Here is a 56679-nt window from a genome sequence, read left to right as displayed (position 1 = left end):
ACCGACGTGTACCTGCTGGGCGTTTATCAGCAAGCTTCGGGCAAGACCGCGAAGAACACGGACCTGCAGGCGCAGGTCGGTTCGAGCGCAAGCAGCTTCCTGCCCGCAGCAGGCGCGAGCACGCAGCTGGCAGTTCGTGTCGGTATCCGTCACAAGTTCTAAGCGATTCCAGTGGGCGGGGAATGCGAGTTCCCTGCTGCACCGAGACGCTTGAAAAACGCCCTTCGGGGCGTTTTTCTTTTTGTGGCACCGCTGCTGCTTCGGCGGGCACCCACCGTTGAGCAAACCGGTGGGTGGCCAGATCGACATGCTCGCCATCGACACGATACTGCCGGTCGGCGATCGTCCATCCCTCGAGGAGGACAAACGGGGGCTGCCCGGATATCATCGCGATTACCGTTTATCCTGCGTTTTGTCTTGAACCTCGCGACGCGCCGGGCAATCTGCCTGGCTGCGAGCGTCGCCCATTTCCCCCACGATCACGCCTCTCGTCAGGCTTTTTCAGGTCGCATCAGCGCTTTAAAGGACCGGGCTGCCGAACTGCTCTATCGTCTGTCCTGAGAAGACCGCACGGACCATGAGGCGCGGCACTGTTGTCTTCACAACGAAGTACATCACTGGAGAGATGCACCATGAGCAAGCTCACAACGGCCTTCGGCGCGCCGGTAGTCGATAACCAGAACACCCAGACGGCCGGCCCTCGTGGCCCCGTCCTTCTGCAGGACATATGGTTCCTCGAGAAACTCGCGCACTTCGATCGCGAGGTCATTCCCGAACGCCGGATGCACGCGAAAGGGTCAGGAGCCCATGGCACGTTCACGGTCACGCACGATGTCACCCGCTACACGCGCGCCAAAATCTTTTCGACCATCGGCAAGCAGACCGACATGTTCGCGCGCTTCTCCACCGTGGCGGGAGAACGGGGCGCCGCCGACGCCGAGCGCGACATCCGCGGCTTCGCGCTGAAGTTCTACACCGAAGAAGGCAACTGGGACCTGGTCGGCAACAACACGCCGGTATTCTTCCTGCGAGACCCGCTGAAGTTCCCGGATCTGAATCACGCCATCAAGCGCGACCCGCGCACCGGACTGCGTAGCGCCGAAAGTAACTGGGACTTCTGGACGCAACTGCCCGAGGCGCTTCATCAGGTCACGATCGTGATGAGCGAGCGTGGCATTCCGCGCACATATCGACACATGCACGGATTCGGCAGTCACACCTTCAGCCTCATCAACGCCGACAACGAGCGTTTCTGGGTCAAGTTTCATATGCATACCCAGCAAGGTATCGAGAACATGACGGATCAGGAGGCCGTCGAACTGGTCGGATCCGATCGGGAGACTCACCACCGCGACCTGTACGAGGCCATCGAGCGCAAGGAATTCCCGCGCTGGACGCTGTATTTCCAGATCATGCCGGAGAAGGAAGCGGCGGCCTACAAGGTCAACCCGTTCGACCTGACGAAAGTCTGGTCCAAGAAAGACTATCCGCTCATCGAAGTAGGTCATCTCGAACTCAACCGGAACGCAGAAAACTGGTTTGCCGACGTGGAGCAGGCGGCGTTCAATCCGGCAAACGTGGTGCCCGGAATCGGCTTCTCCCCCGACAAGATGCTGCAGGGACGGCTGTTCTCCTACGGCGACGCCCAGCGCTACCGACTGACCGTCAATCACCATCAGATTCCGGTGAACTCGCCCCGTGGGACCACCCACTACAACAACTATCACCGCGACGGCGTGCTACGTGTAGACGGAAACCACGGCGGCACCACACCGTATAACCCGAACACGCGCGGAGCATGGCTGGACCAGCCCGATTTCAGCGAACCGCCGCTTTCTATCGAAGGCGCCGCAGACCATTGGAATCACCGCGTCGACGAGGATTATTACTCGCAACCGGGAGACCTGTTCCGTCTGATGTCTGCAGCTCAGCAGACTGTGCTGTTCGAGAACACCGCGCGAGCCATGCACGGCGTTTCGAGTCCCATCCGCGAGTTGCATATCGAGCATTGCACGCTAGCCGATCCCGCCTACGGCGCTGGCGTGCGCAAGGCCCTCGAAACGCTCGACGCGCTGGGATCGACCGCCAGTCGCTCCGAGCCGGAAATGTCGAAGTAAGCCGCGCACACAGTTCCAGGAGAGGCGGCCGCAGCCATGCCGATGAAACATGGCTGCGGCCCGCGCCTCTGGAGAGTCAAACCGAAAGAGTGCGCAAGCACCCGCTTCAAACAGTTCGTTATACCAACTGAACCACGGTATCCAGATGCCCGCCTCGGAACTCGGCGTCTCCGGCGCGATCAGCAGCAAAGCCAGCGGCGCCGCACCTGAGAAGTCTGGTACGCTGCGGCCTCTGCCACCGCTAGCCTTTAACTCGATGGACAATCCTTTCAATGATCGCGGCGTATCAGTCACGCGCAATGCACTTTCGTCGGCCGGCCAGGTCTTCCCATTGCGCGACATCGTCGGTGTACAGGTCGTCACCGTGCCGAAGAACAAAGCTCTGCCACGCATTATTTCAGCAATCGGTCTGGTCGGCGCGATTGTCGGCGGCGTCTTTCGCTCGCCGGTGGGCATGGTGTGCGGCACGATGCTGATCGTGGTGGGCTGGCTCACCTGGGCGACCCAGGACGTCACGCACCGTCTGATGGTGCAGACCCCCAATGGCGAACGCGAGGCCCTCATGAGCACCGACCGCGAATTCGTCGAACGCGTCAGCGCGGCCGTGCATGAAGCTAAGTCCGCCGCCGCCGCGCCGAAGGTGTAGGTCTGGATCAACCTATGGCGCGCGGCGTGTTAACGCAAAATTGATTCGGCGTGAGCCGGCTTTTGCGCGCCCTTGAGGCGCGCGTGAGTAGAGTGGACAGGTATCCACAACGCGCGCCACGCCGCCTCACCGGTGCGGCGCAATCACGATGCTTACCTCTCTCGCCACGTCCGACACGGCTGCGTCATGCACCGTACGTCCTACCCGCCGCGCCAATCAAGCTCAGCGCGTCGTGCCACTCGTCATCATCGACGTCATCGTGCCCGGGACTTCATCGGCAAACGGACGCCGGGCACTGCATGCCGCGCTCGGCGACGATCTGCGTCTGTACGTCGTCACCGTCGACCAGCAACACGAGTGCGTGACCTTCCGCGTCGAAGTCACCTCGCGTACGCTCGACGACGTGATCGCCCTGCTAACCGCCACACTCGATCGCGCCGTCCTGGGCCGCGCGCGGGCCACCGTGATCCGGCATCCTCGCGATTATTGACATAGGTCAACGATCGGACGAGCGCGCCTGCCGCCGTCCCAAGCCTTTACACATCTTTGCAAATCACGACGAGTCGCGATGTAGAGTCGCCGCTCCCTTACCGCGTGTTCCTTTCCGCAGGCCCCGCCAGCTTCCCGGTTCAAGCCCCCACGCATGGCAGTCCGCTGCGTGTACCGCGCCGTGCTGTCCAGTCGCGGCACACCATGCATCGCCTACGCCAGGAACCCGCTTTTTTTGCAAAGCACGATCCATGTTCCTGTCCGTTTCCAATGTCGCACGCCGCCCCACTCGTCCTAACTGGTGCCGGCTTGCCGCGGCGACGCTACTAGCCACCGTTGCGTGCGCTGCGCTCAGCGGCTGCGGCATCACCTTCCCCGTGCCGACGCCGCCGCCCGCCACCGCCGCGCTCGTCAACGGCGGCAACGATGGCCTGCTGATCCCGCTGCATGTGGAGCGCGCCGATCACGATCATGCGCGTCTCGGCCTGCCCGTCCAACTCGATGGCAAACCGCTTTACTTCGCACTGGACACCGGCACGCAGGGCATACGCGTGGTCAAGTCAGCGCTGCCCGACACGAGCTACCCGAACGTTGGACCGGTCAGTTCGCTGCCACTCGCGAACGGTGCGCAGGTCTCCGGCGCCACGGCCAAACTGCCCGCGAGCATCGCCGGATTGAAGCCCGTGCAAGTCGATGCGCAAGTAGTCGATTCAGTCAGTTGCCAGCCGTTTGCCAAACACTGCGTCGGCATGGACGGCTTTACCGCCGAATTCGGCTGGGCATTCTCAGGGCTCTTCGGCATCGGTGCCGCGCAGCCCGACGACAGTTGCTGCACGCAGCCGCTGCGAGCCATCTCGGGCAACGTCGGCCAGCGCTACGCAGTGCACGCCAATTTCGCGAAACCCTATCTCCTGCTGAGCCCGTCGAACGCGTTGATCAAAGACTATACGAGGGTGCCGATGACGCGTCTGAACGACGGCACGATGCAATGGCCGCGCGGTTGCGTCAACGTCGACGACAAGATGACATTTTGCGCGCCGCTCGTTTTCGCCACGGCCAGCAGCGACATGATCCGCATCGAAATGGACAAGGCGCCGAACTGGACCGGCGACGACGAGGTCGGCACCGTGCTCAAGCAGGGCAACTACAACGTGGCGATTGGCTCGGGCAAATGGCTGCACCGCTATGACAGCGCGCAGGTCACGATCGTCAAGACAAAACCGGGCGCCAATCGCATCGTGATCGGCCTGGTGGGCATGCAGAATATCGACGTGCTGTTCGATTTCCCACGCGGCGAACTGGGTCTGCGAGCCGCTCGCGAGATCGAGAACTTCGCGCAGTAATCGCCAATGAAAATGGCCGGGCAATCGTCGAATGGCCCGGCCATGTCTCACTTCACGTCACCTTGAAACGCCTCACTCCATATTGAGCGGATTCACATGCCAGATGTTGCGAGCATATTCGCCGATGGTGCGATCCGACGAAAACTGCCCCATGCCCGCGACATTCTCGATCGCACTTTCCGCCCACGCGCGCTTATCGACGAAGCGCGCATCCACATCCTTCTGTGCCTGAGCGAACGCGGCAAAATCGGCCAGCACCATGTAGTGATCGCCCCAATCGACTAGCGTGTGGAAAATGTCCAGGAAGCGCAAGGGATCGTCCGGCGAGAAAAAGCCTGAGCGGATCTGGTCGAGCGCCATGCGCAACTCCGGATTCTCCTCGTACACCTGCCTGGGACGATAGCCGCTGGCGCGCAAGCTATCCACTTCGTCAGCCGTGTGGCCAAAGATGAAAATGTTCTCGCGACCCACCGCGTCGCAGATTTCGATGTTGGCGCCGTCCATCGTGCCGATCGTCAACGCGCCGTTGAGCGCGAGCTTCATATTGCCGGTGCCCGATGCTTCGGTACCGGCCATCGAAATCTGCTCGGACAGATCCGCTGCCGGAATGATCAACTCGGCCACGCTCACGCCGTAGTTCGGCACGAACACCACCTTGAGACGATCGCCGATCAGCGGATCGTGATTGACCTTCTCGCTCACATCGCCGATCAGCTTGATGATCGTCTTCGCCATGCGATACGCGGACGCCGCCTTGCCGGCGAACATCACCACGCGCGGCACCCAGTCGAGTTCGGGATTCGCGCGAATCTGGTTGTAGCGCACGATCACGTGCAGCACGTTCAGCAGTTGCCGCTTATATTCGTGAATGCGCTTGACCTGCAGATCGAACAACGCGTCCGGATCGAAATGCAGTTTGGTGTGATGCGCGAGCCGATGCACGAGCCGCAATTTGTTCTGCCGCTTCGCTTCGCGGAATGCCTCGATGAAGCCGCTGTCGTTGCGTAAGTTGCGCAGTTGTTCCAGTTCGAACAGATTGCTGCGCCAATGCTTGCCGATCTGCTGATCGATCAGCGACGACAGCGACGGGCTCGCCTGCGCGAGCCAGCGACGCGGCGTGATGCCGTTGGTCACATTGGTGAAGCGGTCGGGATAGATGCGTGCGAAGTCGGCGAAGATATCGCGTGTCATCAGTTGCGAATGCAGCTTCGAGACGCCGTTCACCTTGTGGCTCGCCACGATCGCGAGATACGCCATGCGCACGCGCCGCTGACCATATTCGTCGACGAGCGAAATGCGGCGGATCATCTCGGCGTCCTGACCCGATTGCTCGCTAACGTGCTTGAGAAACTGGGCGTTGATCTCGAAGATGATCTCCAGGTGCCGCGGCAACAGGCGCGCGAGCATCTCGACGTCCCATGTTTCGAGCGCCTCGGGCATCAAGGTGTGATTGGTGTACGAGAAGATTTTCGTGACATGCTGCCACGCCTTCTCCCACGGCACGTGGTGCACGTCCACCAGCAGACGCATCAGCTCGGGAATCGCCAATACCGGGTGCGTATCGTTCAGATGCACCGCCACCTTTTCGGAAAAGCGGCCAAACGTGCTGTGCGTGCGCTGATAGCGGCGTATCAGATCCTGCATGGTCGCCGACACGAAAAAGTATTCCTGACGCAGCCGCAACTCGCGGCCGGCCGGTGTCGAATCGTCGGGATACAGCAGACGCGAGACGTTCTCCGACATGTTCTTGGTGTCGACCGCGTTGCGATAGTCGCCGCGATTGAAGGCGCCGAGATCGAGCTCCTCAGTGGCGCGCGCCGACCAGAGGCGCAGCGTGTTGGTCGCGTCGGTTGCGTAGCCGGGGATGACCGTGTCGTACGCGGTAGCGTTCACATGCTCGGTGTCGATCCACTCGGTGTGCTCGCCGCGCTGCACCGTGCGGCCGCCGAAGTGCACCATGTACTTGATCTCGGGTCGCGGAAACTCCCAGGGATTGCCCGCGCGCAGCCAGTAGTCCGGCGCCTCGACCTGCTCGCCATTGACGATCTGCTGACGGAACATGCCGTATTCGTAGCGGATACCGTAGCCGAAGCCTGGAATGCCGAGCGTCGCCATCGAATCGAGAAAACACGCCGCAAGCCGGCCGAGACCGCCGTTGCCGAGCGCGGCGTCTGGTTCGATCTCGGTCAGCGCGTCCATGTCGACGCCGAGACTGGCGAGCGCCTCCCGCATCTGATCGTGAATGCCGAGTGCCAGCAAGGCGTTCGTAAAGGTCCGGCCGATCAAGAACTCCATCGACAGGTAGTAGACGCGTTTCACGTCCTGTTCATATTGCAGGCGCGTGGTCTTCATCCAGCGCGCGACCAGCCGGTCGCGCACGGCGAGCGCCGCGGCGTGCAGCCAGTCATGCGGATGCGCGGTAACGGCATCCTTGCCGACGCCGTACATCATGCGATTGGAAATTGAGCGCCGTAGCGCGTCGACGGTACTGTTGAGCTGGTCGAATTCCAGATCGACGGCTGTCATCGAAGCCTCCGGGGAAAGTGCGACGCGGCATACGCAAACCGCACAGATGACGGACGGGAGGCGCGTGCCGGTCAGGCGGGTTAACAAACAGAGTAGGACATTTTACGGCCAGCGGACGGCGGCGGGCACGAGCGTCTGCCCACGCACATGCCATGCCCGCCGATGCGCGCTCGCGCACCGGTTTTTCGCACGCGCGCGGTGCAAACCGCGTGGACGCGGCACTGCGCGCGTGCATTCGTCAGCCAAAAAAGGCCCGACCGTGGCGCGAGTCGATGCGCGCTGGGCAGCAGCGCAGTGCCATTATTTTTTCTGCGCGTGACGGGCGGATGAACGCGTCGATGATGTCGAAAGGTGGTCGAATCGACGGGCCTCATCTGCTGAACCGTTTGTGCCGCAAGGTTTGCGGTCGAGCGAAGCGCGGCCATTTCGCGGATGTGACACGGGCTAGGCCGTTAGTTGCATTAGCAACACTCCAAGACCCGCCCCGCCTAGGCCGACCGCGAGCACGATTTCCGCGTCTCTGTAACAATCGCCACATTCGCCGCGCAGCGCCTGCTCCACGAGTCCGGCCGCGTTTCATCCTTTTCGCAATCCGCCGCGCACGCCGCTCACCGATCAGTCCGGCGCCACGGCATGCATAACCGCCGAGCCCGACTTGTCCGACAAAGCCAGCGCTACTTCCGCCCCGCCCTTTCCCGCGGACGGCCCCATGTCCGCCGCCAATCGCCGCGCGATGGCCGCGATCATGCTCGCCGTCGCGCTTGCCACACTCGATACCGCGATCGCCAACACCGCCCTGCCCGCCATTGCTGCCGACCTGCATGCGGCGCCCGCAGCCTCGGTGTGGATCATCAACGCCTACCAGCTCGCGATGGTCGCGACGCTGCTGCCGCTCGCCGCGCTCGGCGACATCGTCGGGCATCGGCGGATTTATATCGGTGGGATTGCATTGTTCACGCTGGCGTCGCTCGCGTGCTCGCTCGCTTCGACCTTACCGACGCTCGCCGCCGCTCGTGTCCTGCAAGGGCTCGGCGCGAGCGCGATCATGAGCGTGAACACCGCGCTGATCCGCTATCTGTATCCGCCGCACCGGCTCGGACGCGGTCTCGGCACCAACGCGCTGATCGTCGGCGTGTCGTTCGCGGTCGGACCAACGGTGGCGTCGCTGATCCTCTCGGTTGCCGCCTGGCCATGGTTATTCGCCGTGAACGTGCCGCTTGGGCTGCTGGCTTTCGCGTTCGCCTGGCCGGCGTTGCCGCACACCGAACGCGGCACGCACAATTTCGATCCGGTCGCGGCGCTGCTCAACGTAGTCACGTTCGCGGCCTTGATCTTCGCGCTCGGCGAGGCGGCCCAGCGCGCCTCGACGCAACTCGTGCTGAGCGCGGCGGCGATCACGCTGGTGTTCGGGGCGCTGCTGATTCGTCGCGAAGCGGGTCACCCGGCGCCGATGCTGCCCGTCGATCTCTTCAAGCGGCCGGTGTTCGCGCTATCGGCGCTGACCGCGGTGTGTTCGTTCGCCGCGCAAGGTCTCGCCTTCGTCTCGTTGCCGTTTTACTTCGAGACGATCCTGCATCGCAGTCAGGTCGAAACGGGTTTTCTGATGACGCCGTGGCCTGTGGTGGTCGCCCTGGCGGCGCCGCTCGCGGGCAGTCTGTCCGACCGTTATCCGCCGGGCCTGCTCGGCGCGATCGGTCTCGCGGTGATGTCGGCGGGCATGGCGTCGCTCGCGCTCCTGCCGGTGCATCCGCACGTGCTCGATATCGGCATCCGCATGGCGATTTGCGGCGCGGGCTTCGGCTTTTTCCAGTCGCCGAATCTGAAGGCCTTGATGGCCAGCGCGCCGCCCGAGCGCAGCGGCGGTGCGAGCGGCATCGTCGCGACCGCGCGGCTGCTTGGGCAAACCACGGGCGCGGCGCTGGTCGCGTTGAGCTTCGGCATTGCGGGCCGGCACGGTCCGACGCTTGCGCTCAGCGCCGGGGCATTCTTTGCCGGTGCAGCCAGCCTCGCCAGCGGGCTGCGCCTGTTCGCGCCGTCGCATCGCGCGGGCGCGCACGCGAAAGCCGTCGCGAAATAAAAACAGGCGCGCTGTCGGTGACAGTGCGCCCGTTCTTCAGCTAGCAAGCTAGCTTGCTTGCTCAATGCGCGGCGAAATAGCCCTTCACAGCGGCGATGAACGTATCGATGTCGCCGCGCGAAACATCCTTATGCGTGACGAAGCGCGACGCATACAGCATCTGCGTGAGAATGCCGCGCTCCTTCAACCAGGCTTCGAGCGGTGCGCAATGCTGCTGCGGAAACTGCGCGAACACCATGTTGGTCGCAACCGACTGCACCTTTACATGCTCGATCGACTCCAGCCCCGCCGCGAGGTGCGCTGCGTGAGCGTGGTCGTCGGCGAGGCGCTCGACGTTGTGATCCAGCGCGTACAGACACGCCGCCGCCAGCACGCCGGCCTGGCGCATGCCGCCGCCCAGCACCTTGCGCCAGCGGTGCGCTACGTCGATCAACGCCCGGCTGCCGACCAGCACCGAGCCGACCGGCGCACCCAGTCCCTTGGAAAAACAGATCGAGATCGAGTCGAACGGCTCGCACAGGTCCGCGACCGGCTGGCCCGACGCGACCGCCGCGTTATAAACGCGCGCGCCGTCAAGGTGAGCCGATAGACCACGCTGACGCGCGAGTTGCACCGCTTCGGCGACATAGCCCGCCGGCAGCACCTTGCCGCCGATGGTGTTTTCCAGCGCGAGCAGGCGCGTGCGCGCGAAGTGGTCGTCGATCGGCTTGATCGCAGCGCTGATCTTGTCCAGCGGGATCGAGCCGTCGGCGGCATTTTCGAGCGGTTGCGGCTGGATGCTGCCGAGCACCGCTGCGCCACCGCCTTCGTATTTATACGTGTGCGCCAGTTGGCCGACGATGTATTCGTCGCCGCGCGCGCAATGCGCCATCAATGCCGCCAGATTGCTTTGCGTGCCGCTCGGGAAAAATAGCCCCGCTTCCTTGCCGGTGCGCTCGGCGAGCGTGGCTTGCAGACGCAGCACGGTCGGGTCGTCGCCCCAGACGTCGTCGCCGACTTCGGCGGCGGACATGGCCGCGAGCATCGCCGGCGTCGGACGGGTTACGGTATCGCTGCGCAAATCGATCATGGTGGGTCCTGTGCGTTCTGTGGATGACTGCCTGCGACAGCCGGCCGGCGCGTGGCGTCGTCTGCATCGACACGCGCCCGGGCGGTTGTTGAACCACACAGTGTATTCAATTCAGGCGGCGCTGAGAATCGCGCTGAAAACAAGCGGTGCGGACTGCGCCAGTCCCTCACCGCTAGTGGCGACCCCTGCCGGTTATCCGCCCGACTTCGGCAGCCACGTCAGCGGATCGACTGGCTGTCCGTTCTGACGCACCTCGAACTGGATCGACGCCACGCCGCGGCTATCCACCCCGACTTCGCCGATGGTCTGACCTTGCGCGACGGCATCGCCTTCCTTGACGAGCAACTGGCTGTTCTGGCCGTAGGCGGTGATCAGCGAGTCGTCGTGCTTGATGATGATGAGCGGACCATACGCCTCGATGCCCGAACCGGCATACACCACGCGGCCGGTCGCAGCGGCCTTGACCGGATCGCCGGGACGGCCGCCGATCACGATGCCGTTGGACTTGCCGGGCGCGAAGGTCTTCAGGATCGGACCACGCAACGGCCATTGCAGCACGCCCTGCTGTGGACCCGTCGATGCGGTGGGCGGTGTCGCCGGCGTCGGCGTTCCATTCGGCGCGACGCCGACCGGCGGCGTCACGACGCTGCCCGATGCCATCGGCGGAGACACGCGCAACACCTGGCCGGGATTGACCGGCGAATTCGCGGCGAGGCCGTTCCACGAGGCGATTTCCTGCGGTCGACGGCCATATGCCGAAGCAATCCCGGCAATCGTGTCGCCGGGATTGACCCGGTAGAAACCGGCCGGCACGGGCACGGTGCTGAGCGTGGTCGGACGTGACGGCGCGCTGTTGTAGAACGGCGTGCTATCCCACGGCATGCTGGTGCAGCCCGCCAGCAGTGCGCCCAGTGCGGCCGCCGTCAGCAGTCGCGTCCCCGTCAATTGCCATTGTCTTGTCATGTGATTTCCTCGACGCCTTGATTCAATCGGATTCAATCAGCCCCAAGCATTTGCCGTGCCGTTAGTCTGGCGGGCCCGGCAACGGTGTTCCATTATGCCGCTGCACGCCCGTGCGCCACCGCCGGTATGGCATCGGGCGTCCGCCAACATGCAGACGCGGCGATTCGTCTCGACCACCCGACTGCAAGCGGCCCGCCGGTTTCGGCTGGCCCCATTATAGGTGGGCTGGCCGGCCGGCTTGCCGCGTCGAGCCCGCAAGGTCCGATTCGTGTGACTATTGAATCCTCGCAGGCCTCGCCTATACTCAGTCAGACCGCGCGCGACGCACGTACATACAAATCCGGATCCTGCGAGGAGTTGGGGATGAATAAAGCCACCTTTCTGGCCGTGCAGCTCAACGTCGACGACGTTGCGGCGTCACCGGGTCTGGTCGAATTACTGAATACGCATCTCGTGTTCGCCGCCGACGTCGCCGAAGCCGCCGACGCGCTGGTGCAACTCGCGAGCATCGCGGGTCTGTCGAGCGGGGTCGAAGCCAGCGTCGAAATTCCGGCACTCGCGATCGAGCGCCTGCGCGAAGCGCTCGACAATCTCAGCGGCTACGACGAATCGTGGCTGCTCGCGCTGGAACCCAGCCGCGCCCTGTTCGACGAGATCGGCCGACGGCATCGCACCTTGCATTGACGCAGCACCGGCGCGTATGCATCCGCGCCGTCGCGCAACCCGGCGCCGGCTCCGCCCGCGCCGCCGGACCCTCACTTTTCGCTCACCGCTCGCCCCGTTCCGTCGGGCGGCATGCTTAAGCGTTCGCGCCGCTTGCCGGTTTTGGGCGAGTCAACCGGAGGTACTGCCGTGAAAAGTCTCCTGAATCGCCGCAGCGTGCTGGCTGGCCCATCGCATCTCGTGCAGGTGCCGCGAGCGCATGCCGCCGATCCCGTTTCGCCCGACGACCGCGAGGCCGCGGCGCTCGCGCCGGACAACGCCGAGCCTGCCGTGGCCAGCGCTGCGGCGCCCGCGTCGGCTGAAGCGACGCGTCCGGTGACGACTTTGCGGCCGGTGCCGGTGGTGCCGTCGCAGGTCAGCGCGCGCGGCGTGCAGATCGCCGACACCGCCGAAATCGAGTGGCTGGCCGAAGAGGACGCGCTCACGCCGTTTCGCGTATTTCGCAGCTTCGACTATTCGGTCAGCCTGCTTTTTCACGCGAAGGAGTTGGCTTATTACGTCGTGCTCTATCAGGAAGGTTCGCTGTGGCGCGCGCTGAAAGCCGCCGACCTCGAAGCCGCCGAAACGGCCTTCCATCATTTCGTGGAACAGGCGACACGACTGTCGGACGGCGAAACCCGCCGCGCGCAACTCGAGGCACAAAACGAACAATTGGCGCGCATGATCGCGCGCTCAGAGGCGCAGGCCGAGCGGTTGCGCAGCGACCTGCAACGGCGCGGCGCGCAGGAACAGACAGTGTCGAACCGGCAGCATCAGGTGCGCAAGGAAGTGTCGCAACTGGAGGCGCAACGCGTGGCCGCGCAGGCGCATCTGAACAAGGCGCATCGTCAGATTCATCAACTCAATCTGACGAGCAATGAAGGGATTCCGCATTTGCCGAACCGCTAAGATCGACTTTTGATGACGCGGCGGTGCCGCGACCCGCAAAATAAAAAACGCCGCCCGGTCATCCGGGCGGCGTTTCTTTTCCTGCTTCGGCTGGTCTGGCGATTCAGTTGCCAGATTAGTTGCCGAAATAAACCGAGTTACGGTCGCTGCTGGTAATCGGACGACCCGATTGCGACGCGCCGGCGATCGGCGAGCCGTAGCCGCTGTTCACAGCCTGAGCGGTGCCGTTTTGAGCATCGACGCGTGCTTGCGCGGCTTGCAGATTAGCCGGGTAATCGGTGTGGTCGCCGATCGGGTTATAGCCGGCCTTTTCCAGTTGCGCCAGTTGTGCGCGCACTTCCGCACGGGTAACCGGCTGGTTCGACTGAGCGAACGAAGCGACAGGAGCAACCAGAGCGGCAGCGACGACAACGGCGGAAATAAGAGTCTTCATGATGTAAACCTCCAGAACTTGTTTTTAGCTCGCCTTGGGCTCGTTGTCCCGTAGCGCTTAAGTAGAAGTTTAAGAGTGAGAACATCTAGGGGAAACCCCTAAAATAACGATACTCTATTTCGATATTTGCAACAGTAGGTGGAATGCGGCAATGCAGTGCCATCCGCTGGACAGCTTTCAGCAATAATTGAATGCCTCAAATTTCAATCGGTCATTCAGCCCGGCGCGCCTTGATGACAGGGCGCGCCGGCCGCCACTTCAAACGCCGATCAGCTCCAGTTGGCGTGGAAGCTGCCCGGCTTGTCGATACGTTCGAAGGTATGCGCGCCGAAGAAATCGCGCTGCGCCTGCACCAGATTAGCCGGCAGACGCTCCGAACGATACGCGTCGAAATACGCCACCGCCGACGCGAACGCCGGCACCGGCACGCCCGCGTTGATCGCTGCGATCACGACTTCACGCAAGGCCGACTGGTAGTTCTTCGCGATGTCGCGGAAGTACGGATCGAGCAGCAGATTGGCGATCGCTTTGTCTTTCGAATAGGCGTCGGTGATCTTTTGCAGGAAGCGGGCGCGGATGATACAGCCGGCGCGGAAAATCTTCGCGATCGTGCCGTAATCCAGGTCCCACTTGTACTCTTCCGAGGCCGCGCGCAGTTGCGCGAAACCTTGTGCGTACGAAATCACCTTGCTGAAATACAGCGCACGGCGCACCGATTCGATGAACGCCTCACGCTCGACGCCGAGCGGCTTGACCTGCGGCCCTTCGAGCACCTTGCTCGCGGCCACGCGCTGATCCTTCAGCGACGACAACACGCGCGCGAACACCGCTTCCGTGATCAGCGGCAGCGGCGCGCCGAGGTCGAGCGCGTTCTGGCTGGTCCACTTGCCGGTGCCCTTCTGCGCCGCGCGATCCAGGATCACGTCGACCAGATCCTTGCCGGTTTCATCGTCTTTCTTGCTGAAGATCTTCGAGGTGATTTCGATCAGGTAGCTGTCGAGCTCGCCCTGGTTCCACTCGGTATAGACCTTGCCGAGTTCTTCGTTCGACAGGCCGACCACCTGCTTGAGCACCGCATAGCTTTCGGCGATCAGTTGCATGTCGCCGTATTCGATGCCGTTGTGCACCATCTTCACGAAATGGCCCGCGCCGTCCGGACCCATGTACGCGACGCACGGCTCGCCGTCCGGCGCCTTCGCGGCGATTTCGGTGAGGATCGGCGCGACGAGGTCATACGCGTCGCGCTGGCCGCCCGGCATGATCGACGGACCTTTCAATGCGCCTTCTTCACCGCCCGAGACGCCGGTGCCGATGAAGTGCAGACCGGACTTCGCGAGATCCTGATTGCGGCGGATGGTGTCGGTGAAATGCGTGTTGCCGCCGTCGATCAGAATGTCGCCCTTTTCCAGCAGCGGCTTCAACTGATTGATCGTCGCATCGGTGCCTTCGCCTGCCTTGACCATCAGCAGAATGCGGCGCGGCTTTTCCAGCGACTCCACGAACTCTTCCAGCGTGAAAGCCGGCACCAGCTTCTTGTCCGGATATTCGGCGATGAGTTCGTCGGTTTTCTCGCGGCTACGGTTGTACACCGACACCGCGTGGCCGCGGCTCTCGATGTTGAGCGCCAGATTGCGGCCCATGACCGCCAGCCCCACCACGCCGATTGCCTGTTTGCCCATGTGAATTCTCCAGAGTCCAAAAAAAGTCGGGACGCCGCGCCGCAAAAGCACGTCGGCGGACGTCGAGGATGAAAGGATAAAAGAAATGCCAGCTTGCCGCTCGTTAGCGGGCAACGGGCGGCCGAACCTCGATCAGACCTGCGACGCGTCCATGCGTTTCCTGAACACGAGACTGAAATTATTGGCCGGCATGGCGATCGGCTCATCACAGACCAATCCCACCGACGCGCCCAACGCTATCACGGCCTCCATGTCGCGCACACCCCACGAAGGGTCGCGGCTGCGCAATTGCTGATCGAACGCCTCGTTGCTCGGCGAAGTCTGCGTGCCGCCACGTTTGTAAGGGCCGTACAGGCACAGTACACCGCCCTCGGCAAGACGGCGGCTCGCGCCCGCGAAAAGCGCCTCGGTCGCGCTCCACGGCGAGATGTGGATCATGTTGATGCAGACCACGGCGGCGAGCGCGTCCACGCCCCAGTCTGCCTGATGCACGTCGAGGGCAAGCGGCGCGCGTACGTTCGGCAGCCCCTCGTGCGCGATCCAGGCTTCGATCGACGCACGTGCTTGCGCGTCGGCGTCGCTCGGCTGCCAGTCGAGTCCCGGCATCGCGGCAGCGAAGCAGATGGCGTGCTGGCCGGTGCCGCTCGCGATTTCGAGCACTTTACCCTGCGCCGGCAGTACGCTGCGCAGCACGGCGAGGATCGGTTCGCGATTGCGTTCGGCGGAAGGCGAACGTTGCCGTACCGCCGGAAGGGAATCAGTCATGTTCAGCTTGTCGATGAGCCGATGCGTCGGCTCGGGTTTCAGTACAGGGTGGTGCGCACGCGCTCGTCGAGTTCGAGGTCGTAAGTCCTGGCGTCGAAACTCGCACCGTTGATGCGCCGGTGAATCTCGCCCGCACTCGGCAGCCGCGAACGTTCGACGTGATGCGCCGGATCCCACAGTTTCGAACGCACGAGGGCTTTCGAGCAGTGAAAGTACACCGAGTCGACGTCGATCAGCAGCACGGTGCGCGGGAGTTTACCTTCGACAGCGAAACTGTCCAGCCACTGCGGATCGGTGGTAATGCGGCCGCGACCGTTCACCCGCAAACTTTCGCCCACGCCGGGAATCACGAACAGCAGCGCGAGGCGCGGATCGACGATGATATTGCGCAGACTGTCGAGGCGATTATTGCCCGGCCGATCCGGCAACGCGAGCGTGCGTTGGTCGACGACGCGCACGAAACCCGGCGTGTCGCCGCGTGGTGAGCAATCCAGTCCTTCCGGTCCGGAAGTGGCGAGCACGACGAACGGCGCGATTTCGATGAAAGCGCGGTAGTCCTCGTTGATGTAAGGGATCTCCTTGCGAATCGCGCGCTCGTGCGGCTGGCCGTAGAGGGTTTCGAGTTGGTCGATCGTCGTCAACATCGGCGTGTCCATCGTTTTCCCTGTCAGAAAGAAGCTGCAGTCGTTGCTCGCCGGCGGTGCGTGACGTGAGGCGCGATGCGAACGGCGCGGCCGGCTCAATCCAGCGCCAGACGGCCGGCCAGCGCGCTCAGCGTATCGGCGCAAGGCGCCGCAAGTTTCAGCGACAACAAAGGATCGGCACGCGTGCGCCCCAGGTTGATCGCCGCGATCGGCTTGCCCAGCTTTTGCGCCCAGACGCAGAACCGGTAGCCGGAGTAGACCATCAGCGAAGAGCCGACCACCAGCACGGCATCCGCCGCGTCGAGCGCATGCGACGCCGCTTCGACGCGCTCCTTCGGCACGCTCTCGCCGAAGAACACCACAGCCGGTTTGAGCAGACCGCCGCAATTCGAGCACGCCGGCACCTGAAACGCGGCGAGGTCGTGCCATTCCAGATGCGCGTCGCCGTCTGCGGCGGTCTCGGCGGTCACGTTCAGGAGCGCGGGATTGTCGGCTTCGAGAGTCTGCTGGATCGCTGCGCGCGAATGCTGCATGCCGCAATCCAGACACGTCACACCGTCGATGCCGCCATGCAGTTCGATCACCTCGTGGCTGCCCGCGCGCTGATGCAGGCCGTCGACATTCTGCGTGACCAGCGTCGGCACGTGGCCGGCCGTTTCGAGCCGGGCGAGTGCGACGTGCGCGGCGTTCGGTTCGGCGCGCGCCACCACCGGCCAGCCGACCATGCTGCGCGCCCAATAGCGCTGCCGCATGGCCTGGGTGCCGAGGAATTCCTGCAAGGTGATGGGCGGCGAGCGCTTCCATTCGCCGTTGTCGTCGCGATAGCCTGGAATGCCGGAATCGGTGCTGATGCCCGCGCCCGTCAACACGAACAGGCGCGGATGACGCTGCACGAACTCATGGAGATCGTCGAGCGTGGGGGAGTCGGTGAACGGTTCGATCGGGGCGGGCTGGGGGTCGGTCATGACGGGTCATGGTGGGGACGGCGGCTGCGCCGTGGCGCACGCGACGTCGCGCGTTACCGTTTAACGAGGCGCGCGTTGCCGTTTTTTCGGCGCGTGCCTCGTTTGCCACTCGGCGAGCGCGATGCGATAACGCTCGAGCGCTTCATCATAGCGATCGAACACACAGGGATTGCAGCCACTATGACAACAATCTTCGAGTTCGGGCTGCACGGGCGGCACCGGTTGCGGGTCGTCCTCAGGTGTGGCTCGGGGCACGGCGGATTGCGTCACGTCGAGGCAGGAAGCGCTCAGTATATGTTGATCGTGAGGGATCGTGCTCGCGTCACTGGTGCGACGCGGCTCCGACCTCGCGCTTCAACCCCGGCCGATGTAGGGCATCTTGCTGGCCATGATGGTCATGAACTGCACGTTCGCGGACAAGGGCAATTCCGCCATATGCAGCACCGCGTCGGCGACGTGCCCGACGTCCATCAGCGGCTCGACCGCGATTTCGCCGTTCGCCTGCGGCACGCCGCGCGCCATCCGCTCGGCCATCTCGGTGGACGCATTGCCGATATCGATCTGCCCGCACACGATGTCGTACTGGCGGCCGTCGAGCGAGACGGCTTTCGTGAGGCCCGTGATCGCATGCTTGGTCGCCGTGTAGGCGATGCTGTTGGGGCGCGGCGCGTGCGCGGAAATCGAGCCGTTGTTGATGATGCGCCCGCCACGCGGACTCTGCGTTTTCATCAGACCGAAGGCAGCCCGCGTACAAAGAAATACACCGGTCAGATTGGTGTCGACCACCGAGCGCCATTCGTCGATGTCGAGTTCGTCGATATCGACAGGCGAGCCGCTGCGGCCCGCGTTGTTGAACAGCACATCCAGCCGGCCGCGCCGTTCACGGATAATGTCGAACAGGGCTGCGACGCTGTCGGCGTCGGTAACATCGCATGCCACGGCCAGCGCATCGCCACCGAGCGATTGCGCTTCCTGCACCACCGCGTCGAGCAGGGCCTGACGACGGCCGGACAGCACGACGCTATAACCGTGTTCCAGCAGCTTGAGCGCACAGGCGCGTCCGATACCACTGCCGGCGCCCGTCACCAATGCGACTTTCTTGATTCCCGTTCCCGTCACAGCGCGTCTCCTTGTTGTCCGGACTGGCTGTTCGCGAGCGCGCCGGATGCCTGACCCGCCGCGGTGCACGGCGTCACGACATCGATCGGTGTGGCTTCAACCCAGCACCCGGTCGTCCGGCTTTGCGAACAGCGACATCATAGCCGCCGCGGCGGACCGTTCGGGTCGGCGCATATTCATGCCCTTTCCGTTGTTCGTCTCCTGCAATAAACGTTCCCCGGAAGTGGCCGGTGGACTGCTGCCTGTGAAACGGACTGTGGCTCGCGCTTATCGTTGCCATGCATAGGCGCCAGGATCGAGCGGCGGCTTACGCCCCGCGATCGCATCGGCGATCACGCGCGCGCTGCCGCAAGCCAGCGTGAAGCCGAGCGCGCCGTGCCCCGTGTTGAGCCACAGGTTGCGATATGGCGTGGCACCGATCAGCGGCTTGCTATCCGGCGTGGCGGGCCGATGGCCACACCAGGTGTGCGCTGCCGCGTAATCGCCGGCCTCGGGAAAAATTTCTTGCGCCTGACGCTTGAGCAACGCAAGGCGGCGCTCGCGCTGAGCCACGCTGCCGCCCGTGATCTCGACCATGCCCGCAATCCGCAAGCGGCCGCCGAGCGGCGCATACACGACCTTGCGATGCAGATCCGTGACGCTCACGCGCGGCGCGTGAGCCGACGCGCCGTCGATCGTCAGGCTGTAACCGGTGAGTGGATAGATCGGCAAGCGCATGCCTAACTCGTGCATCAACGGTGCGCTGCCGTTGCCTAACGCGAGTACGAAGGCCTCCGCGCCGATCTCGCCTCGAGGCGTGCGCACGGCCACTGCCGTGTTGCGCTCCATCACGATCGAGTCGACTGGCGTGTCGTAGTGAATCGCCACGCCGTAGCGCGTGGTCAGCACGCGGGCGAGCGCCGTGCTGAACGCATGACAATCGCCCGCTTCTTCCGATGGCGTGTGAATGCCGCCGGCCAGCAGCGGTCTCGCGCGTTCGAGAGCGGGCTCGAGCGCCACGCAGGCGGCGGCGTCGAGCGCACTTTGTTCGGAACCTGCGGCCTGCAAAACGGCCATCTTGCGGCTCGCGGCATCGAAGGCCTGGGGATCGCGGTAGACGACGAGTTTGCCGTTGCGTACGTAGCTGAAGTCGATCGATTCGCGTTGTACGAGATCGTGCAGGACCTCACGGCTCAAGGCTCCCAATTGCAGCATTTCGATTGCCGTCTGGCGGGCGCGGCTCGCGCGGCAGGCGAGGAGAAACGACAGACACCAGCGCCATTGATGCGGGTCGAGCCGCGGCACGAAACGCAACGCGGAATCGCTTTGCAACAGCCACGCCGGCAGATGCGGCAACACCGAGGGATCGGCCAGCGGCGCGACATAGCTATAGCTCAGCTGACCGCCATTCGCGAAGCTCGCTTCGAGCGCCGCGCCGTCGCGGCCTTCGAGAATCGTCACGTCATGGCCGTCGCGCGCCAGTTGATAGGCGCTTGTCAAACCCACTACGCCTGCACCCAGTACACACACCCGCATAACAATCCCGCCTCGATGAAATCGTTCAGCCCCGAGTGTGGCGCAACGAAATGCGGGTATCAAATGAGCAGATGCAAGCCTGTATAACTCAGGGTTAAGTCGTGACCGCCGCTCAGGCCTTCATGCGAAGTGCTCGACGCGCGACGGATTGCGGGTGGCGACCGGGCGGAACGAAACGCTGCGTCTTTCAGCGTGCTTTCATTCGTCGCCTGAGGCTGGGCGCCAGCACGTCGCGGCACGCATCAATGGTATCGTTCGCTGTTGCGCTGCGGTGCTGCCATGTCGTCGATGGCACCATGCGCGCGCGGCACGGCCTTCCCGGGACGGAGGAAGGAAGACAGAAAGCACGCTTGATGAACCAACGCCCTTCGCCGCCGCCCGGCGCACCTACTACCGCCTCGACCCCAGCCGCCTCTGCCGGAGCGCCACACCGCTGGCCGCGCACGGGCTATCCCGCGATGCTCACGATCACGGCCGTCTGGCACGTCGCCATTTTGGCCGCCTGTCTGGTCGCACCCGCCGAGTGGCTTTGGTGGCTCGCCGCAATCTTCGTGAATCACGCGATTTTCACGGTGGCCGGCTTGCTGCCGCGCACTTCACTGCTCGGCCCGAACTGGACGCGCCTGCCTGAGCACGCGCATAACGCGGATGCACTCGCGCTCACTATCGACGATGGACCCGACCCTGTCGTCACGCCCCAGGTGCTCGACCTGCTCGACCGGCTCGGCGTGCGCGCCACCTTCTTCTGCATCGGCGCGAAGGCGCAGCGTTATCCCGAGATCGCCCGCGAGATCGTCGCCCGTGGCCACGCGCTGGAAAACCACTCGCAGTTTCACGTGCACACATTCTCCGTGACCTTGCCGGGCGCGCTGACCCGCGAAATCGACGCCGCGCAGCGCACGCTCGAAAGCCTGAGTGGCGAGCGGCCGATGTTTTTCCGCGCGCCGGCCGGCTTGCGCAACCTCTTTCTCGAACCCGTGCTACGCAAACTCGATCTACGACTCGTGGCGTGGACGCGGCGCGGCTACGACACGCGCGAGCGCGATCCGCAAGTGGTTGCGCAGCGGCTGCTCGACGGCCTCGCCGCGCGCGACATCCTGCTGCTGCATGACGGCAACGCCGCGCTCACGGCACAGGGCGAGCCCGTGATCCTCGCCGTGCTGCCACAGGTAATCGACGCCGCGCGCCGGCAGCAGCTGCGCTTCGTGACGCTGCGCGAAGCGCGCGTCGGGAACTGAAGCGCCAGGCCCCGGCGCTACACGCGAAAATCCGCGGCCATGTCCTCATCCGTGCGGGCGTCCAGTTCACCGCTGCGGCACGCCTTCAGAAATACGTCGTAGTCACGCTCCACCTGGTCCGCGTAGGCCGTCGCGTAACCGGTCAGCGCTTCCGCGAACTGATCGCCGCGCCCGATATACGCGCTGATTTCGATCGCCTGACCGCTCGACTTGGCATGCGCGCGCGCCATGATCCAGCCGCACAAGCGCGCATACCCTTCGAGCACATCGTTGTCGAACAATTCGATGTTCGCCGAGAGTTTCATGTCGCGCAGTTGGCGGAAATAGAAATGACGTCCCGCGGGGCCGCTCGCCCAACCGAGAAAGATATCGCTGGCGGCCTGCAGCATGCGTTGCCCCTGCACCACGCGCTCGCCCTCGTGCCTGACCGGCGCTGACTTGTAAAACTGCGCGATCACCGAAGGCCGCGCTTCCTTGATCTGAATGAAGAGCGGCTTGCCCATATGATCGACGTTCAATAGCACGAGGCAACGCGTGCCCACGCTGCCCACGCCCACCACCTTGAAGACCAGGTCCTGCGCAGTGAAATGGCTCAGCAATTCACGGCGGTCGTGCGACATGGTCTTGAGGTAATCCGCCCACATGCGTTCCAGCAGTTTTCGCCAGTGGCCGATGTTGAACCAGTCGTCTTCGGGCGAGAACAGCGTGTTGGCGCCGTGCACATGGAACATGCCCGGCGGCGCATCGCGAATCATCCAGTGACTGCCGTCGAATTCGGCCATCTTCTCGAGCAGACTTTCATGAGTACGGCTTGCCGCCTTTTCCATGCCGCGCCGAACCGCGCGACGACGCTCCGGCGTGAGCGCCGTCTCCGCCATCAGCTCGAAGGTAATGCGGTCGTACCAGAGTTCGAGCGCGCCGCACTGCGCATACTGCGCCATACGATCGCGATAGACCGTGGCGGCGGTCATCACCAGATGCTCCGCGGTGCCGCGGCTCAGGCGCATGTGACGCGCGGCGACGACGAAGCTCGCAGTCAGGCGCTTCAGGTCCCACTCGAATGGGCCGATCGACACCTCGTCGAAATCGTTCAGGTCGAAGACGAGTTGCCGCTCGGGCGTGGCGAAGCCGCCGAAGTTCATCAGGTGGCCGTCGCCGCAGATCGGCATGGTCAGGCCAGTGTCCTGCACGGTGCTGAGATCGCGAGCCTGCAGGATTGCGGTGCCGCGAAAAAACGTGAAAGGCGACACCGCCATGCGTCCGTAGCGCAGCGGCACGAGATTCTGCACGCGGCCTTCGCTGCTTTGCTTGAGCAGTTCGATCGGGTTACGGTCGAAATCGCCGGCCGCTCGATGACTCGACCGTTTCGAGTGCTCGCGCGCGGCACGGCCACGCGCTTCCCGTTCGGCGATGGTGCTGGCTTTCATGCGCTTCTCCGTGGTTCCTGTCAATCCGGACTATCGGTTCGAGAGACTGCGGGGGCTGCCACGGCAACGCGGCACGACGGACACATGCGTGTCACCAGCGATAGCCCACGCCGCCGAAAATCACATCCGAGTCGCGATCGTAGCGCGTCACCACGCGATTCCATTCGAGGCGTGCGTCCCAGTGTTCGGTCAGGCGATACGAACCCGCGATGGTGATCAGACCGGAGAATTTCCCCGCGCCCGGACCGGGCGTCTCACTGTTTTCATTCTCGTTGATGGCGTAATACGCGCCGACACCCAGACCCAGCGTGACCTTGTCGTTCAGGAATGCACGGGTGGCCCACAACTGACTCGTCAGGCCGTCGCGGCGTGCCGCCTTGCTGCTGCCTTCGTGCAGATAGCCGAGCGTCACATCCAGATATTTGGCAAGGCCGCGCCGGTACTCGATCGCTCCGCCCAGTGCAGACGGCGAGCTGGTCGAATTGACGATGGTTTCGCCGAGATACAACGCCACCTCGTTGTTGGTGACGTTGTGCGTGCTGCCGCTCGCCCAGTCGCGCGGACCGGGTGAACCGGGCGCGTCCAGCTGGTAGCCGACGCCGAACATCACGCTGGTCGCGTCCGGGCCGCGCTGAACGTGCACGCGGTTCAACTGAAGCTGCGTGATCCAGCGGCTCGATGCGTAGTAAGCAGCGCGCACGCTATACACGACACCCCAGCCATGGGTATCGGAATAGCTTCCGCCTTGCGTGGCGGTGGTGGTATCGAAGTACCGATAGGGACCGACGCCCGCTTGGAGAACGAACTGCGGGCTGCCGAGCGGAATGCGGCCCCACAGTTGAAGCAGTTGGCCGTCGCGATGATGATCGGGGATATGCCCTTCGTTGAGCCAGCTAAAACTGGCTGCGAAGTATTGGCCGAGACCTTCCTGATAGTTGAAGGCCCACGTGTAGGTATTGGTACTGCCCGCTCGCGAAGCACCGCCGAAGAGCGAAAACTCCTGGGCGTTACCGAGCGCCGGAGCGCACAACAGGGAAAGACTGGCGGCCTTGAAAACCAGCCGGCGGCGAACCGCGGGATTGAGATTCCACATGCTGCTTGCCTCTCGGTTTGATTCGATGGGGCTGCCGGCAATGCTGATTCAGCCGCCATGCTAGCAGACCGATCGGTAAAAAGGGGAGGCAATCCGTTTGGCGTGTGCAACCGCAGAGTGACCATTTGTTTTTAGCCAGGCGATTAATCGTTGCAACGACAACGATTCAATCTGTCCAATACACATCAAGACAAAATTACCGGATTTTGTTAAATGGGGTAACCGATTAGTGAATTTTTACTTTTTCATCGCGGCAGGCACTTCAGCATGGGCGAATTCAGCCGTTTACCCATACAGGGAAAACTTTGATGCCGCCCGCAGGAATTCCCGCAATTTGGGGCACGTTCTGAGCGGAGCGCGTCGCGCGAGCTAAACGGAGAAAGTATGTTTGTGGCAATCGGCTGGATTTTGGTAATGGCTTCCGTGATAGGCAGTTTTGTCGGCGTGGGGGGTCATCTGCTTGCGCTCGTTCAGCCGTTCGAACTGCTCTGCATTTTCGGCGCGGCAATCGGTGCGTTCGTCGTGAGTAATCCGACTTCCACGCTGAAGAAAACCCTCAAGGCGATTCCTTCGTGCTTCAAAGGCGGCGGCTACACCAAGGAAAAATATCTCGAACTGATTGCGCTGCTTTACGAGCTGCTTCAGAAAGCCCGCAAGGAAGGCATGATGTCGCTGGAAGTCGACGTCGGTGCGCCGGAAGAAAGCGTGATCTTCCAGAAGTATTCGCACGTGCTGGAAGATCATCATCTGCTCGACTTCATCGTCGATTATCTGCGCATGATGTCCGGCGGCAACGTGAACGTGCTCGAAGTGCAGGACCTGATGGATGAAGAACTGGCCACGCATCACGCGGAGTCGTCGGTTGCGGCCAACGCGATCCAGAAGATGGCCGACGGCCTGCCGGCCTTCGGCATCGTCGCCGCCGTGATGGGTGTGGTCCACACCATGGGCTCGGTCGGCGCGCCGCCCGCCGTGCTGGGCGAAATGATCGCCGGCGCGCTGGTCGGCACCTTCCTCGGCATTCTGCTCGCGTACGGTTTCATCGGCCCGGTCGCCGATCTGCTCAACGCCAAGGGCCGCGCCGAAGCCAAGCCTTACCAGTGCGTGAAAGCCGTGCTGCTCGCTTCGCTCTCCGGCTACGCGCCGCCGATCGCGGTCGAGTTCGGCCGCAAGGTGCTGTTCACCGCCGACCGTCCGAGCTTCCAGGAACTCGACGACGCCGTGCGTGCCACCAAGATGCCGAAGTCGGCCTGACGCGGAGCGGCACGATGACCGAAAGAAAGTCACGCTCCTCGCAGACGGAAACGCCGGCGCCGGTAATCGTGCGCCGCTCGAAAAAGGGCGGCGATCACGAAGCGCATCACGGCGGCGCGTGGAAGATCGCGTACGCCGACTTCGTCACCGCGATGATGGCGTTTTTTCTGTTGATGTGGCTGCTCGGTTCCACCTCCAAGTTCGAGAAGCAGGGCATCGAGGATTATTTCAACACGCCGCTGTCGAGCCTGCTCGGCGGCAACGAAGGCACCTCGGTGTCACGTCCGAGTGTCGTGCAAGGCGGCGGCCGCGATATTTCGGACACGCGGCCCGGCGAAGGCAAAAAGATGCAAACCCAGCCGACGCCGCCCGGCACCATCGCACCGACCGTGCCGCCGGCTGACACCGCCCGCCTCGAACAGCTGAAAGCGAAGCTGACCACGCTGATCGAGCAGAACCCCGCATTGAAGGCGTTCAAGGATCAGATCCGCATTTCGATCACCGCCGAAGGCCTGCGCATCGAAATCGTCGATTCGCAGAACCGGCCCATGTTTCCGTCGGGCAGTTCGAAATTGCAGCCCTACGCCGTCACGATCCTCACGCAGATCGGCGCAGCGCTCAACGACGTCGAGAACCGTGTTTCGATTGCCGGCCATACGGACGCGGTGCCCTACACGGCCGGACCGGAAGGCTATTCGAACTGGGAGTTGTCGTCCGAGCGCGCCAATGCGGCGCGCCGCGCGCTGGTGAGCGGCGGCATGCATGGCGAAAAAGTCCTGCAGGTGCGCGGCCTCGCCGACGTCCTGCCGTTGAACAGCAATGTCGCCGACGAACCCACCAATCGCCGCATCAGCATTCTCGTGATGAACAAGGCGGCGGAACTGGCGTTTTTCCACGATGGCGGCCGTACTTCGATCGACGAAAGCACGCCGGCGAGTTCGACGATTCCCGCCGTGGTGGAGCGTCTGCAGCCGGTGACGGGTTCGCACACCACGCCATAGTCGTTTATCGACGTTTTTGCGCATGCTGCAAAACGATTCGGGGATGGCTAGAATCGTTCGCATGCGCCCTACTCTTCCTCAGCAGCGGGAGCCCGAGCTTCCGCTGCACACGCCCAGTGTCTCGTCGGTCACGTTGGCGGCCATCATTGCCGTCATCGCGTGGGTGTCCATCGTGGCGCAAGCCGACGTGACGATCGACCGGACGCTTGCGCGCGGCCTGACCGTGTTCGACGCGTTCGCGCGCATGAGCAGTTACCTCACCAATCTCACCGCCCTCGCCTGCGCGCTGTGTTTCACCTGCGTGGCGCTGCGCGGCAATCGAGCGCCCCTCGTGCGGTTTTTCCGGCAACCGACTGTCGTGACCGCCGTGGTCGTGTACATGGTGTTCGTCGGCATCGCCTATAACGTCTTGCTGCGCGGCTTGTGGACGCCCACGGCGTTCAGGCTGCTGCTCAACGAGTCGCTGCACAGCGTACTGCCGATGTCGTGCGCGCTTTATTGGGTGTTATTCGTGCCGCGTTTCCATCTGAAGTGGCGGCACGGACTGTGGTGGCTGGTCTATCCCATCGTCTATCTCGGCGTCACCTTCTGGCGCGGCAGCCTCTCCGATTTTTACCCCTATCCTTTCATCAACGTCGAAGAGCTCGGCGTGCGACACGCCGTCGTCAATTCCGCGCTGCTGTTCGGCGGATTTCTGATGCTGATGGCGGTGTTCGCCGGCATTAATTATCGACGACGCCGCTGAGCAAGCCATCGCAAGAGCCTGCTCGCGGGCGCGCTTCTTGCGCCCTGTCCCATGGACGCGAGCCGCTCCGTAACGGGCGCGGCGCACGCGAAACCGTGGTGTGGGCGCATTGCAATTGCAAACGGCTCGCACGTAAATATGACAAAAGGAGCTTCGGTATGGACACCAATTCAGCGGAAGGCGCGGTGAAGGAAGTCGCAGGCAAGGTGCAGAGCGCAGTGGGCGACGTGATGGGCGACACCAGCGCGCAGTTGGCCGGCAAGGCGAAGGAGCTGAGCGGCAAGGCGCAACAGCTTTGCGCGAGCACTACGAGCCTGGTCCGCGAGACGACCGCCGAGAGTCCGTTCACCACCCTCGCGGTCGTGGCGCTCGCCGGCTTTGTCGCCGGCGCGTTGTGGTCGCATGGCGCGGCTGATCGGGACTATCGCCGGTAATTTTCAGCATGGGCCGGTACGGGCGATTCGCGCGACGCGGTCGCCCTGTCCGCGCATTCGTCAGCGGAATGTACCGAGCGTAGTGACGGCTCAGGAAGCCGTGCTCTTTTTGCGCCGTCCGGCGCCCATTTCCAGCTCGACCCACGTCGGCGCGTGATCGCTTGCATGCGGCTCGCCACGCACCCATCGGTCGACACCCGCGTCGCGCAATCGCGGCGCCAGGTCGGCGCTGAGCAGCAGATGATCGATGCGTAGACCCGAGTTCGTTTCCCAGTGCCGGCGGAAATAGTCCCAGAAGGTGTAGATCCGCTCGTCGCCGACATGAGTACGGAGCGCGTCGGTCCAACCCTGGGCCAGCAGGCGCTGATAGCGCTCGCGGCTTTCAGGTTGCAGCAGGGCGTCTTTCAACCAGGATCGCGGGTTGTAAATGTCTTCGTCGGTCGGCACGACATTGAAGTCGCCCGCGATTATCACCGGATGGCCGCTCTTGAAGAGCCTGGCCGCATGCTTGAGCAGATGGTCGAACCATGCGAGCTTGTAGTCGAACTTGGGCCCAGGCCGCGGATTCCCGTTGGGCAGATACAGGCAGCACACCAGCACGCCGCCGACAGCCGCTTCGAGGTAGCGGCTGTGCGTGTCGTCCTCGAAACCGGGCAGACCCCGACGGCTTTCGAGCGGCGCTTCGCCTTTGGCCAGGATCGCCACGCCGTTCCACGCACTCTGGCCCTGCCATACGGCAGCGTAGCCCGCTTCGCTGAGGGCGTCGACGGGAAAGGCGCTGTCCACCGCCTTGAGTTCCTGCAAGCAGACGATGTCCGGCGCTTCACGCTCGAGCCATTGCAACAACGCAGGCAAGCGCGAACGGATTCCATTGATATTGAAGGTCGCGATGCGAAGCCGGGCCATCGTCGTTCTCCCTCTTTTTACGTGCTATTTCGCCGCTGGAGTCGCCATCGCGTCGCACCACTCCATGGCCCACGATTTCGCGCAGGAAATTGCGTCGGCTTCATTGGAGAAGGCGTCGATGTCGCCGGAATCGTGCGACTGCACGTGCGCGTTTTTACGCGGCACGTGGGTGATCTTCGCTCTGGCGTAGTAGACGCCCTCATCCGCGTGACGGGCGCGGCAATCGATATGAAAATGCCGGTAGTCGAACTGCATTCGCTCTCCTTTGAACGCGCGTTGCCTGAACTGCAATAGCATCGCCTGTACCCGGAGCCGGGCCGACAACCGCGAAGACGCGGCGGCGGCCCGAGCAGGTCCGCTCGCAAGCGAACATTGGCGCCGCCGGCATTACTCCGGCACGTTCACCGCGCCATTGGCCACGGTGATCGCGTTGGCACCCGGACTCGCCGCGATCGCCGGCAGGTTCGCGGTGGTCAGTGCGGGCGCCGCGCCCGCCGTGCCGCCGCGCGGTGTCGTGTGAATCACCTGTGACGGCGGCAACGGCGTGCCGTTCTTCAGATGGCTCCACATGAGGTTGAGCGCCTGAAGATTGTAGTAGTGCAGCGGAATGAAGCGCGTGTCGAATCCGGCCACGCCCAGGAAGGCGTCGAAATGCTGACCGTTCGTCACCTCATAGAACGACAGCTTGCTCGCGCTTCCCTCGGTCAGCTGATTGAGTCCGAGATACGGACGCGACGCGTGATTGATCGGCACCAGCGCGTCGGCCCGGCCTTGCACGATGATAGTGGGCTTGCCGTGCAGATTCGCATTCACGCGGATCGCTTCGACGCTGTTGGTCAGCGTGCCGCTGGTCCACAACGCACGCAGACAATTCGCGCCGGCGAAGCTGGCGTCCGCCGTGGCGAAACGATGATCCGCCGCGCCGCTCGCGCCCGCGTTGTAGACCAGGTTCACGCCATTGGTCGGCGGCACGCCGTTGCCGTTGCCGAATACCGTGAGCATCGGCGAGACGGCGGCTGTCACGCCGGCCGCACCGGCCGCGCTCGTGGTGCCGAAACTGAAAGCGCAGAGGTTATCGGCGACACTCGCCCTGGCGTACGCATCGGCATAGGTCACGGCGACGGCCGGCACCGCTTGCGAGTCCCACATCGGTGCTTGCAGCACATCGGAATCGGTCTCGTAGCCGTTCTGATGCAGTAGCGCGAGCGCATTGCTCGCCTGCGTGGTCACATCGCTGCCCGCGATGATGTTGCTGGCCGCAAGCGAGGCGCAACGCGCCGTGCGGATCGCCGTGGTCGTGGCCAGCGGCAACGCACTCAGATACGGTGCACCCGCGGCCGCCGGCGCGAGCGCCGCGCAGGGTTGCAGCAGATTGGCGAGCGTCATGTAATCGGCGAGCGGTTTGCCGAACGCGCCGACCGGCGTGCCGCCCTGCGCCACCGATACCTGCGCGGGCAAGCGCAGGTTGATTTGCGGCTCGCCCACCACCACGGCCGTAATGAGCCCCGACGTATCCTGCTCCGCCGCCGCGAGCGACGCACCGCCGCCATTGCTCACCGACGCCGCGATCGTGGTGATGCTACCGCTCGTATAGCGCACGATGCGCGTCGAACCGTTGAGCGTGCCGTAGGCGTCATTGAGCGCCCAATACGCGAACTGGATCGCCTGCAAGGTGTTCTTGCCCCAGTCCTTCTCCGGATTCTGTTGCGAATGCGCGTGTTTGAACGCGTAACGGTTTGGGAACTGGCTGTTGAAAGTGGCGAGATTGCTGCTGCCCAGGTTAGCCGTGAAAAGGCTGGCCTTGCCCGCCGCGCCGGCATCCTGCAGCGTGCCGTCGATCAAGGTGACGCGGTTGGTGGCCAATTCATGCGCACCGTTGCCGCTGCCCTTGTCGGTATAAGCCACTGCGCAACCGCGCTTGAGGCCCCACTCGCCCGCGGCCGAAATCGCGCCGTACACGCCGCGCGATCCCGATGACGTCGCGGTGACGATGCACGGCTGGCCCGGATTGAAGCTCGCTGGAATCTGCACCAGCATGCTGACGTTCTGCGCGCCGCTGCCGTCGTCGGCGAAGGCCAGATACTCTTTCCCCGCAATCATGCCTTCGCCGAGCGTGTCGTTGCCGTTCAGATCGACATTGGGTCCCCAGAAGCGCCCGTAACCGCCGTTCGTCGTCATGTCGACGAGCGCGCGGTAGTTCGACCAGATCGCGAGGCGCCGCAATTCGGCGGCGTTCGGTTGCGCGGCATTGGCAATCGCCGGGGCCGTGGCCGACGCGAGGCCGGTTTTACCGAGGCCCGCTGTCAGCAGGTCGTCGCTACTGCCGTCGTAAGTTTTAGTCGTCACCGCAGTCTTGATGAAAGCCGGCAGCACGTTGGCCTGCGGCGGTAGCGTCAGGTCGTCGCCGCTGTGGCAGCCGGCCAGCATCGCGGCCGCGACCGCCATGCCCAGAGCAGTCGCAAGAGTTCGCGCCGGCAACGCCCGGCTGAGCGCCCACCATCCTCGTTTCGCTGATGTCATCTTTGCTGTCTCCGTGTTTTTTGAATACGGTTGTGTATGCAGCGGCACCTTAATTGCTGGACCATGTCGAATCACACGCAACGTTTCGGATACCGACGCAACGCTAGCCTGCATCGACCTTTCAACGGAGTCAACAAAACGTCATGTCTACGACCAGAGATTGTCAGGATTCGAGCAGCGCGCCCGAGTCTGAAGTCGAGTCCACCCCACCCCAGCCTTCACGCCGACGCTTTCTGCAATCGGCGGCGGCCGCCGCCACGGTGGGCGCGGCGCCTCATCTGCGAGCGCAAACTCAAGCGCCGCCCGCGCCGCCTGCGCAGATGCCACGAGCCGTGCCACCACAGCCGGTCACGCTGACCGTCAACGGTCGCGCTTACACGTTGCAACTGGAGCCGCGCGTCACCTTGCTCGACGCCTTGCGCGAATATGCCGGGTTGATGGGCACGAAGAAAGGTTGCGACCGCGGACAATGCGGCGCCTGCACCGTGCTGGTCGACGGCCGCCGCATCAATGCCTGTCTGACGCTCGCGGTGATGCACGAAGGCGAGAACATCACGACCGTCGAAGGACTGGCGAGCCAGAACACGCTGAGTCCGATGCAACGCGCCTTCATCGAACACGATGCGTTTCAGTGCGGCTACTGTACGCCCGGGCAGTTGTGTTCCGCGACTGCCCTGCTCAACGAATTCAGGAACGGTACGGCCACCATCGTGACGGCCGACGTTCGTACCCGTGCGCCGCAACTCTCCGACGACGAAATCCGCGAACGCATGAGCGGCAACATCTGCCGCTGCGGGGCGTACGTGAACATCGTGGCCGCCGTGCGCGCCGTACATGATGCGGGCGGGCAAAGCGCCAGCGTCGACATCAACGCCAACCTCACCTGACGGAGCGGCCAGCATGGATGCGATCTCTTACGAACGCGCCGGCGATGTTGCGAGCGCGGTGCGCGCGGGGCAGCAACCCGGCGCGGTGTTCATCGGCGGCGGAACCAATCTGCTCGATCTGATGAAAGGCGGTGTGGCGCGGCCCGTGCGGCTGATCGACATCACGCGCATACGCGGGCTCGACATGGTGACGGCGCTGCCCGATGGCGGCATCCGCATCGGCGCTCTCGTGCGCAACAGCGATGCCGCCAATCATGCGTTAGTGCGTGAACAATACCCGTTGCTGTCGCAGGCTTTTCTGTCGGGGGCCTCGTCGCAATTGCGGAATATGGCGACCGTCGGCGGCAATCTGCTGCAGCGCACGCGCTGCGGTTACTTTTACGACACAGCCTTCACGCAGTGCAACAAGCGCATGCCCGGCAGCGGCTGCGCGGCGCTCGACGGCCACAATCGAACCCACGCGATTCTCGGCGCGAGTCCGCAATGCATTGCCGTGAATCCGTCGGATATGAGTGTTGCTCTCGCGGCGCTCGAAGGTGTGGTTCGTGTGAGTGGTCCGGCTGGCGAGCGGACTATTCAGTTTGCCGATTTTCACCGGCTGCCCGGCGATCGGCCCGACGTCGACACCACGTTGCAGCCAGGCGAGTTGATTACCGCCGTCGATCTGCCACCGCCGCTGTTCAGCGCGCACTCGCACTATCTGAAAGTCCGTGACCGTGCCAGTTACGCATTTGCGCTGGTCTCGGTGGCAGCCGCCTTGCAGATGGACGGCGAGCGCGTGAAGACCGCGCGCATCGCGCTCGGCGGCGTCGCACACAAACCCTGGCGCGCGAGTATGGCCGAGCAGATGCTCAACGGACAGCCGCTCACCCAGGCAACGCTGAAACACGCCGCCGCTGCCGCGTTGAGCGAAGCCCGGCCGCAACACGACAATGGCTTCAAGGTGCAACTCGCGCAACGCGCGATCGTGCGTGCAGTCAATCAGGCCGCAGGGCGCGCCGGAGGTGTCGCATGAATCTGATCGGTCAACCCATTGACCGCATCGACGGTCTGCTTAAAGTCACCGGCGAAGCGCGATACGCAGCCGAGTTTCCCGAAGCACGGCTCGCGCATGCGGTGCTCGTCACCAGCACGATTGCACGCGGCAGCATCGCCTCGATCGATGCGAGCCGCGCGCAGGCGCTCCCCGGCGTGCTACTCGTAATGACGTATCTCAACGCGCCGCGTCTGCCGAACGGTGGACGCCCCGCGCTCGCGCCGCCGGCCGGACGCCGTTTGTCGCTGTTGCAGGACAACGAGATTCACTACAGCAACGAGCCGGTGGCGGTGGTCGTCGCCGACACGCTCGAACACGCGACCGATGCCGCGCACCAGTTACGCATCACGTATCAGAGCAGTCCCGCGAAGGTGGATTTCGCACAGGCCAAACCGAACGCACATGCGCCAATCAAGCCGCAAGGACGGCAAACCGACACGCAGCGTGGCAGCTTCGAAGACGGCATGAAGAACGGCACCGTGCAGGTCGATGAAATCTACACCACGCCGATCGAGCATCACAATCCGATGGAGCCGCACGCCACCATGGCCCATTGGGACGGCCCGCAGCTTACGCTCTACGACTCGACCCAAGGCGTGAGTGGCGCGGCGACGGCGGTGGCCAAAACGTTCGGCATGTCGCCTGCCGACGTGCGCGTGATTTCGCCATTCATCGGCGGCGGCTTTGGTTGCAAGGGCTCGTCGTGGTCGCACGTGGCGTTGTGCGCGATGGCGGCGAAACAAACCGGGCGCGCGGTGCGTCTCGCGCTCGAACGGCCGCAGATGTTCGGCCCGGTCGGCGCGCGTCCGCGTACGGAGCAGCGCTTCGTGATCGCCGCGCGCGAGGACGGCACCTTGACCGCGATGCGTCATGACAGCATCTCCAATACGTCGACGATCGAAGATTGGACCGAGACCTGCTGCATGGTCACGCGCATGTTGTATGCCGTGCCCAACCAGCTCACCACGCACCGCATCGTGCCGCTCAATCTCGGCACGCCGACCTTCATGCGCGCGCCGGGCGAAACCACCGGTTCGTTCGCGATCGAATCGGCGATGGACGAGCTCGCCGTCGCGCTGCGCATGGACCCGCTCGCGCTGCGTCTAAAAAATTACGCCGAGGCCGATCCGCAGGAGAACAAGCCGTTTTCGGGCAAGTCGCTGCGCGAGTGCTATCAGATCGGCGCGGAGAAATTCGGCTGGTCGCGACGCAGCGCGGCGCCGCGCTCGATGCGTGACGGCAACACGCTGATCGGCCTGGGCATGGCGACCGCCACCTATCCGGCCAATCGCAGCGAAGCCGCAGCGATCGCGCGAATTTTGCCGGACGGCACGGCGATGGTGGCGTCGGGCACCCAGGATCTGGGTACCGGCACGTACACGGTAATGACCCAGGTGGCCGCCGATTCGCTCGGCTTCGCGCCGGAAAACATCCACTTCGCGCTCGGCGATTCGTCGCTGCCCAAGGCGCCGGGCTCGGGCGGTTCGCAGTCGGCGGCAAGCGTGTCGCCGGCCGTGCGCGATGCGGCCACGCAGGCGCGCAGCCAGTTGATCACGCTTGCGCTCGCCGATCAGGCGTCGCCCGTCTACGGCATCGCGCTGGAGGACATCACGGTGACGAACGGCTGGGTCACGAGCCGCTCGCAGCCGACCAGGCGCGATCCGGCGGCGGCGATCATTGCGCGTGCAGGTGGCCAGCCGATCGAGGCGACCTCGACCGTCAAGCCCGGCGACGAAAAGCAGAAGTACTCGTTTCACTCGTTCGGCGCAGTGTTCGTCGAGGTGCATGTCGACGCCGAGCTCGGCACGATCCGCGTGCCGCGTGTGGTGGCGGTGTACGACGTGGGGCGCGTGCTCAATCAGAAGACCGCGCACAGTCAGTTGATGGGCGGCCTCGTGTGGGGCGTGAGCGCCGCGCTGCAGGAAGAGACCTTGCTCGACACGCGCTACGGGCGCTTTACCAATGCCAACCTCGCCGAGTACCACGTGCCGGTGAATGCGGACATCGGCGCGCTCGATATCAGCTTCATCGACCGGCCCGACCCGCATATCAACTCGCTCGGCGTGCGCGGGATTGGCGAGATCGGTATCACCGGCGTGGTGGCCGCGATTGCCAATGCGGTGTATCACGCGAGCGGCGTGCGGGTTCGCGATCTGCCGATCACGCTCGATAAGGTGATGGGCACGATGCAGGTGTGAAGCGTCGGCGTTTCGCGATGACGAGGTCGCTGCTTTGATGCGATGCGGCGTGACACGCTTCTGGTGGGCGGCTCAGGCGCTGGTCAGTTGGTTTCTCAGGCGCGCCGCATCGCCGTCGCCCGCTCTGGCCGCGTCGTATCGCTGTCGCCCGTTGGCACGCCAGGATAGGGGGCGAGGGCGCGGCGCGCGCCACACGTATCGATTCGCGCTTGCCTGTGGGTGCGTTGCAACGCACAATCGGTTTCATCTTTTGCTACCGGTGCCTGCCCATGGCCTACGCCTCGCTCGCCACTGGCGTCCTGCTCGCCGCCGGCTTCGGTTCGCGCTTCGATCCGGATGGCCTGCACAACAAATTGCTCGCGCGCATGCCCGATGGCACGCCGGTCGCGCACGAGGCGGCGCATCGACTACTGCGGGTGGTGACGCGCGTGTTGGCCGTGGTGCGGCCGGGTTCGGAGACGCTGGCGCGTCTGCTGAACGACGCCGGTTGCGACGTGGTGTTCGCGCCGAACGCGCAACGCGGCATGGGTGCGAGCCTCGCCGCCGGGATCGAGGCGAGCGCAGACGCCGAGGAGGGCTGGATCGTCGGCCTCGCGGACATGCCGCGCATCGCCACGGCGACGATCGAAGACGTGGCGCGCGCGCTCGACGGCGGCGCTTCGCTGGTCGCACCGTTTTATCAGGGGCAGCGTGGTCATCCGGTGGGCTTCGGCATCGAGCATCGCGACGCCCTGCTCGCGCTCGACGGCGATACCGGCGCGCGCTCGCTGTTCATGTCGCAATTCGTGACGCGGCTGGATGTGGACGACGCGGGAATTCTGCGCGACGTCGATACGCCGGAAGATTTGCGCAACGTCTAGCGGGGCTTGCCGCTGAGCGTTGACGGCCCGCTTGATCCCCAACGATGTTTGAGCGCATACTGTATATCCATACAGTATTTTGTCCGCATGGACCGGTGCGCGAAATGGCGCGCCGCCACGGCGCGTCCGCATGAAAAGCATTTCGATCGACCCGTCTTTTGCCGCCTGGCGCCGCGCGGCGCGGGTTCTGCTGCGGCAGAAAGTCGAGCCGGCGCAGGTCGAATGGCAGGAAGGCGAAGAGGCGGCGGAGAGTGGGATCGACGGTGGCGGTGGCGGTGGCGGTGGCGGTGGCAATCACAGTGTCAGTGGCCCCGATAGCGCCCTTCCCGCGCCTGCTATTCCTCGCGAACTACTTGCCCGTCTGAAAACAGCCGCCTGCTTTCGGGCGCCCGACCGTTGGGCGCTGCTCTACCGCATCCTCTGGCGCTGGACCCACGGCGAGCGGCATGTGCTCGACCTGGACGACCCCGACGGCGCGCGGCTCGCCGAACGCATCCAGTCGGTCGAACACGAAACCGACGACCTGCTGCTACTCACGCTGTTCAGACGACGCGATCCATCGACGATGGGGCTGCCGGAATTCGTCGGCTGGTACGAGCCGCGTCATGATCTGCTGGAGCGCGCTGCTGCCCGTTTCGCAGCGAGCATGGGCGATTCCACGTGGATGCTGGCCACGCCGCAAGGCGCGGCATTCTGGAACGGCATGCTGCTGCGTATCGACCGGCCGTTTACCGAAGAAACCGGGCACGCCGGGCGGGTCTTGCCGGCCAGCGCCATGGCTGGCGAAGCCGTCACTAGCGAACCGACCGAAGCCCTCTGGCTGGCTTATTACGCGAGCGTTTTCACTGGCGCGACGGCGCCGGTGCCGCTGCGCTACTGGCGCACGCCGGCCGCCGGTCCGCCCTTGCCCGGGCATCTCGCGCACGACCGTAGCCGGATCGGCGCGCAGCGCGGCACGGTCACTGTGCCCGCCACACCGCCGGTCGAATATTCAGCGCTGACGCCGCCATTGCGCGAACCCGCCGGTCCGCTTGCCGCCTGCCGGCGCTGCGCGTTGTGGCGCAATGCGCAGCAGGCGGTCGCGGGCGTCGGGCCGGCTCAGGCGGCGATCATGGTGGTCGGCGAGCAGCCGGGTGAAGACGAGAACCAGCATGGCGAGCCTTTTACCGGACCCGCCGGTCAATTGCTGGACGCCGTGCTCGCGCGTGCAGGCCTCGAACGGACGGCGCTGTATCTGACTTACGCCGTCAAACATTACAAGTGGGAAACCCTGGACCAGCAACGCGTGCACCGCACGCCCGCCCACCGTGAGGTCGAGGCTTGTCGGTACTGGCTGGAGAAGGAGCTTGCGCAGGTTGCGCCGCATGTGGTCGTCACGCTGGGGGCGAGCGCGCTGAAAGCGCTGACCGGCGCGCACGTCAATCTGTCCGAATATCTTGGGCAGACCATCCAGCATGGCGATAGGCTGATCGTGCCGACGTGGCATCCGTCGTATGCGTTGAGAACGGCGGATGCGCGGTTGCGCGAGGATATCGTGGGGAAGATCGTGATGGCGTTTGAGCGGGCGGCGAATGCCATCGCAGGCAGACACTACCTCAGGTGAGTATTTACGGGAACCTCAAAGCAGCCAACGGTGAGTCTATTCAGGAGCGCGCCCAGGCACACCCCTTGCGCGCTCCTCACCCGTCGCGCACATCAACCCGATTCCGCCTAAGCTGATGTGACGCCCCTTTCCCGCGCCACGCGTCCATCGCGAGTCCAGCCGGGCGCGCCTCGACACCACCACCCGCCCCATGAGCGAAACCAGCCCACGTCTTTTCATCGTCTCACCCCATTTCGACGACGCCGTCTTCAGTTGCGGCGCCCTGCTCGCCGCCCATCCCGACGCCGCCGTCTGCACGGTCTTCGCCGCGCCGCCCGAGCAGAAAATGCGTACCGAATGGGATGAAAAGTCAGGTTTCGCCGACGCCCATCAGGCCATCCACGAACGCACGCTCGAAGACAACCGCGCGCTCGAAGTGCTCGACGCGATTCCGCTACGCATGCCGTTTCGCGACAGCCAGTACGCGGATTCCCCGTCCATCAGCAAAATGGCGGCAGCGCTCGAAGAAACCATTTATCGCACCACCGCGAACACGCTGTTGATGCCGCTCGGCCTGTATCACGACGATCACGTGCGGGTCTTCGAAGCCTGCTGCGAAATCCTGCCAAGGCTGTCGCATCTGGAGTGGTTCGGTTACGAGGAGGCGATTCACCGGCGCACGCCCGGCGTCGTGCAGGCGCGGCTCGCCGACCTGGCCCAGCGCGGCATCGTGGCGACGCCGGCGCAGCCGAGCGCGGCCCACACGATCGACACCCAGCGCCGGACGCAGTTGAAACGCGAGGCGGTCAACGCGTACGAGAGCCAGTTGCGCGCTTTCGGCGCCGGAAATTACGACGATGTCTTCGCCACCGAACGATATTGGCAGCTGAGCGTAGGGCGTCGCAGGAAAAAGTAAGGAGCGCGGCGCGCCGGAAACGCCTACGCTTGAAAAAACGGCCGGCGTTTCAGCGGCCGGCCATTCTTTTTATCCACCAGGCAGATGCCATGAGCTACGACATGCACACCAGTCCGATTCCCGACCCCAATGCCGATCCGACCCGCGACCCGGAAGAAGCGCCATGGGTTCCGCCTTCGCCGGGTCATCACACCGAGGAGCCGCAGCAGCCGGACGGGCCGCCGGACAAAGACCCCGTGTGAATCCGCGTGAATGCCAGCGGCCGCGCGCGGCCGCTGGCAGGAATCAGCGCATCAGCGTGTCAGTTCGGCAAAGCCTTGCAACAGGCGGTCGATGTCGGCGGCGTGGAGGTTGCCCATCGTCGAAATGCGGAACAACTCCGCCGACAAACCGCCTTGGCCCGCGTAAATGACGAAGCCGCGCGCCTTGAGCGCGTCGTGCAATTGCGGATACGCGATGCCGTCCGGCAAGCGATACGCACGCAACACCACCGACGACTCTTCCACCGGCAACACGCTGCCGATACCCCGCTCGGCCAGACCCGCCCTTGCCTGCTCCGCAAGCGCCGCATAGCGCGCGTGGCGCGCGCGCCAGCCGCCTTCGTCGGCGAGTTCACGCAGTGCTTCGACGAGCGCGTAGTACGCATGCACCGATGGCGTGAACGGCGTGTTGCGCTGATCCTGCAGGCGCGCGAGTCGCCCGAGGTCCAGGTAGTACGTGCGGCTTGCCGCCTGAGCGAGCGCGGCACGCCGCACCAGCACGAACGACGCACCCGGCACGCCATGCAGACACTTGTTCGCCGTGGCGGCAACCGCATCGAGGCTCGTATCCGCGAAATCGATCGCTTCCGCGCCGAAGCTGCTGACGCCATCCACGAGAAGACGCAACCCACGCGCACGGCACAATGCGCCCAGTGCCGTCAGATCGTTCAGACGCCCCGTCGTGGTTTCGTGATGAATCACGGCGACGTGCGTAAAAGCCTTGTCCGCGTCGAGCCGTTCGGCGATCTTCGCGAGATCCGGGGCCTGCATCCAGTCGTGCTTCAGCGATTCATGCGCGATGCCGTACTGCGTGGCAATCTGCGAAATACGTTCGCCATACACGCCGTTTTCCACCACGAGCAGCTTGCCGTTTTGCGGCACCAGCGCAGCGGTCATACTTTCCACGGCTGCCGTGCCGGAGCCGGTCATCAGCACCGCTTGCCATTCGCCGGCATCGAGGCCGTACAGATCGACCAGACGCGTGCGCGCCTCTTCCTGCAAGTCGAAAAACTCGCTTTCGCGGTGGCACAGATCCGTCTGCAACAGGCTGTTGCGGACGCGTTCGGTGAGCGTCACCGGGCCAGGATTGAGCAATAACATGGCGCTCCTTGAGTTCGACTTTAAGCAGCGCCGATGTGGCGCATCAGGCGCGTCTTCACATCGGGCGGCGCGATGGTGGGACGCGGCAAGCCGTCGGGCGTGCCACGGCGGATCGCGAGGCGCACGAAACGCGGACCGTCGAGCGGCGCGCTCGCAAACAGGTCGTCGATCACGCTCACGTCGTCGCTTTCGAGCGCGCATGCGTAACCGCACGCCGCCGCCACACCCGCGAACGAGACTTGCGACGACACCGTCGCCTGGCCGCCGGTGGAATCGTGCGCACCGTTGTCGAGCAGCACGTGGGTGAGATTCGACGGGCCGTAAGCGCCGAGCGTCGCGAACGCGCCCATACGCATCAGCGCCGCGCCGTCGCCGTCGACTGCGACGACCTGCAGGTCAGGACGCGACAGCGCAAGACCCAACGCAAACGGCGTCACGCAACCCATCGAGCCGACCATGTACAACTGGTTCGCACGGTCGTCGATGGCGTAGAGTTCACGCCCGCAAAAACCGGTCGACGCAAGCACCACCGTCGAGTCGAGCGGCGTGTGCGCGATCACTTTCTGCAAGGCGTCGTGACGCGAAGCGAGTTCGTTCGCCGCCACCTTGCCGAACTGCGATTGCGGCTGCGCCGGCACGCGGCGCGCACCGGCGCCGCTGTCCTTCAACTCGTACGGCGCCACGCTGCCCTTCTGCATCACGAGCGCGTACGGGCGGCCAGTTTCATCCATATACGCGGTGGCACGATCCAGCGCCGGGCCGATGGCATCGGCTTCGGTCGGGAAGGTCTCCCAGGGGATTTCCATCGTGTCGAGCATGGCGGGCGTCACCGGACCCATCAGCGCGTGCTGCGGTTCGTCGGCGACGCCGGGCTGGCCGCGCCACGTGACGATCAGCAATTGCGGCAGACGAAAGGTCCACGTGAGCGAGGTCAACGGGCTCACCGCATTGCCGAGGCCGGAGTTCTGCATCATCGTGATGCCGCGCCGGCCGTTCTGCGCGCCGAGCGTCACACCCGCGATCAAGGCGACCGCGTCGCCTTCGTTCGCCGCCGACACGTAATGCAGCGATTCGTCCTGCAACACGTAGTTGATGAACGGCGTCAGATACGAGCACGGCACGCCTGCATACCAGTCGAAGCCGCGCTCGCGCGCCGCCTCGACGAACTGTGCCGCCTCGATCATTGCGCCGCTCCGCTGGCTGCGTCCGTCGCCGCACCGCCGGCTGCCGCGAACGGCGCTTGCGCATGCGCGAAGTCGCCCGCACGGCGGAAATCTTCGAGGTCGTTCACACCACGCCAGTGGCCGTGGATGTATTGCACTTCGATCGACTCACCCGCTTCGATCAGCGCGTTCAGCAGCGCGGGCATATCGAGCGAGCCGAAATCCGGACGCGTCTGCAATTGCGCCAGCACCGCTTGCAAACGCTCACGGCCTGCGCCACGCACGTTCAGCAAACCGACCCAGCGGCCGTGCGGCGTTTGCGAAGCGATAGCCGACGACGCGTCCTGGCCACTCGACACGTGACGCAGCGTGACCTTGTTGCCGAACAGCCCCCGGTCGTCACCCGCTGAGCACCACGCGAAATCGCGCACGCTGGCGTTTTCCGTATCGGTCAGCGACGAATCCACCACCACGCTGAACGCCGCTTCGCTTTCCACCAGATCGCGCAGGATGTAGCTGCGGAACAGCAGATCGCCGTACGAGACGATCGTGTCGCCGGCGAGCTTGTCCACCGCGCAGGCGAGCGACGCGAGTTCGCCCGTTTGCGCATGCTGTTCGTTGACGACGAGCTTGATGCCGGCCGTGTCGATCGCATCGGCGCGATAACCGCCGACCACGGTGATGTCGTTGACGCCCTGCTTCTTGAACGCGTCGACGAGCCAGCGCAACAGCGGCTTGCCGGCGATCGGCAGCATCACTTTCGGACGGTCTTCGGTGACGGCTTCGAGGCCCTTGCCGCGGCTCGCGGCGAGCACGACCGCGGAACCGGCCGCGCGGCCGCTCGACAGATAGCGGTCTTCGGCTTCCGAATATTCGTCGGCGTCCTGCAAACGGAAAATTTCGTTGACGGCGGCGATGCTGTCTTCGACGTTGACGAGCGTCTCGCTCGAATGGATTTCCTTGGCGACGGCCTGCATGGCCGAGGTCGCCGCGCGGATCAGATGGTTGGCCCAGATCACCGTGCTGATGCCGGCTTCGCGGAACACTTCGGTCGGCGTGCTGTAGTACTTGGTCGGCACGATCACGAGCGGACCGCGGCCGGCCCATTCGCGCGCGAATTCGAGAATTTCGTCGGGGCGCGAGAGCTTGCTGTGAATCAGGATCGCGTCCGCACCGGCCTGGCGATAGGCTTCCGCGCGACGCAGTGCTTCGTCCATGCCCCAGCCGGCGATCAGCGCTTCGACGCGCGCCACGATCGAGAAGTTTTCATCCGACTGCGAGTCTTTACCCGCTTTGATCTTGCCGCAGAACTCGTCCATATCGGCGAGCGGTTGCGCTTCGCCGTTGATGAAGCTGTTGGTCTTCGGGAACTGCTTGTCTTCGATACACACGCCGGCGATGCCGCGCTGTTCGAGTTTCTTCACGAGACGGCGCACGTTGTTGAAGTTGCCGTAGCCGGTGTCGCCGTCGAGCAGGATCGGCAGATCGCTCGCGTCGGCCATGAACTCGAGGTTATCGACCACCTGGGTCCAGCTGGCTTCGTTGTTGTCGCGCACGCCGAACTGCGCCGAGATCGCGAGGCCCGAGCCCCAGATGGCCTTGAAGCCGGCTTCGCGCACGATCCGGGCGGACAGGCCGTTGTGGGCCTCCATCATGAATTCGAGTTCGTTGCTGACGAGCATCTGGCGCAGGCGCGCGCTGCGGGAGGCGGGGACGAAAGCGGGTTCGCGGGCGTTCATATTCTTTACTCCTGATAGCGGGCTTATTGGTGCTCTTTTCTGCCCGACTGGCGACTGGAAAATGGCGACTATAGCGGAATTTTTATTAAGTCGTCATTTTTCGGCCATAGGCCGGGCCGGCTTGCGATTAAGTGCAAAAATGTGTCGTTTTTTGCATTTCCGCAACGCCTCGGCCGATTTGCAGTTAATTGGCAATTTGTGGAATATTGACGCAAACCTATGCCAGCCAAGGGTCGACACACCGTGTTGCCCGCCATTCCGTCTGTCGGCACCGGCTCTTATTACCTTTTTATCCCGCCGGGTTAAGTCCGCTAACCGTTCAATTTATTAATGTCCATGCGCGTTTATCAGAGCGCACGATTTATTTTAAAAGCCACGCGGCACGGAAAAATACGATAAATCATCAGCTAATAAAAACCAGTAAAACGGTTACTGACGGAGCGTTGAAAATACCGCATTAATCGGACGAATAAAATCGTACAACAGCGGGTTTCCCCTGCCCTGCGCCCTGCACGTCAGCCCGCCGTAAACACAGTCAGCAACGAGCGACTCGCCACAAGCGACCAAGCGATCCACCCCTGACCGACCACCTGCGTAAGCGAAAACCCCTTGCTATGACTCTGAATAAAAAACTGGCCTCGATGATCGCCGTCCTCTGGATCGGCCTGATCCTGATTGGCGGCTTCGGCACATGGCAAACCCGTGCTTCGATGATCTCCGATCGTCGCGATCAATTAACCGCGCTGGTCGACCAGGGCAATCACGTCGCGGCCCACTACTACGCAATGGCCCAGCAGCACATCATCACGGAAGACGAAGCGAAGAAGCAGGCGCTCGCCACCCTCGCCGCGATGCGCTACGGCAAGGACGGCTATATCTCGATCAACGATTCGCAGCCGGTCATGCTGATGCATCCGTTCAAGCCGGAGATGGTCGGCAAGAACCTCGCGCAATTCACCGATCCGGCCGGCAATCATCTGTTCGTCGACATCGTCAACGCGGGCAATCACGACGGCGGCGGCTTCGTCGACTATCTGTGGGCCAAGCCGGGCAGCGACAAACCGGTCGCCAAGACCAGCTTCTCGATGCACTTCGTGCCGTGGGACTGGTACATCGTCACCGGCATGTACATGGACGACGTGCAAAACGCGTTCTACGCCAACCTGTTGCGCTGGCTCGCGATCACCTTCACGCTCGGCGCGATTGCCACCGTCGTCATGCTGCTGGTGTTGCGCAGCATCCGCCGCTCGCTCGGGGGCGATCTCGAAGTGGCCGTCGAACACGCTCAGTTGATGGCGCAGGGCAACCTCGCCACGCGCGTGCCGGTGCAGATGAACAGCGACGGCAGTCTGCTGCACGCCCTGCAGACCATGCAGGCCGGTCTCGTCGACACGGTCTCGCGCGTGCGTCTGGGTACGGAGAACATCAATATCGGCGCAACCGAAATCGCCGCCGGCAACACGGATCTCTCGCAGCGCACCGAGGAACAGGCGGCCGCGCTGGTCGAAACCGCGTCGAGCATGGATCAGATGACGGTCAACGTGAAGCAGAACGCGGACAGCGCACAGCAGGCCGCGCAACTCGCGGGGCAAGCCGCGGATGTCGCCACGCGCGGCAGCCGCGTGGTCGACGACGTGGTGCGCACCATGGGCGAGATCACCACCAGTTCGCGGCAGATCGGCGACATCATCGGCGTGATCGACGGCATCGCTTTCCAGACCAATATCCTCGCGCTCAACGCCGCCGTTGAAGCGGCGCGTGCCGGTGAACAGGGTCGCGGTTTCGCGGTGGTCGCAGCCGAAGTGCGCAGCCTCGCGCAGCGCTCGGCGACGGCCGCCAAGGAAATCAAGGCGCTGATCGAAACCTCGACCGGCACCGTCGAAGCCGGCGCGTCGCTGGTCGCGAACGCGGGCTCGACGATGGGCGAGATCGTACACTCGGTGCGTCGCGTGAATGAAATTCTCGAGGAGATCAGCAATGCGTCGCGTGAACAGAGCGCGGGCATCGAGCAGGTGAATCGCGCGGTCGGCGAAATGGATCAGGTCACGCAGCAGAATGCCGCGCTGGTCGAGCAGGCTGCGGCCGCGGCGCATTCGCTGAAGGATCAGGTGAGCGTGCTGCGCGAAGCGATTTCGAGCTTCGCACTGCCGGCCTGAAGCGGGGTGCGAGGCCTGCCCCGCACTAACCCGCACTAATCGACAAACAAAAAAGCGCACACGGGCATCAGGGAGCAAGCGCACAAAAAAAGAAGGCGCTCGACAGGCGGAGAGCGCCTCTTCAACACGCCGCGTCGGAGTCGACGCTTCAATCGAACGAGCGAGCCGCACGGATTTTTAAGTCCGTGCGGTTTTTTTTGTCTTTTTCCTCAGCGCCTGGGCGCACTTTGCCCAAGCCACTTATCACACTCCCCTTGCGCGGATCTCGCATCCAGATTACGTTCTTATTACAATCGCGGCAGCCTGCCTGTTTCGGCGGCGCCAAATAATCGAGCAGGACCTTATCCGCACTCAATGATCCAGAAAAAGAAATCCCAATCGCACGACCCCTACGCACCCGTCGCGAAGAACCAGCTATTGACCGCGCGTCTGCCGATGTGGCGTTCGAAATTCATCGTCCTGATCGTGTTCGCCGCGTTTGCGTCGCTCGCGGCGCGCGCGTTCTGGGTGCAGGTCGTGAACCAGGATTTCTACGTCGACCAGGGGCAAAAACGTTATCAGCGCATTCTCGAACTCGATGCGATGCGCGGACGGATCGTCGATCGCAATGGTTCGATGCTCGCCGTGAGTCTCGCCACCTATGAAATCTGGGCCTCGCCGAAGCTCATCGACGAAGCGGCGGCGCCGCCGCTTGCAAAACTGCTCGACCTGCCGCTCGCGGAATTGCGCAAGCGTCTGAACGGCGACAAGACCTTTGTTCTGCTCAAGCGTCAGGTCGATGCGGACACCGCCGCGCATCTGTCGAAACTCGGGCTAGCCGGCATCACGCAGATCGCCGATTCGAAGCGCTTTTATCCCGAAGGCGAATCGGCCGCGCACGTGGTCGGCTTCACGGATATCGAAGACAACGGTCAGGAAGGCGTCGAACTGGCGGCCAACGACCAGTTGCTGGGCGTGCCTGGCCAGCGCGAAGTAATCCGTGATCGTCTGGGCCGGGTGGTGTCCGAGACGCGGCCGCTCGTGCCCGCACAGAACGGCGACACGATTCATCTCACGATCGACCGGCGCATCCAGCAACTCGCCTATGCCCAGTTGAAGCAGGCGATCGCCACCCATCACGCCGAAGCCGGCAGCGTGGTCGTGCTCGATGCGCGTAACGGCGAGATTCTGGCGCTGGCCAACTATCCGAGCTTCGACCCGAACGATCGCACCCGTCTGACCGGGCGGCAGTTGCGCAATCGCGCGGTGGTCGACACGTTCGAGCCGGGCTCGACCATCAAGCCGGTGGTCGTCGCGCTGTCGATCGACGAGGGCAAGGTGCGGCCGCAAAGCATCATCGATACTGCGCCGGGCTGGTACAGGATCGGGCCGGCGGTGATTCACGACACCTCGAATCATGGCGCGATGACCGTCGCCGAAGCGGTGCAGAAGTCGAGCAATATCGCGCTCGCCAAGCTCGCACTGAATCTGCCGGCCGAGACGATCTGGAACAAGTACCAGGAATACGGACTCGGCTTGCGGCCCGAGTTGACCTTTCCGGGCGTGGCGTCCGGCAAGGTGCGTCCGTACAAACGCTGGCGGCCGATCGAACAGGCGACCATGGCCTATGGCTACGGGCTGTCCGCGTCACTGCTGCAGATCGCGCAGGTGTACACCGCTTACGCCGGCGACGGCACGATGCATCGCGTGAGCCTGTTGCATCACAACGTGGGCACGGACGCGGGCGCCGCTGCGCAAACTACAAACACCGGCCGCGCAGTCACCACGCCGGCCACCGCGCGGGCGATCCGCAACATGCTGGAGATGGCCACCGGCACGGGCGGCACGGGCCGCGCGGCGACGGTGCCCGGCTACCGCATCGGCGGCAAGACGGGCACGGCGCGCAAACAGATCGGCGCGGCCTATGCGAAGAACCGCTATCGCGCGCTCTTTGTCGGCATGGCACCGATGAGCGATCCACGGCTGATCGTCGCCGTGATGATCGACGACCCGGCGGGCAAGGCTTTTTATGGCGGGACGGTGGCTGGCCCGGTGTTCAGCGGCGTGACGGGCGGCGCATTGCAACTGCTGGGCGTGCCGCCGGATGCGCCCGAAACCTGAACGCAACAGGCGCGATGCCAACACGATTTGAGCTGGACAGAAAAGCGGCGGCTTGCGCCTTCACACTTCAGCGCGACGCGTGATCGTCGTCTGCCGGCACCAATGCCTCGATGCGATTGCGGCCGTTGCGTTTGGCCAGATACATCGCCCGATCGGCTTCTTCAATGATCGCGTGACACAGCGCCGCGGCGTCGGAGGGTGCGCCGGTCATCGTGCGCGCCGCCACGCCGATCGACACCGTCAAGGCGATACGCTCGCCGTGATCGTCCTGCAAAGCCAGCCGTTCGACCGCCAGTCGCACGCGCTCGGCGACAGTGAGCGCATCGGCGCGATCGCCCTGGAGCAGCGCGGCGAACTCCTCGCCGCCATAACGCGCCACCGTATCGCCCAGCCGCACCTGTTGCCGCACGCAGGCCGCCACGGCCGCCAATGCACGGTCGCCGGTCTGATGGCCGTAGGTATCGTTGATGCGCTTGAAGCTGTCGATATCGATGAACAGACACGCCACCGGCACGCCATAGCGAACCGCGCGCATGAGTTCTTCGCGCAGGCGCTCGTCGAAATAGCGGCGATTGGCGAGCCCCGTCAGCGAATCGGTCATGCCGAGTTGCTTGAGTCGCTCGCGATGCGCAACGTTGTCGAGACTCGCGGTCACGATGCTTGCAAAGCGCTCCAGAATATCCGTGCCCATGCCTTCGCCGAAACGCTCGGGGTCGTCACTGGTCAGGCAGAGGTAGCCGCTGACCGTGTCGCCCGCGGCGAGCGGTAACAGGATCGCGCTCGCCGGCATCCCGCTCTTGCCGAAGAATGCGCGGTGCGCAGGCTCATTCAGTTCAATCGGACGACCGAGCCACGGCCGGCCCGCTTCGCACAGGCCTTGCGCGGCGAGGCCACCTTCGCGCGAGGTCTTCAGACCCGGTTGGTCGAGCGCGTCCAGCGCATCGGGCTCGAGCAGTTCGAGCAGCATGGGTGCGCGGTCGTCGAGCCAAAGCGTCACGCCCGTCAGCGAAAACTCTTTCGGCAGATGGCGGAACAGCGTGTCGAGAAACGACGCGAAATCCTGCGCGCCGATCAGACGCAGTTCGACGTTCTGGAAGCGCCGCAGCGTGCGCTCGTTGTGTTGAACCGTGTCGACAAGCGAGCGAAGGCGGGCGGAAAGCGGCGTTTGAGCGAGATTCGTCACGTTATCAGGATGCGGGCCCGAAGGCTGAGCGGGGTTGGCAGCCCCAACTGCTGAAATAACGGCAGATTTTGCGAGGTCTTGAGGGTTGGATCGTCACGCGGGTGCATGCGGTCAATCGCAGCGGCATCGCGGCGCTTTGATGCGCTCTTAAGTCTGGCTTAATTCTTTGCTGTAACTATGGCTGCACAACATCCCCTGTTGAGCCGCCAGAACATCGGCGGCGCTTTTTTCCCGGGATGTCGTCGACGCGCAGAAGATGGGCTGCAGGCCCGCGAAGAAGGAGTCACACCATGGTTGAAGACACGGTATTCGAGCATTTGCGCGCCATGCCCGGCAACGAATGGGTCCGTCAGATCCACTCATGCAAGGTCTCCGATCCGCTACAGCCTCCTTGGGGGCGCTCGTATCGGCTGGTCGAATGGACCATGAAACACACTCCCGAATCGAGCCGCCGCGTCGTACCCGCCGAGAGCACGCCGCTCGAAATCGCTCAGGCCGTGGTGTCGCACGTGCCGGGCCGCCGATTCTGTCAGCACGACGAATAGTCGCTCGCGGCCTTGCAATGCTTAACAGTCACATGAGACGGTGGTGCCTATGATGAGCACTCCAATCGCTCCATTTGACGATGCCGCCATGACCTATCCCTACGACATGCTCACCGCTGCGTGCCTCTTCATCATCGTCGTGTCCACCACGATCATGCTCGCGCTGAACTGAGTCAGGCGGGTCCGTAAAAAGTCGGGCTATACTGTATATACATACAGTATTTTTCCGTCTGAGCAATGCGTCTTCCACCCTTCGACCCACCCACACTCGCCGATCTGCGCGCCTGGTGGCGCACGCGCGATGAACAGGCCGTGCAGCGGCTCATCCTCGAAATCCAGCGCCAGCGGCTCACCTTGCTGGAATTGCGCCTGCTCATCGATAGCGGCGTTCAGCAGGCGCGCGCGGTCGACCGTACGCTGGTCGACCGGGGCGAGCCATTGATGACGCTACGCATCCGGATCGCGCAGGAGGTGCTGCGCGTGGGTGACATCGACGATACGCGGCAGATGAGCCGCGCCCAGCAGGAGCGGCTTGCCGTGCGTACCGAAGGGCAGATGGAATATGCGCGCGAAGGCCGTCTGCGACGGCAGCGCCGTAACATCTGAGCGGCCGTGCTCTTGCACGGATCGATCAGCGCGTTTGCGTGGCCACCCGCAGACCAAGCGAAATGAACAGCACGCCGATGATCTTGTTCTGCCAGCGCGTAAGCCAGGTCATACGCTTCACCAGTTTGCCCAACGGCCGAATGGTCAACACGATCAGCGTCGTGTAGAGCGCGCTCATGCCGACGAAAATGAGTCCGAGTGTAGTGAACTGCAGGAACGTCGAACCGTGTTCGGGACGCACGAACTGCGGCAAAAACGCGAGAAAGAACAGGGCGGTCTTGGGGTTCAATACTTCGGCGGGAATCGCCTGAAAGAACGCTTTCGAGGGCGAGACGGAGACCGTCGCCGCTGCGGGCGTGGTCGCCGCGCTTTGCGCGTTCGCCGGCTTTTCGCGTAACGCGCGTACGCCGAGATAGATCAGATAGGCCGCGCCGACGAATTTCACCGCATTGAAGGCCAACGCCGAAGTCATCAGCAGCGCGGAGAGACCGACCGAAGCCCCCAGCGTGTGAATGAAATCGCCCACAGCGATGCCGAGTCCCGTGAGAATGCCCGCCTTGCGTCCGCCATGCACCGTGCGTGTGAGCACGAGCAGCACCGCGGGACCCGGAATCAGAAAGAGCCCGAGTACCACCGCAACGAAAGTTCCTAACGTGGAAAGGTCAAGCATGTCGTCTCCTGAGTGACGCGCGGCATTTCGACAGCAGCACGCGTTTCGTTGGAGATTGTAGTCGAATGCATGATTTCGATCCTCGCACGGTGTCGTGCCGGCACGCTTCGCGCGAAGCATACCCGCCGTCGCGCCGACGATCCGTTACCATGACGGCCACCGACTGCATGCACCCGGAACCTCTCCTCCACTCCATTTTTCGCCTTGCCCACCTATACCTTGCCCGCGGCGTTGAGCGCGGAACTCGAGATTCGCAAGAGCCGCTTTATCGGCTACGCGATACCGGTCGCGGACCGCGACGCCGCGATGGACGAACTGCGTCGTCTGCGCAGCGAACATCCCGCTGCCACCCATGTATGCTGGGCGCTGCTCGCGGGCGGCCAGTCCGGCATGTCCGACGACGGCGAACCGTCCGGCACCGCCGGGCGGCCGATTCTCGAAGTGCTGCGGCATCACGATCTGGACGGCGTGCTGGCTGCGGTCGTGCGCTATTACGGCGGTGTGAAACTCGGCGCGGGCGGCCTCGTACGCGCTTATACGGATGCGATCGCTTCGGCGCTGCTGGATGCACCGCGCGTCGAGCGGATCGCTCAGGTTTCGTTCACCGTCGAGGTGAGCTATGCGGACGAAGCGAAAGTGCGCCGCTGGATCGAAGCCGAAGGCTATACGCTGGTCGAGAGCGCCTACGCGATGCTGGTGAAAATGACGATCCGTCTGCCCATCAATGCACTCGACGAAGCCCAGCGAGCGCTAGTGGATATGACGCAAGGCAAGGCCGGCTTTTTTTAGGTCACGTAAGACGGTTGTTAGACGATTATTGTCGTGAGATAACCACGACGGCGTCGCCTCGACACGCCTGCGTCGAAACGCGTAGCAGCAAACCTCTAATCCCCGCTTGTCCGGCGGAAAGCCCGTTCGCTATGATGAACGGCCCTCCTGCCCTGCACACGAGCGTGTGGCTCAATCTGGCCGGGCGAATGCGCCGACCCGGCACACTGTTACCATGTTGCTCTCCACCGGGATGATTCAATCTAAAAGGGTAACTCCTCTGACTTCAAACGCCGCTTGTTCCAGCCTAGCGTCGGAGTCGCCGCGACAGAGCCAGAGTCCGCCGCGGCCGTCCCGCCCAATGCGCTTGCCATCGCGATCCGCCCTGTTCAAAGGCTGCGGCGTGGTGGCGTTGCCGCTGATGTTGTCGGCCTGTTCGTGGTCGTGGTTTGGACTCAACAGCGCGGCGCGCACGACGGCGCATCCCACCGGCTGGCTCAACGTCGCCCCGACGCACGACTTCGCTTACATGCCCGCTCGCAGCGGACGCGTTTCGCCGAATCGCATCGAAAACACGGCCATGACCGGCATCGTGCTCAAAAACGATATCAACGAATCCGTGCGCAACGGCGTGGCGAACAGCTTGCGGCTCGCCGGTTTTCACATGGACGAAAGCCGGCGCACGCTCAGCGGCAGCATCGAGGCCTTCACCGTGGACGACGCGCGCACGCCCGCTCACTGGACGCTCAAGATGCGCTACGTGGTGACCGATCCCACCACGCAGACTGTCGTGTACACGACGACGAAGACGGTCAGGCACAAGTGCCCGAAGTTCACCAGCAACACCATCGCGATCGAAGACACGGTCAAGATGAGTGTGGATGCGTTGATCGACGATCCCGGTTTCGTCAAGGCAGTGAATTAGGCACCTGCTCCGCAATCTCAACGTCGCCGTAGTACATCGTGCGTTCGTCGACATCCGACGGCCTCGTCTGCCACCACCATTTGTAGATGCCGATCTTCAGGTAAGCGTTCTGGTCGCCGGGATAAGCATTCGGGCGGCCCATGCTGTGCACGACTCGCACGCCGTCCTTGTAGAGGTCCGTCAAGGCGCGAGTGCCCTGATCGTCGGGGCGATAGTGCAGGCGCCACGTGACTACCCTGCCGGCGTCGGCCGCGGGTGTGCCGAACGTGTATGACTGGCTCGGCGTTCCCGCACCGCCTCTCACGTCGACCTGGTAATGTCCGCCCGACAGCATGAGCGCAAACGGCGGAGACCCTGTGAAGCCGCTCTGATGCAGTTGGGTAATGATCTCCGGCTGCTGCGAATCGAGTCGATACGCCGGCGGAATCATGGTCGACCACCGTACCTCGTAATCCTTGCCCACCGCGAAATGAGCGTCTCGCGCAAAGACGACTTCGGCACGCGGCGTGCCATTCGCCACGTGAGTGAAATCGTCAGCGCGACGCATCGTCGCCTTCAGCGCGACGCCGTGGAATTGCGGCATCGCGACCGTCGCGATGGCATCCGGCCGCGGAGCCTGGATCGTCAGGCGAGGATCGATACCGGCGTGCCACGCGCTGCGATACAGGATCGTGTAGTGACCGCCATCCTGCCGCGCGAGCGATGAGTTGCTGCATGCCGTGACGGCGAGCAGCGTACACGCAAGCCACGCCAATTTATTTGCCATGGCCGCTCGCTGCTCCGCGTAGTGTCAGCGCAATCCGTGCCTTGATCAGCATGAGCGCAAACCGGCTGTTCGTGACGAAATACCGCTTCCACATGCGGCGCGGTTCCTGCATGACACGATAGGCCCATTCGAGGCCGCTGCGCTGCATCCAGCGCGGCGCGCGGCGCACCTTGCCTGCGACAACATCGAACGTGCCGCCCACGCCCATGACGAAATCGACACCGAGTTGATCCTTCCAGCGGTTGATGAAGGTTTCCTTTTTCGGCGAGGTGATCGCCACGAACAATAGACGCGCCCCTGAGCGGCGGATCATCTCCACGACCGCTTCTTCATCGTCCCAGAAGTAGCCGTGATGATGCCCGGCCACCTGCAGCGCGGGATAGCGCGTGGTCACCACGGCGGCCACGCGGGCGACGACGGCATCCGTCGCTCCGAGCAGGAACACCGGCAGCGAGCGTTGCGCGGCCATCCGCAGCAGATGATCGAACAGATCGACCCCAGCCACGCGTTCGCTCACCGGCACGCCCAGCAGCCGCGCGCCCCACACCACGCCCATGCCGTCGATATTGACGATGTCGCACGCGCGCACGGAGGCGGCAAGTTCCGCGTCGGCCTGCATGTAAATGAGCTTCGCCACGTTGACGACGACGTGCTGCGTAAACTGCTTTCGTTCGATCCGCGCGGCGATCCAGTCGACCGTCTCGTTCATCGTCGCAATGTCCATCGGACAGGAAAAGAGCTCAATGCGTTTCATGGCGTCTTTTGTTATGAGTAAGCGATTCATATAAGCGGCTGATTTGCTGGGCCACTTCGGTGGAGAAATAGCCAAGTGATTTCAAGCGGGTTCTTCCGTTCGAGCGCGCCGCTCGCGTCAATACATCCGCGGCGGCGAACGCGAGTGCCGCTGCATCGCGTCCTTCGACGACGGCGCTATGCGAGACGCCCTGAAGCAATTGCCTGACATCGCCCACGTCGACCGACACGACCGGCAGATTGACTGCCATGGCTTCCTTGACCGACTGCGGCGAACCTTCTCTTTCGGACGTCATGACCAGACAATCGGCCTGCAGGAGAAGATCGCGCACGGCTTCGCGATCGAGGCCGTCGATGTGTCGCTCTTCCATCTCGAACCCTGAGGTGTCGGACAGACGGGCGATAACCGATTTGAACAAGGGGTAGTCTTTCTCGGGCCTTGTCGGCGACGATGGAAAGACCACGACCTTTCGGCCCATTTTTTTCATGTACTCGTTGCCGGGTTCTACAAACAGCGATTCGTTTACCGCGCAAGGAATGGTCACGCAGCGCCTTGAACCACGGCTCACCTTTGCGGATATCTCATCGCTCACTCCAATACATGCGTGGGAAAACCTCGCGGCAGCGAGCGATATCGCTCTCATCCAGCTTCGCCCCATGACATCGGAACCGTGGAAAGTCACGACCACTTTTGCATTCGAAAATAGTCGCACTAGCGGCGCGGAACACGCACTCAGACCAAAGTGATAGTGAACGACGTCGTAGGCCTTGTGTCTCCCTAGCCGCACGACCTGCACGAGCGATTTCAGATAAGCGAGCCGGCCCCGAAAAGCTTCGATTACGAGTACGTCGATTGCGTCGCCGTAAATCACGCGCAACGCTTCGACCTGCTCCGTCACGAAGACGCCTTGAGACGGTTGAGCGGAGTTATGCCCCGCGTACATGTTCGTTACGATGAGAATCTTCATGCGTTCGCCCTTGCTGAATGTGAAGTACGGTTCAGTTCTGACACGAGCGGTTTGTTACGCATCGAAAAGACCTGCATCATCAGCAACGCCGAAAAAACATAAGAAGGCGATACGAAAGCCATCGAGAAAATGTTGTCGAAGCAGAACGCCGCGACAATGAGAATCCAGGGCATATTGCTTCGCCGATTCTGTCCATAACGCAACACGAAGCAAAGCCATATGAGTGCGCCCAGCAATCCGGTCTCGACAAAGAGATGCGGGTAGAACGTGTCGGTTGTTTTCAACAGGTCGCCGAGCCCGTACCAGTTGAAGTGATAAGCACCATAAAGCGGCGAGCCGTATTTGACCGATGCCGGACCACCGAACGACCCCAGTCCTTCGCCCAGGAAGTTGCCCTTGGCCAGCGACTCGACCATCACACGGTAGGATTCCGCCCGCGCGGAATTCCCTTCGACGATGTAAAACGAAATCTTGGCGGCGGCCACGCTGAACAACGAGTCCAGATAGCCATTGGCAATGATCCAGACACCGATGCCGACCGCCACGCCCGCCATCGCCCAGACCCGTGGACTCACCCTCCTCGCGATCAGCGGATAAATCGCCAGGGTCGCGAACATCTTGAACGAAAAGCCAAGCAGGGCGAATAGAACGAACAGCCATGACATGGCCAACGATCGCTTCGTCGGTCTGTACTGTCGACACAGCACGAACGCACAGAAGTTGATGAAGCTGAACTCCGAGAAAAACCCCATCCATCCCTGGGCGCGCAGGAACAGGCCCGAGTCGATACGAATCGGCAGAAGTAGCGGCATTCCCGCCAGATATGCGAGGTAGAAATAGCACTGAAACAGGTCGTTGCTGATCACGACCAGAAAAAACATATTGAGCACGGCATCGAGCCGGTCACGATAAGCAAAAAGCGCAATCGTAATCACGATGGGAAACAGGAACCGCAGAAACTCTTCCGTCCCGGCATCCGCGTTGAATGCGCGTACATGGCCGATCCAAAGCAGGAACAATAGCGGCGCGACGAGTACGATCAAACGATGGAATCTCGGTCTGATAAAAATCGCCAACGACAGGAGACCAAACGCGACAATCTTGACGATTTGCGACCGTTCGTCCTCCAGCGTCAACATCGTGTCACTCATGCAGAAGAACAGATAAGCTGCCGCGACGGCCCACGCCCCAATTGAAGAGAGTGTCAGCGTCCGGCGCTCCGCCACGCCCGGCACGGCCCCGCGTGCGGCGCTCATTGCGACGCTCGCTGTGTGGTGGTCGCCGAGTGCGCGTCGGCGAGCTCCGCTTGAGCACCTGGGCTCGCGTAAAGGCGATGAACATCCGCCGCCTTGGCGCACACGAGCCAGTTCCTGAAACCCGCCACCGCAATCGCAGCGAGAAGAACGAGCATGAATCCCACCGGGCCGCCATACCAGACGCACGGCGCGCAGACCAGCGCGAAGGCCCCGGTGGCGGCCACGTTGATCTTCGCCGTGTCGGCACCTTTCTCGAATGCCATCATCACACTGCTTCCGACGATGCCCATCATCCCGACCGCGCACTGAATCGCGAGCAGCAGTCCGGCGGCCATGACGGCCGCGCGCTCGTTGCCGCCGCGCACATGCCAAAGCGTCAAGCCGACAACCAGCGCGACGTTGACCATCAGCACCACGCCGTTCGACCAGTTGATGCTCCGACGCATGTCGCGCAACGTGTCATCGAGTTGCCTCCCCGCTTTCCTGCGCTTCGCCAGTTCCGGCAGTTGCGCCATGGAAATCGCACGAGGCAGCAGCATGCCGACCGCGGTCACCGAGGCCAGCAAGGAGAGCATGCCGGCGAATGACGCGCCGCACATGAATGTCGCGAGTGGCACGAACACGAGCGAAATGCCGCCGGACAGGAAGTTCGTCAAACCGAATTGCAGGCCTTTCACGTCGAACGTTTTGAGCGATGCACCACGCGACGGCATGCCGATTGTCGTGAGCATCCCTGCCGCCGTGATGCCAAACGCCGACGCCAACGCGCACGACGGCGACAGGCCATGACGTTGGCACAGCCACAACAACCACCCCGAACTCGCCATCAGCGCCATGTCGAACGCGACGGCCGTTCGGTAGCGCCGTTGTGCGACGAAGTAATGCCGTGCGACCTGATAGGCCGTCCATCCCAAAAGCAACGGGATGAGGCCCCAGGCATCGAAGCGGATCAGCCCGGACAGCGCGAGCGCGATGCTCGCCGATGTGACGGCAAGCGTAGTCACGAGCGCCATCCCTGCGAGCGGATAAAACGTGTCGACTGCCGTGCGCCTGTCGAGCGCGCCTGGCAGACGCACCATAATCAGCGTAGCCCAGCCAATCGCCGTAAAAAAACCCGCCATCTGCGCGATCGACAGATTCGACGCGACATGCCCCAATTCGGCGAGCGAGTAGATATGCTGCACGGCGAAGAAAGTCACCACGCGATACAGACCAGGCGAACCGGTGCACACCAGCGCCTCGAACCGTTTGATAAGACGGCTACGCATGATCGCGCCGCTTGCGTTGCTTAAGCATTCGCCAACAACCCACGCGTATCGATCACCACCTTCGCCTGCATCCGAACCGGATCGACGCGCTTGAACTGCGCATGATCGACGAGGATCAGAATCACGTCCGCCGCGCCCAGCGCTTCGTTCAGCTCGCACAAGCGAACCTTGCCGTCGAGCACGGCCGGCAGTGCCCTGATGTTCGGCTCGACCACCAGCACCTGCCCCGCAAAGCGCGCCGCCAGTTCCTGCGCGATGCCAAGTGCCGGACTCTCGCGCAGATCATCGATATTCGCCTTGAATGCCAGCCCGAGGCACGCAATGACCGGCTCCCGGAATCGTCTCGCCGCGCGCTCGACGCGCTCGACTACATAGCGCGGCTTGTCGTCGTTGA

At 63.4% G+C, this 56679-nt stretch carries 54 protein-coding genes (2 of these 54 cut by a window edge); 27 read left to right on the top strand and 27 right to left on the bottom strand.

Translation table 11 applies throughout. From position 1 onward, the window contains the following. The 5 genes from FQ705_RS31495 to FQ705_RS31475 all read left to right on the top strand — a co-directional run. Window positions 1-162, top strand: partial view of a porin gene (locus FQ705_RS31495; RefSeq protein ID WP_144148519.1) — the 3' portion only. The gene continues 978 nt to the left of window position 1, outside the view; only the last 162 of its 1140 coding nucleotides appear in the window; its start codon lies beyond the left edge, outside the window; the stop codon is at window positions 160-162. 470 nt (window positions 163-632) lie between these two features. Then, window positions 633-2117: a catalase gene (locus FQ705_RS31490; RefSeq protein WP_144148517.1), complete on the top strand. Its 1485-nt coding sequence runs from the start codon at window positions 633-635 to the stop codon at window positions 2115-2117. A 256-nt stretch (window positions 2118-2373) separates the two neighbouring features. Continuing rightward, entirely contained in the window at window positions 2374-2763 is a 390-nt protein-coding gene (locus FQ705_RS31485) for a DUF6232 family protein (protein ID WP_144148922.1), read from the top strand. Window positions 2764-2911: 148 nt separating this feature from the next. Further along, on the top strand, window positions 2912-3253 hold the full coding sequence (locus tag FQ705_RS31480) for a hypothetical protein (RefSeq protein ID WP_144148515.1): 342 nt from the start codon (window positions 2912-2914) through the stop codon (window positions 3251-3253). Between the two features lie 250 nt (window positions 3254-3503). Further along, complete coding sequence (locus FQ705_RS31475; protein ID WP_144148513.1) at window positions 3504-4595, top strand: hypothetical protein; 1092 nt, start codon at window positions 3504-3506, stop codon at window positions 4593-4595. A 72-nt stretch (window positions 4596-4667) separates the two neighbouring features. On the opposite strand, the gene FQ705_RS31470 is transcribed toward FQ705_RS31475, so the two are convergent. Beyond that, on the bottom strand, window positions 4668-7121 hold the full coding sequence (locus FQ705_RS31470; protein ID WP_144148511.1) for a glycogen/starch/alpha-glucan phosphorylase: 2454 nt from the start codon (window positions 7119-7121) through the stop codon (window positions 4668-4670). A 709-nt stretch (window positions 7122-7830) separates the two neighbouring features. On the opposite strand from FQ705_RS31470, the gene FQ705_RS31465 reads away from it, so the two are divergent. Beyond that, the gene (locus tag FQ705_RS31465; protein ID WP_144148510.1) at window positions 7831-9198 is read left to right on the top strand and encodes an MFS transporter; all 1368 of its coding nucleotides are present in this window, start codon (window positions 7831-7833) and stop codon (window positions 9196-9198) included. Window positions 9199-9259: 61 nt separating this feature from the next. On the opposite strand, the gene ltaE is transcribed toward FQ705_RS31465, so the two are convergent. Together ltaE and FQ705_RS31455 are read right to left on the bottom strand one after the other, a co-directional pair. After that, the gene (ltaE, locus tag FQ705_RS31460; RefSeq protein WP_144148508.1) at window positions 9260-10267 is read right to left on the bottom strand and encodes a low-specificity L-threonine aldolase; all 1008 of its coding nucleotides are present in this window, start codon (window positions 10265-10267) and stop codon (window positions 9260-9262) included. Window positions 10268-10459: 192 nt separating this feature from the next. Then, window positions 10460-11230 carry a peptidoglycan DD-metalloendopeptidase family protein gene (locus tag FQ705_RS31455; protein ID WP_144148506.1) on the bottom strand — a complete coding sequence of 257 codons (771 nt, stop codon included), beginning with the start codon at window positions 11228-11230 and terminating at the stop codon, window positions 10460-10462. Window positions 11231-11593: 363 nt separating this feature from the next. Here FQ705_RS31455 and FQ705_RS31450 point away from each other — a divergent pair, with 363 nt between their 5' ends. Both FQ705_RS31450 and FQ705_RS31445 read left to right on the top strand, forming a co-directional pair. Further along, window positions 11594-11914, top strand: coding sequence for a hypothetical protein (locus tag FQ705_RS31450; protein WP_054041885.1), 321 nt, complete (start codon window positions 11594-11596; stop codon window positions 11912-11914). Window positions 11915-12082: 168 nt separating this feature from the next. After that, complete coding sequence (locus FQ705_RS31445; RefSeq protein WP_144148504.1) at window positions 12083-12841, top strand: DUF2968 domain-containing protein; 759 nt, start codon at window positions 12083-12085, stop codon at window positions 12839-12841. A gap of 115 nt (window positions 12842-12956) precedes the next feature. Here FQ705_RS31445 and FQ705_RS31440 read toward each other — a convergent pair whose 3' ends face one another. The 8 genes from FQ705_RS31440 to FQ705_RS31405 form a co-directional block, all read right to left on the bottom strand. Continuing rightward, entirely contained in the window at window positions 12957-13274 is a 318-nt protein-coding gene (locus tag FQ705_RS31440; protein WP_144148502.1) for a DUF4148 domain-containing protein, read from the bottom strand. Window positions 13275-13543: 269 nt separating this feature from the next. Continuing rightward, on the bottom strand, window positions 13544-14953 hold the full coding sequence (gene gndA, locus FQ705_RS31435; RefSeq protein ID WP_144148500.1) for an NADP-dependent phosphogluconate dehydrogenase: 1410 nt from the start codon (window positions 14951-14953) through the stop codon (window positions 13544-13546). Window positions 14954-15085: 132 nt separating this feature from the next. After that, on the bottom strand, window positions 15086-15718 hold the full coding sequence (locus tag FQ705_RS31430; protein WP_144148498.1) for a DUF938 domain-containing protein: 633 nt from the start codon (window positions 15716-15718) through the stop codon (window positions 15086-15088). A gap of 38 nt (window positions 15719-15756) precedes the next feature. Next, window positions 15757-16362 (bottom strand): pyridoxamine 5'-phosphate oxidase family protein, encoded by a 606-nt coding sequence (locus tag FQ705_RS31425; RefSeq protein WP_144148921.1) that lies wholly within the window; start codon window positions 16360-16362, stop codon window positions 15757-15759. A gap of 95 nt (window positions 16363-16457) precedes the next feature. Next, the gene (locus tag FQ705_RS31420; protein WP_144148496.1) at window positions 16458-17327 is read right to left on the bottom strand and encodes an NAD-dependent protein deacetylase; all 870 of its coding nucleotides are present in this window, start codon (window positions 17325-17327) and stop codon (window positions 16458-16460) included. 60 nt (window positions 17328-17387) lie between these two features. Further along, a complete protein-coding gene (locus FQ705_RS31415) occupies window positions 17388-17537 on the bottom strand; it encodes an oxidoreductase-like domain-containing protein (RefSeq protein ID WP_260854692.1) in 150 nt (49 codons plus the stop codon). Between the two features lie 144 nt (window positions 17538-17681). After that, window positions 17682-18446 carry an SDR family oxidoreductase gene (locus tag FQ705_RS31410; RefSeq protein ID WP_144148492.1) on the bottom strand — a complete coding sequence of 255 codons (765 nt, stop codon included), beginning with the start codon at window positions 18444-18446 and terminating at the stop codon, window positions 17682-17684. A 267-nt stretch (window positions 18447-18713) separates the two neighbouring features. Next, on the bottom strand, window positions 18714-19961 hold the full coding sequence (locus FQ705_RS31405; protein ID WP_144148490.1) for a D-amino acid dehydrogenase: 1248 nt from the start codon (window positions 19959-19961) through the stop codon (window positions 18714-18716). Window positions 19962-20314: 353 nt separating this feature from the next. On the opposite strand from FQ705_RS31405, the gene FQ705_RS31400 reads away from it, so the two are divergent. Continuing rightward, window positions 20315-21199 carry a polysaccharide deacetylase family protein gene (locus tag FQ705_RS31400; protein WP_144148488.1) on the top strand — a complete coding sequence of 295 codons (885 nt, stop codon included), beginning with the start codon at window positions 20315-20317 and terminating at the stop codon, window positions 21197-21199. 17 nt (window positions 21200-21216) lie between these two features. Here FQ705_RS31400 and FQ705_RS31395 read toward each other — a convergent pair whose 3' ends face one another. Both FQ705_RS31395 and FQ705_RS31390 read right to left on the bottom strand, forming a co-directional pair. Next, the gene (locus tag FQ705_RS31395; RefSeq protein WP_144148486.1) at window positions 21217-22626 is read right to left on the bottom strand and encodes a DUF2252 domain-containing protein; all 1410 of its coding nucleotides are present in this window, start codon (window positions 22624-22626) and stop codon (window positions 21217-21219) included. 91 nt (window positions 22627-22717) lie between these two features. After that, window positions 22718-23719, bottom strand: coding sequence for a hypothetical protein (locus FQ705_RS31390; RefSeq protein WP_260854677.1), 1002 nt, complete (start codon window positions 23717-23719; stop codon window positions 22718-22720). A 384-nt stretch (window positions 23720-24103) separates the two neighbouring features. Here FQ705_RS31390 and motA point away from each other — a divergent pair, with 384 nt between their 5' ends. The 4 genes from motA to FQ705_RS31370 all read left to right on the top strand — a co-directional run bounded on the left by motA (window position 24104) and on the right by FQ705_RS31370 (window position 27153). Next, window positions 24104-24973: a flagellar motor stator protein MotA gene (motA, locus tag FQ705_RS31385; protein WP_144148484.1), complete on the top strand. Its 870-nt coding sequence runs from the start codon at window positions 24104-24106 to the stop codon at window positions 24971-24973. A 14-nt stretch (window positions 24974-24987) separates the two neighbouring features. Next, window positions 24988-25974 carry a flagellar motor protein MotB gene (gene motB / locus FQ705_RS31380; protein WP_144148482.1) on the top strand — a complete coding sequence of 329 codons (987 nt, stop codon included), beginning with the start codon at window positions 24988-24990 and terminating at the stop codon, window positions 25972-25974. Between the two features lie 61 nt (window positions 25975-26035). Beyond that, a complete protein-coding gene (locus FQ705_RS31375) occupies window positions 26036-26719 on the top strand; it encodes a Pr6Pr family membrane protein (protein ID WP_144148917.1) in 684 nt (227 codons plus the stop codon). Between the two features lie 158 nt (window positions 26720-26877). Further along, window positions 26878-27153, top strand: a complete 276-nt coding sequence (locus FQ705_RS31370; RefSeq protein ID WP_144148480.1) for a CsbD family protein — start codon at window positions 26878-26880, stop codon at window positions 27151-27153. Between the two features lie 90 nt (window positions 27154-27243). Here FQ705_RS31370 and FQ705_RS31365 read toward each other — a convergent pair whose 3' ends face one another. The 3 genes from FQ705_RS31365 to FQ705_RS31355 form a co-directional block, all read right to left on the bottom strand. Continuing rightward, window positions 27244-28059, bottom strand: a complete 816-nt coding sequence (locus tag FQ705_RS31365; protein ID WP_144148478.1) for an exodeoxyribonuclease III — start codon at window positions 28057-28059, stop codon at window positions 27244-27246. A gap of 24 nt (window positions 28060-28083) precedes the next feature. Further along, window positions 28084-28314, bottom strand: coding sequence for a hypothetical protein (locus FQ705_RS31360; protein WP_144148476.1), 231 nt, complete (start codon window positions 28312-28314; stop codon window positions 28084-28086). 132 nt (window positions 28315-28446) lie between these two features. Next, the gene (locus FQ705_RS31355) at window positions 28447-30579 is read right to left on the bottom strand and encodes a D-(-)-3-hydroxybutyrate oligomer hydrolase (RefSeq protein ID WP_144148474.1); all 2133 of its coding nucleotides are present in this window, start codon (window positions 30577-30579) and stop codon (window positions 28447-28449) included. A 143-nt stretch (window positions 30580-30722) separates the two neighbouring features. On the opposite strand from FQ705_RS31355, the gene FQ705_RS31350 reads away from it, so the two are divergent. From FQ705_RS31350 to FQ705_RS34270, 7 genes are all read left to right on the top strand, one after another. Then, window positions 30723-31466, top strand: a complete 744-nt coding sequence (locus FQ705_RS31350; protein WP_144148472.1) for a (2Fe-2S)-binding protein — start codon at window positions 30723-30725, stop codon at window positions 31464-31466. Between the two features lie 13 nt (window positions 31467-31479). Further along, on the top strand, window positions 31480-32481 hold the full coding sequence (locus FQ705_RS31345; RefSeq protein ID WP_144148470.1) for an FAD binding domain-containing protein: 1002 nt from the start codon (window positions 31480-31482) through the stop codon (window positions 32479-32481). Continuing rightward, window positions 32478-34700: a xanthine dehydrogenase family protein molybdopterin-binding subunit gene (locus FQ705_RS31340; protein WP_144148468.1), complete on the top strand. Its 2223-nt coding sequence runs from the start codon at window positions 32478-32480 to the stop codon at window positions 34698-34700. The genes FQ705_RS31345 and FQ705_RS31340 overlap by 4 nt, the downstream gene beginning before the upstream one ends. Window positions 34701-34969: 269 nt before the next feature. After that, entirely contained in the window at window positions 34970-35560 is a 591-nt protein-coding gene (locus tag FQ705_RS31335) for an NTP transferase domain-containing protein (protein WP_144148465.1), read from the top strand. Between the two features lie 130 nt (window positions 35561-35690). Further along, window positions 35691-37163 (top strand): UdgX family uracil-DNA binding protein, encoded by a 1473-nt coding sequence (locus FQ705_RS31330; protein ID WP_144148464.1) that lies wholly within the window; start codon window positions 35691-35693, stop codon window positions 37161-37163. Window positions 37164-37353: 190 nt separating this feature from the next. Next, entirely contained in the window at window positions 37354-38058 is a 705-nt protein-coding gene (locus FQ705_RS31325) for a PIG-L family deacetylase (RefSeq protein ID WP_144148462.1), read from the top strand. A gap of 89 nt (window positions 38059-38147) precedes the next feature. Next, window positions 38148-38300, top strand: coding sequence for a hypothetical protein (locus tag FQ705_RS34270; RefSeq protein WP_186308092.1), 153 nt, complete (start codon window positions 38148-38150; stop codon window positions 38298-38300). Window positions 38301-38351: 51 nt separating this feature from the next. On the opposite strand, the gene FQ705_RS31320 is transcribed toward FQ705_RS34270, so the two are convergent. The 3 genes from FQ705_RS31320 to aepX are packed head-to-tail and all read right to left on the bottom strand — an operon-like array spanning window position 38352 to window position 42321. Continuing rightward, window positions 38352-39419, bottom strand: a complete 1068-nt coding sequence (locus tag FQ705_RS31320; protein WP_144148460.1) for a 2-aminoethylphosphonate aminotransferase — start codon at window positions 39417-39419, stop codon at window positions 38352-38354. Between the two features lie 20 nt (window positions 39420-39439). Then, a complete protein-coding gene (gene aepY, locus FQ705_RS31315) occupies window positions 39440-40603 on the bottom strand; it encodes a phosphonopyruvate decarboxylase (protein ID WP_144148458.1) in 1164 nt (387 codons plus the stop codon). Beyond that, window positions 40600-42321 carry a phosphoenolpyruvate mutase gene (aepX, locus tag FQ705_RS31310; protein WP_144148456.1) on the bottom strand — a complete coding sequence of 574 codons (1722 nt, stop codon included), beginning with the start codon at window positions 42319-42321 and terminating at the stop codon, window positions 40600-40602. The genes aepY and aepX overlap by 4 nt, the downstream gene beginning before the upstream one ends. A gap of 614 nt (window positions 42322-42935) precedes the next feature. Here aepX and FQ705_RS31305 point away from each other — a divergent pair. Next, window positions 42936-44477 carry a methyl-accepting chemotaxis protein gene (locus FQ705_RS31305; protein ID WP_144148454.1) on the top strand — a complete coding sequence of 514 codons (1542 nt, stop codon included), beginning with the start codon at window positions 42936-42938 and terminating at the stop codon, window positions 44475-44477. Window positions 44478-44831: 354 nt separating this feature from the next. Then, window positions 44832-46577 (top strand): peptidoglycan D,D-transpeptidase FtsI family protein, encoded by a 1746-nt coding sequence (locus FQ705_RS31300; RefSeq protein ID WP_144148452.1) that lies wholly within the window; start codon window positions 44832-44834, stop codon window positions 46575-46577. A gap of 67 nt (window positions 46578-46644) precedes the next feature. Here FQ705_RS31300 and FQ705_RS31295 read toward each other — a convergent pair whose 3' ends face one another. Next, window positions 46645-47760, bottom strand: coding sequence for a sensor domain-containing diguanylate cyclase (locus FQ705_RS31295; RefSeq protein ID WP_144148450.1), 1116 nt, complete (start codon window positions 47758-47760; stop codon window positions 46645-46647). 290 nt (window positions 47761-48050) lie between these two features. Here FQ705_RS31295 and FQ705_RS31290 point away from each other — a divergent pair, with 290 nt between their 5' ends. From FQ705_RS31290 to FQ705_RS31285, 3 genes are all read left to right on the top strand, one after another. Then, the gene (locus FQ705_RS31290; protein WP_144148448.1) at window positions 48051-48305 is read left to right on the top strand and encodes a DUF2866 domain-containing protein; all 255 of its coding nucleotides are present in this window, start codon (window positions 48051-48053) and stop codon (window positions 48303-48305) included. A 49-nt stretch (window positions 48306-48354) separates the two neighbouring features. Beyond that, entirely contained in the window at window positions 48355-48477 is a 123-nt protein-coding gene (locus tag FQ705_RS34720) for a hypothetical protein (RefSeq protein ID WP_260854676.1), read from the top strand. Window positions 48478-48542: 65 nt separating this feature from the next. Further along, the gene (locus tag FQ705_RS31285; RefSeq protein WP_144148446.1) at window positions 48543-48911 is read left to right on the top strand and encodes a hypothetical protein; all 369 of its coding nucleotides are present in this window, start codon (window positions 48543-48545) and stop codon (window positions 48909-48911) included. A 25-nt stretch (window positions 48912-48936) separates the two neighbouring features. Here FQ705_RS31285 and FQ705_RS31280 read toward each other — a convergent pair whose 3' ends face one another. After that, window positions 48937-49581, bottom strand: coding sequence for a LysE family translocator (locus FQ705_RS31280; protein WP_144148444.1), 645 nt, complete (start codon window positions 49579-49581; stop codon window positions 48937-48939). Between the two features lie 204 nt (window positions 49582-49785). Here FQ705_RS31280 and FQ705_RS31275 point away from each other — a divergent pair, with 204 nt between their 5' ends. Both FQ705_RS31275 and FQ705_RS31270 read left to right on the top strand, forming a co-directional pair. Then, complete coding sequence (locus FQ705_RS31275; RefSeq protein ID WP_144148442.1) at window positions 49786-50370, top strand: IMPACT family protein; 585 nt, start codon at window positions 49786-49788, stop codon at window positions 50368-50370. Between the two features lie 340 nt (window positions 50371-50710). Beyond that, window positions 50711-51274, top strand: a complete 564-nt coding sequence (locus tag FQ705_RS31270) for a hypothetical protein (RefSeq protein ID WP_260854675.1) — start codon at window positions 50711-50713, stop codon at window positions 51272-51274. Here the strand turns inward: FQ705_RS31270 and FQ705_RS31265 are convergent. The 6 genes in view from FQ705_RS31265 to wecC are tightly spaced (at most 20 nt apart) and all read right to left on the bottom strand, a layout consistent with a single transcriptional unit that may run on beyond the window. After that, the gene (locus FQ705_RS31265; RefSeq protein WP_144148440.1) at window positions 51258-52040 is read right to left on the bottom strand and encodes a heparin lyase I family protein; all 783 of its coding nucleotides are present in this window, start codon (window positions 52038-52040) and stop codon (window positions 51258-51260) included. The two genes, FQ705_RS31270 and FQ705_RS31265, sit on opposite strands and share 17 nt — an antisense overlap. Further along, window positions 52030-52794 (bottom strand): WecB/TagA/CpsF family glycosyltransferase, encoded by a 765-nt coding sequence (locus FQ705_RS31260; protein ID WP_144148438.1) that lies wholly within the window; start codon window positions 52792-52794, stop codon window positions 52030-52032. The genes FQ705_RS31265 and FQ705_RS31260 overlap by 11 nt, the downstream gene beginning before the upstream one ends. Continuing rightward, the gene (locus FQ705_RS31255; protein WP_144148436.1) at window positions 52781-53761 is read right to left on the bottom strand and encodes a glycosyltransferase; all 981 of its coding nucleotides are present in this window, start codon (window positions 53759-53761) and stop codon (window positions 52781-52783) included. Before FQ705_RS31255 ends, FQ705_RS31260 begins: the two co-directional genes overlap by 14 nt. Next, window positions 53758-55017 (bottom strand): hypothetical protein, encoded by a 1260-nt coding sequence (locus FQ705_RS31250; RefSeq protein ID WP_144148434.1) that lies wholly within the window; start codon window positions 55015-55017, stop codon window positions 53758-53760. The genes FQ705_RS31255 and FQ705_RS31250 overlap by 4 nt, the downstream gene beginning before the upstream one ends. Continuing rightward, a complete protein-coding gene (locus tag FQ705_RS31245) occupies window positions 55014-56285 on the bottom strand; it encodes a hypothetical protein (protein ID WP_144148432.1) in 1272 nt (423 codons plus the stop codon). Before FQ705_RS31245 ends, FQ705_RS31250 begins: the two co-directional genes overlap by 4 nt. A gap of 20 nt (window positions 56286-56305) precedes the next feature. Next, window positions 56306-56679 carry the 3' end of a UDP-N-acetyl-D-mannosamine dehydrogenase gene (gene wecC, locus FQ705_RS31240; protein WP_144148430.1) on the bottom strand. The gene runs 871 nt beyond the window's last position, so only the last 374 of its 1245 coding nucleotides appear in the window; the start codon falls outside the window, past its right edge; it ends in the stop codon at window positions 56306-56308.

The organism is Paraburkholderia sp. BCC1884 (assembly GCF_900996225.1).
Classification (GTDB): domain Bacteria; phylum Pseudomonadota; class Gammaproteobacteria; order Burkholderiales; family Burkholderiaceae; genus Paraburkholderia.
The sequence above is the reverse complement of the archived record's forward strand: the minus strand, read 5'-3'. Positions and strand labels throughout refer to the sequence as shown.

What these genes read in the sequence shown, in the direction of transcription:
- FQ705_RS31490 (WP_144148517.1), top strand. Translation starts at nt 633, where the DNA reads ATGAGCAAGCTCACAACGGCCTTCGGCGCGCCGGTAGTCGATAACCAG.
- FQ705_RS31485 (WP_144148922.1), top strand. Translation starts at nt 2,374, where the DNA reads ATGGACAATCCTTTCAATGATCGCGGCGTATCAGTCACGCGCAATGCA.
- FQ705_RS31480 (WP_144148515.1), top strand. Translation starts at nt 2,912, where the DNA reads ATGCTTACCTCTCTCGCCACGTCCGACACGGCTGCGTCATGCACCGTA.
- FQ705_RS31475 (WP_144148513.1), top strand. Translation starts at nt 3,504, where the DNA reads ATGTTCCTGTCCGTTTCCAATGTCGCACGCCGCCCCACTCGTCCTAAC.
- FQ705_RS31470 (WP_144148511.1), bottom strand. Translation starts at nt 7,121, where the DNA reads ATGACAGCCGTCGATCTGGAATTCGACCAGCTCAACAGTACCGTCGAC.
- FQ705_RS31465 (WP_144148510.1), top strand. Translation starts at nt 7,831, where the DNA reads ATGTCCGCCGCCAATCGCCGCGCGATGGCCGCGATCATGCTCGCCGTC.
- ltaE (WP_144148508.1), bottom strand. Translation starts at nt 10,267, where the DNA reads ATGATCGATTTGCGCAGCGATACCGTAACCCGTCCGACGCCGGCGATG.
- FQ705_RS31455 (WP_144148506.1), bottom strand. Translation starts at nt 11,230, where the DNA reads ATGACAAGACAATGGCAATTGACGGGGACGCGACTGCTGACGGCGGCC.
- FQ705_RS31450 (WP_054041885.1), top strand. Translation starts at nt 11,594, where the DNA reads ATGAATAAAGCCACCTTTCTGGCCGTGCAGCTCAACGTCGACGACGTT.
- FQ705_RS31440 (WP_144148502.1), bottom strand. Translation starts at nt 13,274, where the DNA reads ATGAAGACTCTTATTTCCGCCGTTGTCGTCGCTGCCGCTCTGGTTGCT.
- gndA (WP_144148500.1), bottom strand. Translation starts at nt 14,953, where the DNA reads ATGGGCAAACAGGCAATCGGCGTGGTGGGGCTGGCGGTCATGGGCCGC.
- FQ705_RS31430 (WP_144148498.1), bottom strand. Translation starts at nt 15,718, where the DNA reads ATGACTGATTCCCTTCCGGCGGTACGGCAACGTTCGCCTTCCGCCGAA.
- FQ705_RS31425 (WP_144148921.1), bottom strand. Translation starts at nt 16,362, where the DNA reads ATGTTGACGACGATCGACCAACTCGAAACCCTCTACGGCCAGCCGCAC.
- FQ705_RS31420 (WP_144148496.1), bottom strand. Translation starts at nt 17,327, where the DNA reads ATGACCGACCCCCAGCCCGCCCCGATCGAACCGTTCACCGACTCCCCC.
- FQ705_RS31405 (WP_144148490.1), bottom strand. Translation starts at nt 19,961, where the DNA reads ATGCGGGTGTGTGTACTGGGTGCAGGCGTAGTGGGTTTGACAAGCGCC.
- FQ705_RS31400 (WP_144148488.1), top strand. Translation starts at nt 20,315, where the DNA reads ATGAACCAACGCCCTTCGCCGCCGCCCGGCGCACCTACTACCGCCTCG.
- FQ705_RS31395 (WP_144148486.1), bottom strand. Translation starts at nt 22,626, where the DNA reads ATGAAAGCCAGCACCATCGCCGAACGGGAAGCGCGTGGCCGTGCCGCG.
- FQ705_RS31390 (WP_260854677.1), bottom strand. Translation starts at nt 23,719, where the DNA reads ATGTGGAATCTCAATCCCGCGGTTCGCCGCCGGCTGGTTTTCAAGGCC.
- motA (WP_144148484.1), top strand. Translation starts at nt 24,104, where the DNA reads ATGTTTGTGGCAATCGGCTGGATTTTGGTAATGGCTTCCGTGATAGGC.
- motB (WP_144148482.1), top strand. Translation starts at nt 24,988, where the DNA reads ATGACCGAAAGAAAGTCACGCTCCTCGCAGACGGAAACGCCGGCGCCG.
- FQ705_RS31375 (WP_144148917.1), top strand. Translation starts at nt 26,036, where the DNA reads ATGCGCCCTACTCTTCCTCAGCAGCGGGAGCCCGAGCTTCCGCTGCAC.
- FQ705_RS31370 (WP_144148480.1), top strand. Translation starts at nt 26,878, where the DNA reads ATGGACACCAATTCAGCGGAAGGCGCGGTGAAGGAAGTCGCAGGCAAG.
- FQ705_RS31365 (WP_144148478.1), bottom strand. Translation starts at nt 28,059, where the DNA reads ATGGCCCGGCTTCGCATCGCGACCTTCAATATCAATGGAATCCGTTCG.
- FQ705_RS31360 (WP_144148476.1), bottom strand. Translation starts at nt 28,314, where the DNA reads ATGCAGTTCGACTACCGGCATTTTCATATCGATTGCCGCGCCCGTCAC.
- FQ705_RS31355 (WP_144148474.1), bottom strand. Translation starts at nt 30,579, where the DNA reads ATGACATCAGCGAAACGAGGATGGTGGGCGCTCAGCCGGGCGTTGCCG.
- FQ705_RS31350 (WP_144148472.1), top strand. Translation starts at nt 30,723, where the DNA reads ATGTCTACGACCAGAGATTGTCAGGATTCGAGCAGCGCGCCCGAGTCT.
- FQ705_RS31345 (WP_144148470.1), top strand. Translation starts at nt 31,480, where the DNA reads ATGGATGCGATCTCTTACGAACGCGCCGGCGATGTTGCGAGCGCGGTG.
- FQ705_RS31340 (WP_144148468.1), top strand. Translation starts at nt 32,478, where the DNA reads ATGAATCTGATCGGTCAACCCATTGACCGCATCGACGGTCTGCTTAAA.
- FQ705_RS31335 (WP_144148465.1), top strand. Translation starts at nt 34,970, where the DNA reads ATGGCCTACGCCTCGCTCGCCACTGGCGTCCTGCTCGCCGCCGGCTTC.
- FQ705_RS31330 (WP_144148464.1), top strand. Translation starts at nt 35,691, where the DNA reads ATGAAAAGCATTTCGATCGACCCGTCTTTTGCCGCCTGGCGCCGCGCG.
- FQ705_RS31325 (WP_144148462.1), top strand. Translation starts at nt 37,354, where the DNA reads ATGAGCGAAACCAGCCCACGTCTTTTCATCGTCTCACCCCATTTCGAC.
- FQ705_RS34270 (WP_186308092.1), top strand. Translation starts at nt 38,148, where the DNA reads ATGAGCTACGACATGCACACCAGTCCGATTCCCGACCCCAATGCCGAT.
- FQ705_RS31320 (WP_144148460.1), bottom strand. Translation starts at nt 39,419, where the DNA reads ATGTTATTGCTCAATCCTGGCCCGGTGACGCTCACCGAACGCGTCCGC.
- aepY (WP_144148458.1), bottom strand. Translation starts at nt 40,603, where the DNA reads ATGATCGAGGCGGCACAGTTCGTCGAGGCGGCGCGCGAGCGCGGCTTC.
- aepX (WP_144148456.1), bottom strand. Translation starts at nt 42,321, where the DNA reads ATGAACGCCCGCGAACCCGCTTTCGTCCCCGCCTCCCGCAGCGCGCGC.
- FQ705_RS31305 (WP_144148454.1), top strand. Translation starts at nt 42,936, where the DNA reads ATGACTCTGAATAAAAAACTGGCCTCGATGATCGCCGTCCTCTGGATC.
- FQ705_RS31300 (WP_144148452.1), top strand. Translation starts at nt 44,832, where the DNA reads ATGATCCAGAAAAAGAAATCCCAATCGCACGACCCCTACGCACCCGTC.
- FQ705_RS31290 (WP_144148448.1), top strand. Translation starts at nt 48,051, where the DNA reads ATGGTTGAAGACACGGTATTCGAGCATTTGCGCGCCATGCCCGGCAAC.
- FQ705_RS34720 (WP_260854676.1), top strand. Translation starts at nt 48,355, where the DNA reads ATGATGAGCACTCCAATCGCTCCATTTGACGATGCCGCCATGACCTAT.
- FQ705_RS31285 (WP_144148446.1), top strand. Translation starts at nt 48,543, where the DNA reads ATGCGTCTTCCACCCTTCGACCCACCCACACTCGCCGATCTGCGCGCC.
- FQ705_RS31280 (WP_144148444.1), bottom strand. Translation starts at nt 49,581, where the DNA reads ATGCTTGACCTTTCCACGTTAGGAACTTTCGTTGCGGTGGTACTCGGG.
- FQ705_RS31270 (WP_260854675.1), top strand. Translation starts at nt 50,711, where the DNA reads ATGCGCTTGCCATCGCGATCCGCCCTGTTCAAAGGCTGCGGCGTGGTG.
- FQ705_RS31265 (WP_144148440.1), bottom strand. Translation starts at nt 52,040, where the DNA reads ATGGCAAATAAATTGGCGTGGCTTGCGTGTACGCTGCTCGCCGTCACG.
- FQ705_RS31260 (WP_144148438.1), bottom strand. Translation starts at nt 52,794, where the DNA reads ATGAAACGCATTGAGCTCTTTTCCTGTCCGATGGACATTGCGACGATG.
- FQ705_RS31255 (WP_144148436.1), bottom strand. Translation starts at nt 53,761, where the DNA reads ATGAAGATTCTCATCGTAACGAACATGTACGCGGGGCATAACTCCGCT.
- FQ705_RS31250 (WP_144148434.1), bottom strand. Translation starts at nt 55,017, where the DNA reads ATGAGCGCCGCACGCGGGGCCGTGCCGGGCGTGGCGGAGCGCCGGACG.
- FQ705_RS31245 (WP_144148432.1), bottom strand. Translation starts at nt 56,285, where the DNA reads ATGCGTAGCCGTCTTATCAAACGGTTCGAGGCGCTGGTGTGCACCGGT.